Annotated in this window: 51 protein-coding genes, 2 tRNA genes, 1 pseudogene and 2 riboswitches (2 of these 56 running past the window's edge); of the genes and pseudogenes, 36 read left to right on the top strand and 18 right to left on the bottom strand. The window is 65.9% G+C overall.

What is annotated here, in order from left to right:
• From QFZ70_RS11895 to QFZ70_RS11880, 4 genes are all read right to left on the bottom strand, one after another.
• On the bottom strand, window positions 1–18 hold the start of the coding sequence (locus QFZ70_RS11895; protein WP_307095814.1) for an MMPL family transporter. Its footprint begins 2,505 nt before the window's first position; the window shows 18 of its 2,523 coding nt (coding positions 1–18); its start codon is at window positions 16–18; its stop codon lies beyond the left edge, outside the window.
• A gap of 19 nt (window positions 19–37) precedes the next feature.
• A complete protein-coding gene (locus QFZ70_RS11890; RefSeq protein WP_307095812.1) occupies window positions 38–724 on the bottom strand; it encodes a TetR/AcrR family transcriptional regulator in 687 nt (228 codons plus the stop codon).
• Between the two features lie 226 nt (window positions 725–950).
• Window positions 951–2,402 (bottom strand): dicarboxylate/amino acid:cation symporter, encoded by a 1,452-nt coding sequence (locus QFZ70_RS11885; RefSeq protein ID WP_307095810.1) that lies wholly within the window; start codon window positions 2,400–2,402, stop codon window positions 951–953.
• Window positions 2,403–2,577: 175 nt separating this feature from the next.
• Window positions 2,578–3,162, bottom strand: a complete 585-nt coding sequence (locus tag QFZ70_RS11880; RefSeq protein ID WP_307095808.1) for a helix-turn-helix domain-containing protein — start codon at window positions 3,160–3,162, stop codon at window positions 2,578–2,580.
• 122 nt (window positions 3,163–3,284) lie between these two features.
• Between QFZ70_RS11880 and QFZ70_RS11875 the strand changes: the two genes are divergently transcribed.
• On the top strand, window positions 3,285–4,259 hold the full coding sequence (locus QFZ70_RS11875) for an NAD(P)/FAD-dependent oxidoreductase (protein ID WP_307095807.1): 975 nt from the start codon (window positions 3,285–3,287) through the stop codon (window positions 4,257–4,259).
• A gap of 40 nt (window positions 4,260–4,299) precedes the next feature.
• On the opposite strand, the gene QFZ70_RS11870 is transcribed toward QFZ70_RS11875, so the two are convergent.
• The 3 genes from QFZ70_RS11870 to QFZ70_RS11860 form a co-directional block, all read right to left on the bottom strand.
• Complete coding sequence (locus QFZ70_RS11870) at window positions 4,300–5,985, bottom strand: DUF885 domain-containing protein (protein ID WP_307095805.1); 1,686 nt, start codon at window positions 5,983–5,985, stop codon at window positions 4,300–4,302.
• A 130-nt stretch (window positions 5,986–6,115) separates the two neighbouring features.
• Complete coding sequence (locus tag QFZ70_RS11865) at window positions 6,116–6,352, bottom strand: acyl-CoA carboxylase subunit epsilon (protein WP_307095804.1); 237 nt, start codon at window positions 6,350–6,352, stop codon at window positions 6,116–6,118.
• On the bottom strand, window positions 6,349–7,932 hold the full coding sequence (locus QFZ70_RS11860; protein WP_307095803.1) for an acyl-CoA carboxylase subunit beta: 1,584 nt from the start codon (window positions 7,930–7,932) through the stop codon (window positions 6,349–6,351). Before QFZ70_RS11860 ends, QFZ70_RS11865 begins: the two co-directional genes overlap by 4 nt.
• A gap of 222 nt (window positions 7,933–8,154) precedes the next feature.
• Between QFZ70_RS11860 and QFZ70_RS11855 the strand changes: the two genes are divergently transcribed.
• The 9 genes and pseudogenes from QFZ70_RS11855 (at window position 8,155) to QFZ70_RS11815 (ending at window position 16,801) form a co-directional block, all read left to right on the top strand.
• On the top strand, window positions 8,155–9,042 hold the full coding sequence (locus QFZ70_RS11855) for an NAD(P)-dependent oxidoreductase (RefSeq protein WP_307095801.1): 888 nt from the start codon (window positions 8,155–8,157) through the stop codon (window positions 9,040–9,042).
• 34 nt (window positions 9,043–9,076) lie between these two features.
• Complete coding sequence (locus QFZ70_RS11850) at window positions 9,077–9,985, top strand: biotin--[acetyl-CoA-carboxylase] ligase (RefSeq protein WP_307095800.1); 909 nt, start codon at window positions 9,077–9,079, stop codon at window positions 9,983–9,985.
• Complete coding sequence (locus QFZ70_RS11845) at window positions 9,978–10,577, top strand: PH domain-containing protein (RefSeq protein WP_307095798.1); 600 nt, start codon at window positions 9,978–9,980, stop codon at window positions 10,575–10,577. The genes QFZ70_RS11850 and QFZ70_RS11845 overlap by 8 nt, the downstream gene beginning before the upstream one ends.
• Window positions 10,567–11,694: an adenylate/guanylate cyclase domain-containing protein gene (locus tag QFZ70_RS11840; RefSeq protein WP_307095797.1), complete on the top strand. Its 1,128-nt coding sequence runs from the start codon at window positions 10,567–10,569 to the stop codon at window positions 11,692–11,694. Before QFZ70_RS11845 ends, QFZ70_RS11840 begins: the two co-directional genes overlap by 11 nt.
• An 81-nt stretch (window positions 11,695–11,775) precedes the next feature.
• Window positions 11,776–12,534 (top strand): annotated as a pseudogene (locus tag QFZ70_RS11835) (PP2C family serine/threonine-protein phosphatase); the annotation flags it as partial.
• A gap of 118 nt (window positions 12,535–12,652) precedes the next feature.
• Window positions 12,653–14,926 (top strand): NAD-dependent DNA ligase LigA, encoded by a 2,274-nt coding sequence (ligA, locus tag QFZ70_RS11830; RefSeq protein ID WP_307095793.1) that lies wholly within the window; start codon window positions 12,653–12,655, stop codon window positions 14,924–14,926.
• Window positions 14,923–15,756 (top strand): inositol monophosphatase, encoded by an 834-nt coding sequence (locus QFZ70_RS11825; protein WP_373461583.1) that lies wholly within the window; start codon window positions 14,923–14,925, stop codon window positions 15,754–15,756. Before ligA ends, QFZ70_RS11825 begins: the two co-directional genes overlap by 4 nt.
• A 111-nt stretch (window positions 15,757–15,867) precedes the next feature.
• Window positions 15,868–16,371 (top strand): GNAT family N-acetyltransferase, encoded by a 504-nt coding sequence (locus QFZ70_RS11820; RefSeq protein ID WP_307095791.1) that lies wholly within the window; start codon window positions 15,868–15,870, stop codon window positions 16,369–16,371.
• A 46-nt stretch (window positions 16,372–16,417) separates the two neighbouring features.
• The gene (locus tag QFZ70_RS11815) at window positions 16,418–16,801 is read left to right on the top strand and encodes a RidA family protein (RefSeq protein WP_307095790.1); all 384 of its coding nucleotides are present in this window, start codon (window positions 16,418–16,420) and stop codon (window positions 16,799–16,801) included.
• A 9-nt stretch (window positions 16,802–16,810) separates the two neighbouring features.
• Here QFZ70_RS11815 and QFZ70_RS11810 read toward each other — a convergent pair whose 3' ends face one another.
• Both QFZ70_RS11810 and QFZ70_RS11805 read right to left on the bottom strand, forming a co-directional pair.
• The gene (locus QFZ70_RS11810; RefSeq protein ID WP_307095789.1) at window positions 16,811–17,473 is read right to left on the bottom strand and encodes a response regulator; all 663 of its coding nucleotides are present in this window, start codon (window positions 17,471–17,473) and stop codon (window positions 16,811–16,813) included.
• Window positions 17,466–19,202, bottom strand: coding sequence for a sensor histidine kinase (locus QFZ70_RS11805; protein WP_307095787.1), 1,737 nt, complete (start codon window positions 19,200–19,202; stop codon window positions 17,466–17,468). The genes QFZ70_RS11810 and QFZ70_RS11805 overlap by 8 nt, the downstream gene beginning before the upstream one ends.
• A 183-nt stretch (window positions 19,203–19,385) precedes the next feature.
• On the opposite strand from QFZ70_RS11805, the gene QFZ70_RS11800 reads away from it, so the two are divergent.
• From QFZ70_RS11800 to gatB, 4 genes are all read left to right on the top strand, one after another.
• Window positions 19,386–20,858: a CitMHS family transporter gene (locus QFZ70_RS11800; RefSeq protein WP_307095786.1), complete on the top strand. Its 1,473-nt coding sequence runs from the start codon at window positions 19,386–19,388 to the stop codon at window positions 20,856–20,858.
• A gap of 146 nt (window positions 20,859–21,004) precedes the next feature.
• Window positions 21,005–21,301, top strand: a complete 297-nt coding sequence (gatC, locus tag QFZ70_RS11795; protein WP_307095783.1) for an Asp-tRNA(Asn)/Glu-tRNA(Gln) amidotransferase subunit GatC — start codon at window positions 21,005–21,007, stop codon at window positions 21,299–21,301.
• 2 nt (window positions 21,302–21,303) lie between these two features.
• The gene (gatA, locus tag QFZ70_RS11790) at window positions 21,304–22,860 is read left to right on the top strand and encodes an Asp-tRNA(Asn)/Glu-tRNA(Gln) amidotransferase subunit GatA (RefSeq protein ID WP_307095781.1); all 1,557 of its coding nucleotides are present in this window, start codon (window positions 21,304–21,306) and stop codon (window positions 22,858–22,860) included.
• Window positions 22,860–24,368, top strand: a complete 1,509-nt coding sequence (gene gatB / locus QFZ70_RS11785) for an Asp-tRNA(Asn)/Glu-tRNA(Gln) amidotransferase subunit GatB (protein WP_307095779.1) — start codon at window positions 22,860–22,862, stop codon at window positions 24,366–24,368. Before gatA ends, gatB begins: the two co-directional genes overlap by 1 nt.
• 302 nt (window positions 24,369–24,670) lie before the next feature.
• On the opposite strand, the gene QFZ70_RS11780 is transcribed toward gatB, so the two are convergent.
• Window positions 24,671–25,582, bottom strand: coding sequence for a LysR family transcriptional regulator (locus QFZ70_RS11780; RefSeq protein WP_307095777.1), 912 nt, complete (start codon window positions 25,580–25,582; stop codon window positions 24,671–24,673).
• A gap of 131 nt (window positions 25,583–25,713) precedes the next feature.
• Between QFZ70_RS11780 and tdh the strand changes: the two genes are divergently transcribed.
• The 6 genes from tdh to QFZ70_RS11750 all read left to right on the top strand — a co-directional run bounded on the left by tdh (window position 25,714) and on the right by QFZ70_RS11750 (window position 32,095).
• The gene (tdh, locus tag QFZ70_RS11775; RefSeq protein ID WP_307095774.1) at window positions 25,714–26,760 is read left to right on the top strand and encodes an L-threonine 3-dehydrogenase; all 1,047 of its coding nucleotides are present in this window, start codon (window positions 25,714–25,716) and stop codon (window positions 26,758–26,760) included.
• An 8-nt stretch (window positions 26,761–26,768) separates the two neighbouring features.
• On the top strand, window positions 26,769–27,965 hold the full coding sequence (locus QFZ70_RS11770; RefSeq protein ID WP_307095773.1) for a glycine C-acetyltransferase: 1,197 nt from the start codon (window positions 26,769–26,771) through the stop codon (window positions 27,963–27,965).
• Window positions 27,966–28,006: 41 nt separating this feature from the next.
• A complete protein-coding gene (locus QFZ70_RS11765; protein WP_307095771.1) occupies window positions 28,007–29,131 on the top strand; it encodes an FAD-binding oxidoreductase in 1,125 nt (374 codons plus the stop codon).
• 11 nt (window positions 29,132–29,142) lie between these two features.
• Window positions 29,143–30,354 (top strand): imidazolonepropionase, encoded by a 1,212-nt coding sequence (gene hutI / locus QFZ70_RS11760; RefSeq protein ID WP_307095770.1) that lies wholly within the window; start codon window positions 29,143–29,145, stop codon window positions 30,352–30,354.
• 98 nt (window positions 30,355–30,452) lie between these two features.
• Window positions 30,453–31,241: a DeoR/GlpR family DNA-binding transcription regulator gene (locus QFZ70_RS11755; protein ID WP_307095769.1), complete on the top strand. Its 789-nt coding sequence runs from the start codon at window positions 30,453–30,455 to the stop codon at window positions 31,239–31,241.
• A gap of 74 nt (window positions 31,242–31,315) precedes the next feature.
• Window positions 31,316–32,095 carry a CPBP family intramembrane glutamic endopeptidase gene (locus tag QFZ70_RS11750; protein WP_307095767.1) on the top strand — a complete coding sequence of 260 codons (780 nt, stop codon included), beginning with the start codon at window positions 31,316–31,318 and terminating at the stop codon, window positions 32,093–32,095.
• 248 nt (window positions 32,096–32,343) lie between these two features.
• Here QFZ70_RS11750 and QFZ70_RS11745 read toward each other — a convergent pair whose 3' ends face one another.
• On the bottom strand, window positions 32,344–32,982 hold the full coding sequence (locus QFZ70_RS11745) for a VOC family protein (protein WP_307095765.1): 639 nt from the start codon (window positions 32,980–32,982) through the stop codon (window positions 32,344–32,346).
• A 165-nt stretch (window positions 32,983–33,147) separates the two neighbouring features.
• Window positions 33,148–33,263, top strand: a riboswitch (SAM riboswitch).
• Between the two features lie 43 nt (window positions 33,264–33,306).
• Between QFZ70_RS11745 and QFZ70_RS11740 the strand changes: the two genes are divergently transcribed.
• The 4 genes from QFZ70_RS11740 to QFZ70_RS11725 all read left to right on the top strand — a co-directional run bounded on the left by QFZ70_RS11740 (window position 33,307) and on the right by QFZ70_RS11725 (window position 38,753).
• Window positions 33,307–34,632, top strand: a complete 1,326-nt coding sequence (locus tag QFZ70_RS11740) for a bifunctional o-acetylhomoserine/o-acetylserine sulfhydrylase (protein ID WP_307095763.1) — start codon at window positions 33,307–33,309, stop codon at window positions 34,630–34,632.
• A 95-nt stretch (window positions 34,633–34,727) separates the two neighbouring features.
• Window positions 34,728–34,843: riboswitch (SAM riboswitch) on the top strand.
• A gap of 12 nt (window positions 34,844–34,855) precedes the next feature.
• Complete coding sequence (locus QFZ70_RS11735) at window positions 34,856–35,971, top strand: homoserine O-acetyltransferase (RefSeq protein ID WP_307095761.1); 1,116 nt, start codon at window positions 34,856–34,858, stop codon at window positions 35,969–35,971.
• Between the two features lie 180 nt (window positions 35,972–36,151).
• Window positions 36,152–37,534, top strand: a complete 1,383-nt coding sequence (locus QFZ70_RS11730) for an MFS transporter (protein WP_307095759.1) — start codon at window positions 36,152–36,154, stop codon at window positions 37,532–37,534.
• 100 nt (window positions 37,535–37,634) lie between these two features.
• Window positions 37,635–38,753 carry an alcohol dehydrogenase catalytic domain-containing protein gene (locus QFZ70_RS11725; RefSeq protein ID WP_307095757.1) on the top strand — a complete coding sequence of 373 codons (1,119 nt, stop codon included), beginning with the start codon at window positions 37,635–37,637 and terminating at the stop codon, window positions 38,751–38,753.
• Between the two features lie 75 nt (window positions 38,754–38,828).
• Here the strand turns inward: QFZ70_RS11725 and QFZ70_RS11720 are convergent, their stop codons facing one another.
• Complete coding sequence (locus QFZ70_RS11720; protein ID WP_307095755.1) at window positions 38,829–39,752, bottom strand: LysR family transcriptional regulator; 924 nt, start codon at window positions 39,750–39,752, stop codon at window positions 38,829–38,831.
• A 114-nt stretch (window positions 39,753–39,866) separates the two neighbouring features.
• On the opposite strand from QFZ70_RS11720, the gene mmsB reads away from it, so the two are divergent.
• The gene (mmsB, locus tag QFZ70_RS11715; RefSeq protein ID WP_307095754.1) at window positions 39,867–40,769 is read left to right on the top strand and encodes a 3-hydroxyisobutyrate dehydrogenase; all 903 of its coding nucleotides are present in this window, start codon (window positions 39,867–39,869) and stop codon (window positions 40,767–40,769) included.
• A 13-nt stretch (window positions 40,770–40,782) separates the two neighbouring features.
• A complete protein-coding gene (locus QFZ70_RS11710) occupies window positions 40,783–42,267 on the top strand; it encodes a CoA-acylating methylmalonate-semialdehyde dehydrogenase (RefSeq protein WP_307095753.1) in 1,485 nt (494 codons plus the stop codon).
• 33 nt (window positions 42,268–42,300) lie between these two features.
• Here the strand turns inward: QFZ70_RS11710 and QFZ70_RS11705 are convergent, their stop codons facing one another.
• Together QFZ70_RS11705 and QFZ70_RS11700 are read right to left on the bottom strand one after the other, a co-directional pair.
• Entirely contained in the window at window positions 42,301–42,837 is a 537-nt protein-coding gene (locus QFZ70_RS11705) for a hypothetical protein (RefSeq protein WP_307095751.1), read from the bottom strand.
• A 313-nt stretch (window positions 42,838–43,150) separates the two neighbouring features.
• The gene (locus tag QFZ70_RS11700; RefSeq protein ID WP_307095750.1) at window positions 43,151–44,020 is read right to left on the bottom strand and encodes an SGNH/GDSL hydrolase family protein; all 870 of its coding nucleotides are present in this window, start codon (window positions 44,018–44,020) and stop codon (window positions 43,151–43,153) included.
• 77 nt (window positions 44,021–44,097) lie between these two features.
• Here QFZ70_RS11700 and QFZ70_RS11695 point away from each other — a divergent pair, with 77 nt between their 5' ends.
• A complete protein-coding gene (locus tag QFZ70_RS11695; protein WP_307095748.1) occupies window positions 44,098–44,748 on the top strand; it encodes an alpha/beta hydrolase in 651 nt (216 codons plus the stop codon).
• Window positions 44,749–44,778: 30 nt separating this feature from the next.
• Here the strand turns inward: QFZ70_RS11695 and QFZ70_RS11690 are convergent, their stop codons facing one another.
• Window positions 44,779–45,012, bottom strand: a complete 234-nt coding sequence (locus tag QFZ70_RS11690; RefSeq protein WP_307095745.1) for an RNA-binding S4 domain-containing protein — start codon at window positions 45,010–45,012, stop codon at window positions 44,779–44,781.
• Between the two features lie 32 nt (window positions 45,013–45,044).
• On the opposite strand from QFZ70_RS11690, the gene QFZ70_RS11685 reads away from it, so the two are divergent.
• The 3 genes from QFZ70_RS11685 (at window position 45,045) to QFZ70_RS11675 (ending at window position 48,600) form a co-directional block, all read left to right on the top strand.
• A complete protein-coding gene (locus QFZ70_RS11685) occupies window positions 45,045–46,052 on the top strand; it encodes a DMT family transporter (RefSeq protein ID WP_307095743.1) in 1,008 nt (335 codons plus the stop codon).
• Between the two features lie 134 nt (window positions 46,053–46,186).
• Window positions 46,187–47,572: a glycine--tRNA ligase gene (locus QFZ70_RS11680; RefSeq protein ID WP_307095741.1), complete on the top strand. Its 1,386-nt coding sequence runs from the start codon at window positions 46,187–46,189 to the stop codon at window positions 47,570–47,572.
• Window positions 47,573–47,574: 2 nt separating this feature from the next.
• Window positions 47,575–48,600 carry a GNAT family N-acetyltransferase gene (locus QFZ70_RS11675; protein ID WP_307095739.1) on the top strand — a complete coding sequence of 342 codons (1,026 nt, stop codon included), beginning with the start codon at window positions 47,575–47,577 and terminating at the stop codon, window positions 48,598–48,600.
• A gap of 77 nt (window positions 48,601–48,677) precedes the next feature.
• Here the strand turns inward: QFZ70_RS11675 and QFZ70_RS11670 are convergent, their stop codons facing one another.
• Together QFZ70_RS11670 and QFZ70_RS11665 are read right to left on the bottom strand one after the other, a co-directional pair.
• Window positions 48,678–49,478, bottom strand: coding sequence for a DUF1295 domain-containing protein (locus QFZ70_RS11670; RefSeq protein WP_307095737.1), 801 nt, complete (start codon window positions 49,476–49,478; stop codon window positions 48,678–48,680).
• A complete protein-coding gene (locus QFZ70_RS11665; RefSeq protein WP_373461679.1) occupies window positions 49,475–50,233 on the bottom strand; it encodes an alpha/beta hydrolase in 759 nt (252 codons plus the stop codon). The genes QFZ70_RS11670 and QFZ70_RS11665 overlap by 4 nt, the downstream gene beginning before the upstream one ends.
• An 84-nt stretch (window positions 50,234–50,317) precedes the next feature.
• Between QFZ70_RS11665 and QFZ70_RS11660 the strand changes: the two genes are divergently transcribed.
• From QFZ70_RS11660 to QFZ70_RS11635, 6 genes are all read left to right on the top strand, one after another.
• Window positions 50,318–51,787 (top strand): YibE/F family protein, encoded by a 1,470-nt coding sequence (locus tag QFZ70_RS11660; RefSeq protein ID WP_307095733.1) that lies wholly within the window; start codon window positions 50,318–50,320, stop codon window positions 51,785–51,787.
• A 69-nt stretch (window positions 51,788–51,856) separates the two neighbouring features.
• Complete coding sequence (gene dusB, locus QFZ70_RS11655) at window positions 51,857–53,032, top strand: tRNA dihydrouridine synthase DusB (protein WP_307095732.1); 1,176 nt, start codon at window positions 51,857–51,859, stop codon at window positions 53,030–53,032.
• Window positions 53,016–54,314, top strand: coding sequence for a deoxyguanosinetriphosphate triphosphohydrolase (locus QFZ70_RS11650; protein ID WP_307095731.1), 1,299 nt, complete (start codon window positions 53,016–53,018; stop codon window positions 54,312–54,314). Before dusB ends, QFZ70_RS11650 begins: the two co-directional genes overlap by 17 nt.
• Window positions 54,315–54,366: 52 nt before the next feature.
• Entirely contained in the window at window positions 54,367–56,283 is a 1,917-nt protein-coding gene (gene dnaG, locus QFZ70_RS11645; protein WP_307095729.1) for a DNA primase, read from the top strand.
• Between the two features lie 78 nt (window positions 56,284–56,361).
• Window positions 56,362–56,434: transfer RNA gene (locus tag QFZ70_RS11640), tRNA-Asn, on the top strand.
• A 123-nt stretch (window positions 56,435–56,557) separates the two neighbouring features.
• Window positions 56,558–56,633: transfer RNA gene (locus QFZ70_RS11635), tRNA-Asn, on the top strand.
• 49 nt (window positions 56,634–56,682) lie between these two features.
• Here QFZ70_RS11635 and QFZ70_RS11630 read toward each other — a convergent pair.
• A protein-coding gene (locus QFZ70_RS11630) for a hypothetical protein (RefSeq protein ID WP_307095727.1) crosses the window boundary here: on the bottom strand, window positions 56,683–56,863 show its end. The gene runs 227 nt beyond the window's last position; only the last 181 of its 408 coding nucleotides appear in the window; its start codon lies beyond the right edge, outside the window — the gene reads right to left on this strand; it ends in the stop codon at window positions 56,683–56,685.

Below are 56,863 nucleotides of genomic sequence, written 5' to 3'. Positions count from 1 at the left end.
GTACAGGAGCAGTGCCATGAAGGGAAAACCGATCTGATCAGGAGGAACGGGAGTCGGAAGATGAAGAAGACGGTTGGGCTGTGGTGAAGCCGGAACCCAGGAGCGCCATGGCGTCGATGAGCAGCTGACGGAGTTCGGCGAGGGAAGCCGGCGAAAGGTCAGCGCCACGGCGGGCAAACCAGACTTCCATGGCGGCCTTGCCGCAGGAGATCACGGAGCCGGCGAAGGCGCGAAGGTAGAGTTCGTCCGCAGCGTTGGGCGTTCCGGCCGCACGTTCCCGGGCCACGGCCGTGATTTGTTCCCGGCAGTGGTCCCAGGCTTCCAGTTCGGAGTGGGACATCAGGCTGCTCTGCTGGGTGAGGGTAAAGAGCTCGGCCAGCGGCGCTACCGTCATGGGGTCCGCGAGGGCCATCAGGGCCGCCTGGGCCGATTCCATGACTGGTTCGTCGGCCGGGCGGAGCCGGAACTGCTGGATGGCGTTGTCCAGGAATCCGTGCGTAACTGACGCGAGGGCGGCGTCGGTGCTGCCGAAGTAGTTGAAGAAGGTGCGCCGCGAAATTCCGGCCGCATCCGCGATGTCCTCCACGGTGAAGTTTCCCGGACCGCGGCTACGCAGCAGCGACAAGGCGGCCTCGGTGATTGCCTGACGGGTCGCTGCCTTGTTCAGCTCACGCCGGGACGGGCTGGCAGCCGCCGATGCTGCCGGCTCAGTGGAAGTTGACACCCTCTTACACTACGTGCAAGTTTGCACCCTGGGCAAGTTTCAGCGGGCTCACTTTCACAGGAAGATGAAAGGTTCCGGACAGCTTCCCAGAACCTGAGCCGCGATGCTGGTGATGCCACGGATCCAGTAGACAGGAGATGTCAGCACAAGTTCCTCCCCCCACGCAAAAGAAGCCCCCGGGAGAATTCCCGGGGGCTTCTTTGTGCAGCAGGGTGAGCAGCGGGCCTTAGGCCTTCACGTCCGCCAGTTCACGCGTTGTGGTGTCCGTGGAGGTCCCGTCGGACGGCGCGTCAGCAGCGTTTTCCGCGGCATCGACAGTGTCGTCAACAAACGGGGTGCCGTTGCGGGGTGCGTTGTACAGGGCCTCGTCCAGGATGCCCTGGCGCTTGGCGACGATGGTGGGGACGAGTGCCTGGCCGGCCACGTTCACCGCGGTGCGGCCCATGTCCAGGATGGGGTCGATAGCCAGGAGCAGGCCCACGCCGGCAAGCGGCAGTCCCAGCGTGGACAGCGTCAGCGTGAGCATCACGACGGCGCCCGTGGTGCCGGCAGTTGCCGCGGAGCCCAGGACGGATACCAGTGCGATCAGCAGGTACTGGCTGAAGTCGAGCTGGATGCCGAAGAACTGTGCCACGAAGATGGCCGAGATGGCGGGGTAGACGGCAGCGCAGCCGTCCATCTTGGTGGTGGCGCCCAGCGGCACGGCGAAGGAAGCGTAGCCGCGTGGCACGCCCAGGCTGCGTTCGGTCACGCGCTGGGTCAGGGGCAGGGTGCCCACCGAGGAGCGGGAAACGAAGGCCAGCTGGACGGCGGGCCAGACGCCGGAGAAGTACTGCTTGACCGACAGTCCGTGGGTGCGGACCAGGATGGGGTAGACCGCGAAGAGTACGAGGGCCAGGCCAACGTAGATGGCGAAGGTGAACTTGCCCAGCGAGCCGATGGTGTCCCAGCCGTAGACAGCGACGGCGTTGCCGATGAGGCCCACGGTACCCAGCGGCGCGATGCGGATGATCCACCAGAGGACCTTCTGGATGACGGCCAGGGCAGAGGCATTCAGGTTCAGGAAGGGCTCGGCGGCCTTGCCTACCTTGAGCGCGGCAACACCTACGGCGATGGCGATCACCAGGATCTGGAGCACATTGAAGCTGACGGAGGTGGTGACGGCGCCGGATTCGGCAACGGTGGAGCTGGCACCCAGGCCCAGGAAGTTCTTGGGGAACAGTCCGATCAGGAACGCCCACCAGTCACCCACCTTGCTGGGGGCTTCGCCCTGACCGGTGATGCCTGTGTTGGCGCCGGGCTGCAGGAGGACGCCCAGGCCGATGCCGATCAGCACGGAGATCAGGGAGGTAATGGCGAACCACAGCAGCGTGTTCCAGGCCAGCTTGGCGGCGTTGGACACCTGGCGCAGGTTGGAGATGGAACTGACGACGGCGGTGAAGATCAGGGGGACGACGGCGGTCTGCAGCAGCGATACGTAGCTGGAGCCGATGGTCTGGAGTGTGGCGCCGAGGCCGTTGGGGCTGGCTTTGGTGCTGCCGGTGTACTTGGCCAGCAGGCCGAGGCCGAGCCCTACGATGAGGGCGGCGATGATCTGGAAGCCGAACGAGCCAGCCCATTTGGGCAGCTGGAAGCCGGTCCTTCCTGCGGATTCTGGGGTGCGGGTTGATGTGCTCACCCGAATACGCTAAAGCCAACCCCATTATCACGGCGAACGCATGTTGAGAAATGTTACGGCCCCGCATGAACGAAGGGACGGTGTAGGTCCCGTAAAAACAGCGGTATTCTGCTCTTTTATGAAGTTATTCCCCCGGTGAAGGTGCTTAACATCTCGCTTCTGCGGACCGCCTTGGCTAGGTTGGCCGGGGCCGCGCGCGTACGTGCATCCGCTCGCCCTGCTGCCCAAACAGGCTGATGAACTCGACGGTCCTGCCGTCGGCGCTCGCGAACCAGTGCGGCGTGTGGGTGTCGAACTCCGCGGCTTCCCCGGCACGAAGTTCAAAATCCTTATCGCCCAGCACCAGGCGCAGCCGTCCGTTGAGGATGTAAAGCCACTCGTAGCCTTCATGAACGCGCGGATCCGGCTCAGCCCCGCGGGCATCGCCGGTCAGCACCATTTTGAAGGCCTGCAGTCCGCCGGGGCGCCGGGTCAGGGGAACAGCCGTCATGCCGGCATGGGTTATGGGGCGCAGGTGGATTCTCGGATCACCGGTGGGCGGGGCACCCACCAGGTCATCGAGGGGAACCCCGTACAGCCGCGCGAGAGGCAGCAGGATTTCGAGGTTCGGCCGGCGCTGGCCGGATTCCAGGCGGGAAAGGGTGCTCACCGATACCCCGGAGGCTGAGGAAACGTCGCCAAGGGTGAGGTTCCGCTCCGTGCGGATCGCCCGTAGCCGGGGGCCGACCGCCCCGAGAAGGTCGTCCAAGTCAGTTGCCATTCCACTATTTTGCCATATTGGCAAATAAGATTGCCAGCAATCCTTGGGGTGGTAGAGGCTGGTGTCACCGCCCCGGGGACGCTTGCGGCGAAGGTACAGAACGCGAGGAAGGACAAAAGAGCATGGACACCAAAGGGTATGACGTCGTAATTATTGGCGGAGGTGCCGCAGGGCTCAGCGCGGCGACGACCTTGGCACGGGCGCTCCGCTCGGTGCTGGTCATAGATTCCGGAACACCAAGGAATGCACCCGCTGCGGGAGTGCACGGCTTCCTTTCAAGGGACGGAATGACGCCCTCGGACCTTCTGTCCGTCGGGCGGAACGAGGTGCTCTCCTATGGCGGTACGGTTATCGACGCCGAAGCTGTTTCAGCGCGGCGCACGCCTGATGGCTTCGAGGTGGTAACCGAAGATGCCCGCCGGTTCGCCGGCCGGCGACTCCTCGTCACCACCGGCTTGACGGACGAACTGCCTCCCATCCCTGGGCTGCGGGAGCAATGGGGAAAGGGTGTTGTGCACTGCCCCTACTGCCATGGCTGGGAAATCCGCGGGCAACACATCGGCGTGCTGGGAACGGGCCCTTTGTCCGTCCATCAGGCGCTGCTGTTCAGGCAATGGTCCAGCGATATCACCCTCTTCCTGAACGACACCGTGGAACCCACTGATGAGGAATGGGACAAGCTTGCTGCCCGGTCCGTCACGGTGGTTGCCGGACCCATGGCTTCCGTTGACGCTGTGGACGGTGTCCTCAAGGCGGTCACGCTCCGCCAAGGCACCTCGTTCCACATAGGCGCGCTGGCGGTCGGCACGCGAATGGAGGCCAGGTCCGCGCTCCTGGAATCGCTGGGGCTGACGTCCCAGGTGCACCCGTCGGGCGCGGGACGCTTTATTGGGACCGACCCCATGGGTGCCACGGACGTCCCCGGCGTGTACGCGGCGGGCAATGTTTCCAACCTGATGGCCCAGGTGATCACTGCGGCTGCCGAAGGTGTCATGGCTGGGGCAAGGATCAACGCGGACCTCATCGAAGAGGAAACCCAGTGGGCTGTTGAAGGCAGGCTCGGCCCCACCCCAGCGACCGCAGCAGTTAAAGGATGAGCGGCACCAGTTCCGCCGGGGATACCGGCTGCCAGCACAATCAGCCAATCAGCGCGCGCCTCAGGGTGTCCAGTCCTACTGAGCCGACGTTCAAGGCGCGGGTGTGGAACTCCTTCAGGTCGAAATCGGGGCGGGCTTCGAGTTCTGCGCGGATCTGTTCCCAGAGGCGCTGGCCCACTTTGTAGGAGGGGGCCTGTCCCGGCCAGCCGAGGTAGCGCGCAAACTCGAAGTTAAGCTGTCCTTCGCTGATGGGCAGGTTCTGTTTCAGGAATTCGTAGCCCTTGTCCGGGGTCCAGGTGCCGGAGCCCCAGCGTTCGGGGACCCTGAGTTCGAGGTGGACGCCAATGTCGAAGACCACGCGGGCGGCGCGCATCCGTTGCATGTCCAGCATGCCCATGTGGTCGCCCGGATCGTCCAGGTAGCCCAGTTCCTGCATCAGGTTCTCGGCGTAGAGGGCCCAGCCTTCGCCGTGGCCGGACGTCCAGCACACGTTCCTGCGCCACGTGTTCAGCAGTTCGCGGCGGTAGGTGGCAGTGGCCACCTGGAGGTGGTGGCCCGGGACGCCTTCGTGGAAGACGGTGGTGGTTTCGGCCCAGGTGGTGAAGGTGTCCTCACCGGCCGGGACGGACCACCACATCCGGCCGGGGCGGCTGAAGTCATCGGAGGGGCCGGTGTAGTAAATACCACCCTCATCCGTGGGCGCGATGAGGCACTCGAGCGTCCGCATGACGTCCGGGATTTCGAAATGGACACCGGCAAGTTCAGCAACCGCTTTGTCCGAGAGTTCCTGCATCCACTCCCGCAATGCCTCTTTGCCCTTCAGTTGGCGTGAGGGGTCGTTGTTCAGGATGTCCTTGGCCTCGGCGATGGTGGCACCGGCCTTGATGGTGTGCGCCACCTGCTCCTGCTCGGCAATCAGACGGTCGAGTTCCTGCACGCCCCAGGCGTAGGTTTCCTCCAGGTCCACGGTTGCGCCGAGGAAGGAACGTGAGGCCAGCGCATAGCGGGCGCGGCCCACGGCGTCCTTCTCGGGCGCGGCGGGCAGCAGCTCGGTCCGGAGGAATTCTGCCAGCCTGGCGTAGGCACTTCGGGCGGCGGCAGCCCCGGCGTCGAGCTTTTCCTGGACGGCGGCGGGCAGGGGACCGGCGGCCGTGGCGGCTCCTGCCGAAAGCCTCGCGAAGAAGCCGTCCTCGGCGGCATACTTCGTGGCCTGCTCAATAACGATGTTCACCTGCCGTGCAGCCGCAACCCGGCCGGCGTCCCGGGCAAGCCGCAGGGATTCCATATAACCGCCGATGGCCCCTGGAACGTTCGATGCGCGGCCGGCGATGTGCTGCCAGTCCTGCTCCGTCTCCGTGGGCATCAGGTCGAAGATGGAGCGGATGTCCTGGGCGGGGGAGGCGATGTTGTTCAGGTTCGCGTAATCCCAGCCGGACGCGTGGATCAGCAGCTGCAGGCCAAGCCGCTCCTGCATGGCGTCGAGGGTGACGGTGTCGACGTCGTCCTCGGGCTCGAGTCCCTCAAGTTCCGTGAGGGCCTTTCGTGCGGCTTCAGCGATTTCCGCGAGGCCGGCGGGGGAAAAGTCCTGGAATTTGGTCTCGTGTCCGGGGACGCCAAGGGTAGTGGCCAGGGACGGATTAAGCCTGATAAGCGTGTCCGTGTAGCTGTCCGCGACGGCGTCGATGCGGGTTATCGGGCGGGCGGCAGGAGCAGTGTCTGTAGTCACTCTCCGAGACTAAACCCCCCGGATTGTGAAGTTGTGGGCCCACGCCGCCGAGGGTTCCCTGGCCGCGGGCCCACGCCGGCGAGGGCCCCAAGTCGAGCAAAGCGAAATTTGGGAGCCGGTGGGGAGGCTTTCAGCCGCGGCTTCGCTTCCACGCTCCCGGCCCGGGGGTGGGGGCCAGCCGCAGCTGCTGCCGGCGCACCCAGTGGCGCACCGATGGCTTGTCGGCGAGTGCAGGTTCGGCACCTCCCAGGGAGAGGACGACGGCGGTGAGTGCGGCCAGTTCCTCGGCCGTGGGCTGGCCTTTGACAACAGAGAGCAGCGGCTTAGCGGGTGCGTTGGCTTCTTTGGTGGGCTGGTTGGGGATCACAGCGGAATGTTCCCATGCTTCTTGGTGGGAAGGCTGGCGCGTTTGTCACGGAGCGCGCGCAGGCCCTTGATGATCTGGGTCCTGGTTTCGGAGGGGGCGATGACTGCGTCAACGTAGCCCAGTTCGGCGGCCTGGTACGGGTTCAGCAGCTCTTCCTCGTACTGCTGGATGACCTCAGCCCGCCGGGCTTCAACGTCCCCGCCGGCTTCGGCCACTGCGGCAAGGTCGCGGCGGTACAGGATGTTGACTGCGCCCTGTGCCCCCATGACGCCGATCTGCGCCGTGGGCCATGCCAGGTTCAGGTCTGCGCCCAGCTTTTTTGAACCCATCACAATGTAGGCCCCGCCGTACGCCTTGCGGGTGATGACGGTGAGTTTGGGCACGGTGGCCTCGGCGTAGGCGTACAGGAGCTTGGCTCCGCGGCGGATGATGCCCTGGAATTCCTGGTCCTTGCCGGGCAGGAAACCGGGAACGTCAACCAGGGTGATGATGGGGATGTTGAAGGCGTCGCAGTGGCGGACAAAGCGGGCGGCTTTCTCCGATGCGGCGATGTCCAGGGTGCCGGCGAACTGAAGGGGCTGGTTGGCCACAATGCCCACCGTGTGCCCCTCCACCCGGCCGTAGCCGATCATGACGTTGGGGGCGTAAAGGGCCTGCATTTCGAGGAAGTGGCCGTCGTCCACGATCTGCTCAACAACGCTGCGCATGTCGTAGGGCTGGTTGGCCGAATCCGGGATCAGCGTGTCCAGGGCGAGGTCGTCGTCGTCGACCTCCAGCTCCTGCTGGTGGTCCAGCACGGGGGCCTCGGAGAGGTTGTTGGAGGGCAGGAAGTCCAGCAGTTCGCGGACAAACTCGAGGGCGTCGGCTTCATCGGAAGCCAAGTACGTGGACGTGCCGGTGGTGGAGTTGTGCTGGCGGGCGCCGCCCAGGGTTTCCATGTCCACATCCTCGCCGGTGACAGTCTTGATGACGTCTGGGCCGGTGATGAACATGTGGGAGGTCTTGTCCACCATCACCACGTAGTCGGTAAGCGCGGGGGAGTACGCGGCGCCGCCGGCCGAGGGGCCCATGATCAGGGAAATCTGCGGCACCACACCTGAGGCATGGACGTTGTTGCGGAAGATGTCCGCGAACATGGCCAACGATGCAACGCCTTCCTGGATACGGGCTCCGCCGCCGTCGAGGATGCCGACCACAGGGCAGCCGTTGCGGAGCGCGAATTCCTGGACCTTGACGATTTTTTCGCCGTTGACTTGGCTGAGGGAGCCGCCGTACACGGAGAAGTCCTGGCTGTAGACGGCTACGGGGCGCCCGTCCACGGTGCCGTAACCGGAGACCAGGCCGTCGCCCAGGGGCTTCTTCTTCTCCATGCCAAAGGCGGTTGAGCGGTGCACGGCCAGGGCGTCGAATTCCACGAAGGAGTCAACATCAAGCAGGAGGGCGATGCGCTCCCGGGCGGTGTTCTTGCCGCGGGCGTGCTGCTTTTCGATTGCTTCGGGGCCGGAGGGCTGTTCGGCACGGGCCTGGCGGTCGCGGAAATCGGCGATCTTTCCCGCTGTCGTTGTCAGATCGTGGCTCATCAAATATCTCCGGCTCTGTAGCAGATTGGTCCTGTGGCGCTGTCCTTGCTGGCAGGTCCGATGCGGGAGTTAAGTAGCATCCACACAAAGAACGAACCCTGCTGGCTAGTCTAATGACGCCTGCGGAGCCCGCCGCTGTAGAAAACCTACAATTTTCTGCCGTGCCGCGACTGGCAACAGCATGTTACTCGTCAGTAACATATCTGGGTTACAGTGGGTTTTATGACTTTGAGCAATGATGCTTTGGGACCCGCTTTGAGCCCCTACCGGCCAACCGGTTCCCTCCGCGGCCGCACTGTACTGCTCTCCGGCGGAAGCCGCGGGATCGGGCTGGCAATTGCTGCCCGGGCAGCTGAAGACGGCGCCAACATTGTGCTGATGGCCAAGACCGGGAAGCCGCATCCGAAGCTGGAAGGCACGGTGTACACCGCAGCCGAACAGTTGGTGGCGGCCGGTGGCCAGGCGCTTCCGCTGGTCGGCGATGTCCGGCGTGATGAAGATGTGGAGCGGGCTGTCGCAGCGGCAGTTGAGTGCTTCGGGGGCATCGACGTCCTCATTAACAATGCCTCTGCCATTGACCTGTCCCGCACGGACGCCGTGGACATGAAAAAGTACGACCTGATGCAGGACATCAATGTCCGCGGGACATTCCTGCTGTCCAAGCTGGCGCTGCCCGCGCTCCGCGCATCCACCGGTGGGCACATCCTCACCCTCTCACCCCCGCTGAACCTTGATCCACACTGGGCGGGGAAGCACCTGGCCTACACCATGGCGAAATACGGGATGAGCCTGACCACCCTGGGGCTGGCGGAAGAACTGAAAGCGGACGGGATCAGGGTCAACTCGCTGTGGCCCTGCACCCTGATCGACACAGCGGCCATCCGCAATATGCCCCACGGCGAACAAATGGTCCAGGCAGCGCGAGGCCCGCAGATCATGGCTGATGCCGCGCACGCCATACTCACGGGGGCCAACCTTCGCGCCGGCGTCGGGGGCAGCGGGAACTTCTACACGGACGAGGAAGTCCTCGCCGCGGCCGGTGTTGCCGACTTCAGTCCCTACAGCCTGGGGGCTCCCGAGGACCGGTTGGTGCCGGACATCTTCCTGTAGGGGCACCTCCTGCCCATGTCGGTAGGATTTAGCTATGGATGACGCACACGCCCCCGGTACGCCCCTGGACCGGAGGGATCTGGCGGACCAGAACTTCCTGGCCGCCACCGGCATCCCGCGGCTGGAGGTGGTGGATTCCACCGGGTCCACCAACGCCGACCTTCTCCGGTCTGTCACGGTGGAGCCCGCTGCCTGGCCTGACCTGTCCGTGCTCACCGCCGAGTACCAGACAGCTGCCAGGGGACGGCTGGACAGGCACTGGGAAGCTCCGCCGCTGAGCTCCATCTCGGTCTCGGTTGTCCTGCGTCCGGCCAACGCCGAAAGGCGCCCGCTGCCCACGCAAAGCTATTCGTGGTTGTCCTTGATTGCCGCGCTGGCGCTGCGCGAAACCCTGCTGGAGACCGCAGGAATCCCGGCCGAGCTGAAGTGGCCCAACGACGTCCTGGTACGCGGGAAGAAAATTGCGGGCATCTTGGCCCAGCTGGGCCCCATGGTGGACGGCTCCGTGCCGCCCGTCATCCTGGGAACCGGCTTGAACGTGACTCTCAGTGCAGCGGAGCTGCCTGTCCCCACCGCCACGTCGGTGATGCTGGAAGGGGCCCGGACGGCGGATCGGACCGTCCTTCTGAAGAGCTACCTTTCGAAGTTTGCCGTGTTGTACCGCAGCTTCTGCAACGCCGACGGCGATCCGGCGGCAGGGATGGCGGGCGGCGCGTCGCTGCACAAGCGGGTTGAGGCTGTCATGGTCACCCTGGGCAAGCAGGTGCGGGCGCAGTTGCCGGGAGACCACGAGATCATCGGCCATGCGTCCCGGCTTGACGAGTACGGGTCGTTGCTGGTGGTGGACCGTGACTCCCGCGAACACGTGGTCACCGCCGGGGACGTGGTGCACCTGCGGCGGTGGACCTCCCCGGACGCCTCCGGCCAAGGCGGTTATGCGTAAAGACCTTGTCCCGGGCGAGCAGGTGATTGTCACCACCCGCCCGCAGCCGAGGAAGCTCGCCGGCGCCATGGTTGCCTTTATTCTTTCGCCGGCGATTGCGGCCTACTGCTCCGCCTGGGTGATCCGCGGTGAAGCCGGGCGGGCTGTTCCCGCTCTTGCGGGCCGATGGACTCCGTGGCTGGTGACGGGGTGTGTCCTCGCGGCCGCTTCGGTGTGGCTGGGCTTTTGCCTGCCCAGGTTGCTGCGCTGGCACAGCACCCGCTACACCCTGACCAGCCGGCGGCTGGTGGCCAGGTCCGGAATGTGGAAGCGGCAGGACCAGCAGGTGTACCTGGCTTCGGTCCGCAACCTGACTGTCCATGAGTCGGTCCTGCAACGTTTCTTCCGCTCCGGGAATATATCCTTGGAAATCGGATACCAGGGAGTGGTCACGTTCCCTGATGTGCCGGAAGTAGCCAGGTTCCGGGACTTCATCCTCGACGCCATCGGGGACCTGCCGGACGAGCACGACGCCCAGCCGGGCGGAACAACGGATCACCCCGCCGGAGCTTTGCCGTGGGACAAGAGAGAAGGTGGACCAGATGAACGATGAGCACCAGCGGGAAAGCGTCGAGTCCATCGCGCCGCCGACTCCGGCCGCCGACGCCCATCCCGCCACCGGCACCATGTCTGCCGAGCGGCTGGCAATGAAAGCGCTGGAGGCCCGGCTGCTGGGCGGGGAACGCAAGCTCCGCCGTCGTGAAGTCGCCGCCGGCGCAGGGTTGTCCCTGCTGTCCGCGCGCAAACTTTGGCGTGCCCTCGGGTTCCCCAACTTCGGCGACGAGGACGTTGCTTTCACCGAGCGTGACCAGGCAGCCCTCTCCACTGTTGTGGACCTGGTCCGGTCCGGGAAGCTGACGGAGGAAGCCGCCATCTCCGTCACCCGCTCCATCGGCCAGATGACTGACCGCATGGTGGTCTGGCAGATCGAAGCCCTGGTGGAAGACATGGTGCACGAACAGGGCGTTACAGATGCCGTCGCCCGCAAGCGCCTGGTGAATGAGCTCCCGGCGCTGGTGGACGCGCTGGAGGAAATGCTGGTCTACTCCTGGCGCCGTCAGCTCAACGCCGGTATCCAGCGGCTCGCGGTCCGCGCCGAGGCCGGACTGCAGGCCAGCGAGGAAGGCCGCGAAGGCGATGAAGACGACGCCCCGCTGCCCCTGGCGCGCGCCGTCGGCTTCGCGGACCTGGTCTCCTACACCAGCCTGTCCCGGCGCATGAACGAAAAAACGCTGGCCCGGCTGGTCCAGCGGTTCGAAAACAAGTGCGCGGAAATCATCTCCGTCGGCGGTGGCCGCCTGGTCAAGACCGTTGGTGACGAAGTCCTCTTCATTGCGGAGACGCCGGCTGCAGGCGCGGAAATTTCCTTGGCGCTGGCTCAGGCCTTCACCGAAGACGAGATCCTGCCGGAAGCCAGGGTGGCCATGGTCTGGGGCAGGATCCTGTCCCGGCTCGGCGATATTTACGGCCCCACTGTTAACCTTGCGGCCCGCCTGACGACGCTGGCGGACCCTGGAACAGTACTGGTGGACTCCATGACTGCCTCCGCGCTGGAGCACGACGAACGGTTTGTTATGCTGCCGCAGCCTCCGGAGAATGTCCGCGGCTTTGGTGAGATCCGCCCGGTGCGCCTCACCCGCGGGCTCGGCAAGGGGCTGGTCCTGGACTAGCATCTTGACCGTTGGTATGGGGCAGGGGATCGCTGCCCGGAATCCATGGTTCCTGTGACCGAACCACTAATTTAGGACAGCATGAAACAGCAGCCCGCAAGCGTTCCCTCCAGCGTCGAACGGAGGCCAAAGCTTGGCCTTGTCGTCGGCCACGGGACAGACCGGGGACTCCGCCGGGAGCTGAACGAGGATTCCTACCTCGCGGCCGATCCGGTTTTCGCTGTGGCTGACGGCATGGGTGGCCACGAAGCCGGCGAGGTGGCCAGCGGCATGTGTGTCCGTGCGCTGGCTTCGATGCCCCAGCTCGCAACGGGTGAGCGAAGCGTGACAGCTGCCGTCCTCCAGCAGTACCTGGTCAAGGCGGACGACTCCATCCGTGAGGCCACCGGTGCACGTGCCGGCACCACGCTGGCGGGGGCGGTCGTGGTTGAGCAGATGGGCATGCCCTACTGGCTGGTGATGAACATCGGGGATTCCCGGACCTACCGCCTCAGCCAGGGAAAGTGCGAACAGATCAGCGTGGACCACTCGGAGGTCCAGGAGCTTGTGGACGCCGGAGAAATTACGCCTGAGCAGGCCTTGGTCCATCCGCGGCGGCACGTGGTCACACGCGCACTGGGAACCGGTGACGAAACCGAGGCGGACTATTGGTTGCTGCCGGCCAGGGATGGTGACCGCATCTTGGTCTGCTCCGATGGGCTTACCGGAGAGCTCGCCGACGAAGACATCTTCCAGATCCTCAGCAAGGTGGAGGATCCCCAGCTTGCAGCGGATGAGCTGATCAGGGCCGCGCTAGGCAACGGCGGACGGGACAACATCACGGTGATCGTGGTGGACGCCGTCGAAAGCCAACAGTGACGGCGGAACAGGCTGAACCTTCGGCCGATCGTTGACGGCGTCCTTACCCAGTCGGCACGCGCGCCCGCGTCCGGCTTCTGCGGTAAGGCAAGATAGGTCTGTGAGCACAGGACCAGGCCCCGCAGAACAGACAGCCACCCGGACTACCGCACCCGCCGAGCCGGAAGCGATCCCTTCCGGCTCGGTCCGGGAGGAATACGAAAAGCTCGTCGACCTCGTCCGGAAGTACAGGTTCGCGTATTACCAGGAAGACACACCCCTGGTCTCGGACGCCGAGTTCGACGAGCTTTTCCGGCGGCTGGAAGAAATCGAGGCACTTCATCCGGAGCTTGTGTCCAACGACTCGCCCACCCAGGAAGTGGGCGGGGAAGTCTCGGCCGCGTTCGCCGCGGTGGAGCACCTGCAGCGGATGTACAGTCTCGAGGACGTCTTCTCCCTCGAGGAACTCGAAGCCTGGCTCACAAAAGCATCAGCGGGCATCGCGAAACTGGGTGACGGCTCGCACCAGCCGGCGTGGCTGACCGAACTGAAAATCGACGGCCTGGCGGTCAACCTGCTGTACCGCGACGGGAAACTCGTGCGTGCAGCCACGCGCGGCGACGGCACCACCGGCGAGGACATCACCCACAATGTGCTCACCATCAAGGAAATCCCGCAGGAGCTAAGCGGCGAAGGGTTTCCGGCAGAAGTGGAAATCCGGGGTGAGGTGTTCATCCCCTCTAAAGCATTCGCCGAATTCAACGAGGCCCTGATCGAAGCCGGCAAGGCGCCTTTGGCCAACCCGCGCAATGCAGCCGCCGGTTCCCTCCGGCAGAAGGACCCGGCGGAAACAGCCAAGCGTCCGCTGAAGATGTTCGTGCACGGCATCGGTGCGCGGGAGGGGCTCCAGGCGCGCAGCCAGTCCGAAACCTATGACCTGCTGAAGGGCTGGGGCCTGCCCGTCAGCCCCTACTCCGAAGTGCTGGGGAGCCTGGAGGAGGTCCTTGACTTCATCAAGCGGTACGGGGACCAGCGCCACAAGCTGCTCCACGAGATCGACGGCATTGTGGTCAAAGTTGATGACTTTGCCACCCAGCGTGCCCTGGGCTACACCACCCGCGTGCCGCGGTGGGCAGTGGCCTACAAATACCCGCCCGAGGAAGTCCACACCAAGCTTCTTGACATCCTCGTCAACGTGGGCCGCACGGGGCGGGTGACGCCCTTCGGCATGATGGAGCCGGTCAAGGTGGCCGGATCCACCGTTGAAATGGCCACCCTGCACAACCAGGACGTGGTCAAGGCCAAGGGCGTGAAAATCGGCGACATTGTGGTGCTGCGCAAGGCCGGCGACGTTATCCCCGAAATCGTGGGTCCGGTCCTGGCACTGCGCGGCCAGCAGGATCCGCCGGTCCGGGATTTTGAAATGCCCACCGAATGCCCCTCCTGCGGCACACCCCTTGCCCCGGCCAAGGAGGGCGACGTGGACATCCGCTGCCCCAATGCCAAATCCTGCCCGTCGCAGCTGCGCGAACGGGTTTTCCACCTCGCCGGCCGAGGCGCGTTCGACATCGAGGCGCTGGGCTGGGAAGCAGCGATTGCCCTCACCCAGCCGACGGAACCTGAAGTTCCGCCGCTCACCACCGAGGCGGCTTTGTTCGACCTCACCCCGGAGCTGCTGGCGGAGGTACGCATCCGGCGGGAAAAGCGCTCCAAGGGTGTGGCCACCGGGGAATTCGAACTGGTGCCGTACTTCTACAGCAAGGGCACCGCGAAGTCGCCGTCAAAGCCGACTGCCACCACCGAAAAACTCTTCCGCGAACTCGAGAAGGCCAAAACCCAGCCGTTGTGGCGTGTCCTGGTGGCGCTGTCCATCCGCCACGTAGGTCCGCGGGCCTCCCGCGCCCTGGCCACGGCATTTGGCAGCATGGACGCCATCCGGAAGGCCTCGGAGGATGAACTCGCCCACGTGGACGGGGTGGGTCCCACCATCGCCGCTGCCCTCAAGGAATGGTTTGCCGAGGACTGGCACGTGGAGATCGTCGATCGATGGGCTGCTGCGGGGGTCCGGATGGAAGACGAGCGGGATGAATCCATGCCCCGCACCCTGGAAGGGCTGACGGTGGTGGTTACCGGCTCGCTGCCGAACTTCAGCCGGGACGAGGCGAAGGAGGCCATCCTCCTGCGGGGTGGCAAGGCGGCAGGTTCCGTCTCCAAAAACACCAGCTACGTGGTGGCCGGTGAGAACGCCGGAACCAAGCTGGACAAGGCCGAACAGCTTGGAGTTCCCGTGCTGGATGAGGACGGCTTCCGGCAGCTTCTGGCCGAGGGGCCGGCAGCGCAGGCGGAGGCAACGGCAGGGGCCCTGGAAGAGGCAAAGGCGGAGGCAACGCCGTGAGCGGCGCCGAGGGAGCCAGCCAGGTATCTCCCGCCGAACTGCTGGAAATGGCAAAACAGGCTGCCGCAGCGGGAGCCAGGGTCTTGGCCGGCCGGAACGCCGAGGCGCTCCAGGCCAGCAACAAGGGCGACGCCGGCGATTGGGTCACCGCGTTCGACGTCGCCGCAGAGCACGCGGTCCGCGGCGTCATTTCAGCGGCGCGGCCCAATGACAGCATTACCGGCGAGGAACACGGGACCACCAGGCCGGCGGAGCCCACCGGCTACCGCTGGTCCATCGACCCGCTGGACGGCACCACCAACTTCATCCGCAACATTGTCTACTACGGCACTTCCGTGGCAGTGGCCGATGCCGACGGCGTATGGCTGGCCGGCGTCGTCAACGCTCCTGCGCTGGGCCGCGTCTACTACGCTGCCCGCGGCCAGGGCGCATGGTTGGAGGAAAACGGGACCCTGACCCGGCTCGAGGGCCCGGTTCCGGGGCGCAAGGGGCAGATCCTTGCCACCGGCTTCAACTACGACCCCCAGGTCCGCTCCGAGCAGGCCGCCCAGTTTGCCGAACTCCTGAAGGATTTCGCGGATGTCCGACGGCTCGGCTCCGCTGCGCTGGACCTGTGCCTGGTGGCGGACGGCACGCACGATGCCTTCGGTGAACGGGGGCTCAACGAGCACGACTTCTCTGCCGGGGCACTGATCGCCGAGGAAGCCGGCTGCTGGGTCCGCCGGCCGCGGCTGGCCAGCCCGCTCGACGGGGGCCCAACGGACGAGGAAAGGCTGGACGCCTGGACCTGCGCAGCGAGCCTGGAGCTGTCCGGCAAATTTCCCCTCTGACCCCGGCCAGGAACTCCAGGCCGCCCGGGTTCGGGGGCAACGACTGATAGTTCAGTCACGGAAACCCCGGATTTGCCCGGTGCTACTGGCTGGTAGCACTACCATTGTTTAGTGCAATCGCCAATAACAGTCCGTCCCGCCGTCGAATCCGACTTCGACGCCGTTGCCCGTATCACCAGGGATTCCTACCTGGCGGCCGGCTACTTTGACGACGCCGACCACCCCTACATGCGCAAGGTCCAGGACGTTGCGCAGCGGGCCGGCCAAGCCACCGTATGGGTAGCCGAGCGGGCCGGTGATGTGGTGGGTTCGGTCACGCTGGCCCTCGCCGGTGAGCCCTACGCGGACATTGCCCTGCACGACGAGCTCGAGTTCCGCATGCTGGTGGTGGACCCGGCCGTGCAGCGCAGCGGGGCCGGCAAAGCCATGATGACGGCGATCCTTGAGCATGCCAAGGGCCTCGACGGCGTCAGGGCCGTGGCGCTGACCACCGGGAGCACCTGGGAAAGCGCCCGGGGACTGTACAACAAAACCGGCTTCGCCAGGGTGCCGGAAAGGGACTGGCTCGTTCCCGGAACTGACATAAAACTGCTGGTTTACCGGCTGGACCTGTAGCCGCCCTACAGTGGTGCGGACTCACTCCAGTTTCGAAAGGCCCACCATGCGCAAAACCTTCGGCTCCGGCTCCGCCTGGGAACGGACCCTCGGCTACTCCCGGGCTGTCCAGGTGGACAACACCCTGTACATTTCCGCCACCGCCGCGAGCGGCGAGGACGGCATCGTAGGGAACGACTTCTACACGCAGACGCAGTTCATCCTCCAAAAGCTCGGCAAAGTCCTCGCGGACGCCGGCTTCAGCTTTGAGGACGTAGTCCAGTCCAAGCTGTACCTGACGGACATCAGCCAATGGGAAGAAGCCGGCCGTGCCCACGGCGAAGTGTTCGGCGAAATCCGGCCCACCCTGTCACTGGTGCACGTCCTGCCCTTCCTGGATCCGGAAATGCTGGTCGAGATCGAGCTCGTGGCCCACAAGAGCGCCAGCTAGGCTCGCACGTTACCTAGCCGGCAGGCCGTAGCGGTGCTCCGGCCTGCCGGTGGTTCCGTAGCGCAGCTGGATGTCCACGGCGCCGTCGTCCGCCAGCGAGGACAGGTACCGCTGCGCGGTCGCCCGGGACACGCCTACCCGGCCCGCCACCTCGGCGGCAGAATACTGCTCGCCGGGAACCAGCGACTCAAGCACCGCCGCTTCCGTGGCCGAGCGGGGCTTTGACGACGGCGTAACGTCGCCGGGGATGAGGGCACGCTTGGCGCGCTCCACTGCATCCTGGTCCAGCGCGCCCGGCTGGGACAACAAGCGCCGGTACCGCGCATAGGACCGGAGCTGCTGCGACAGCGACTCCGACGTAAACGGCTTCAGCAGGTAGCCCAGCGCGCCCCGGCGGAAGGCAACACGGATCGAGGCGGCGTCGGATGCGGCACTGAGGATCACGGCGTCCACATCCAGTTGCTGCAGCAGGTCAATCCCGGAGGCGTCCGGCAGGTACACATCCAGCAAGACCAGGTCCGGGCGGAGGCTGTGAATGGCCTGCAGCGCGAGCGACGCCGATCCCACCGGGGCAAGCGCCAGGAACCCCGGCACCGAATCCACATAGGCGGCGTGCAGCTTCGCCACGTGGAAGTCGTCGTCCACGATCAGCACCCGATAGTCCTCAGGCATTCTCTTCCTCTCCGGCTGCGTCCTTCAGCCCTGCGTCCGTGTGCCCGGCATTTTTGGTTCCCGCGGTGGTGCGGGGGAGCGTTGCCATAAAGACGGCACCCGGCCCGCCGGGGGCGCCGGGGTCCAGCAGTTTGACGTCCCCGCCACGGCGCCGGGCCAGCTGCCGCGCCAAGGCCAGCCCGAAGCCCTGGCCGCCGCCTGCACGGACGGGGCCGGAAGCGGTGGTGAAGCCTTCGGCGAAGACCGCTTCGCCCTCCGTCCCTTCTGCCAACCCGTCGCCCGAATCGGCGACGACCACATGGAGGGTGCCGCCGTCGTCGTCCGGCTCATCCATTACTTCCACTTCCACCCAGCGGTCGGACGCTGAGCCGGCCACTGCCGCGTTGACCGCATTGTCGATCAGGTTTCCCACCACTGTGGTGACGTCCTGGGCGTCGGTCACCTGCCCACGCACCAGCGTTTCAGGCCCGATGCGCAAGGCGACGCCGCGTTCGTCGGCCTCCACGCCCTTGGCCCCCACAAACGCCTGCAGATAAGGGTCCTGGAGCAGCTCGGCCTGGTCCACCGGGAACTTCAACGGTCCCGTGGCGGCCAGCCGGGCAAGGTACTCGCGGGCCTGCTGGTGCTGCCCGATGCTCATAAATCCGGCGATGGTGTGCAGCTGGTTGGCGAACTCGTGGCGCTGTGCCCGCAGCGCCGTGGACATGGTGCCCACGGCGTCCAGCTGGCGGGTGAGCTGCTGCAGTTCCGTGCGGTCGCGGAGCATCACCACCCAGCCCAGGTCCTCCCGCCGATGGAGGGCCTTGCGCGCATTGGCTACCAGCACCCGGCCGCCGGCCACCAGCTCAACCGCTGCAGTGGCACCGGACCCCGGCCGGGTCAGGGACTTCAGCTGGTCCGGGACGGGCGCATCCTGCCAGTGGCCCCCGGCCAGGTCGGCCAGCCCCAACAGCCGCTGCGCCGCTGCGTTGAAGACGGTAATCCGGCCGTCGGCTGAAACGCCGATCACGCCGTCGTCCACACCCTGCAGGACCGCCACCTGGTCGTGGACCAGGGTGCTGATCTCCTCCGGCTCCAATCCCAGGGTGAGGCGCTGGAGGCGGCGGCGCAGCAGGAAGGAACCGAGGACGCCGGCGAGGAGAGCGCCGGTGGCCGTCAGGGCAACAGGGCCGATGTCGCGGGCCACGCTTTGGCCCACGGTCTCCATCGAATACCCAACGCTGACCTCACCCACCACGGTGCTGCTGCCCGGGGCGTAAACGGGAACCTTCGCTCCGGCGGACGGGCCGAGAGTTCCGGTGTTCCTGGTAGTGACCTCCCGGCCGGACAGGGCTTCGGACGGGTCCGTGCTCACCCTTTCCCCAAGCCGCTGCGGATCCGGATGCGCCAGCCGCAGACCAGTTTCATCCGTGATGACCACAAACAGGGCACCCGTCCGGGTCCGCACTGCTTCTGCGGACATCATCAGCGGCCCGGCAGCGAGTTCGGCGGCCGGGGGAGTGCCGGCCTGTTGGCTAATGGCCAGCACGTCCGCACGCACCGAGGGGTCGGACGCCACCGTCCGGGCGAGGGTCAGCGCCTGGTTTTCAGCCTCGCGGCCCACCCTGTCATAGGTGAGCCAGGCGTGGACGGCGGCACTGAGCAGAACCACCAGAAGTACCACTGCCAGTTGCAGCAAAAGCGTTTGGGTGGAGAACCGCAGCGGCGCGCGCGGACTGGAACGCGGCATGATCCTCCTTGATCCGGGTGGCTGGCGGGAGCTCGCGGGGGTGATGAGCAGAATGAGCAGAATGCTCGCAATAAGCAGTATGCCAATCAATTGAGCCAAAGGCACGGCCGTGACGGCCACCACCCTACAGTCTGTAGCACGCGTCACACCGCTGTGCCGCTGTTCACAAAGAAGGAGCCGGCCGTGCTGGTAATACTTGGATTCGCAATGATCGCGGTATTCATGGTGCTGATCATGACGAAGAAGTTGACGCCAGTGCTGGCGTTGATCATCGTCCCCACCGTTTTTGGTCTTTTTGCCGGTGCAGGCCTTGGCATTGGCGACATGGTCATGGATTCCATGAAGGCCATGACGTCCACGGCAGCCCTGCTGATGTTCGCCATCATCTACTTCGGACTGATGATCGACGTGGGGCTTTTTGACCCGCTGGTCCGGTTCATCCTCCGCAAGCTGGGCAACGACCCCGCCAAGGTGGTCCTGGGCACCGCCATCCTCGCGGCCGCAGTGTCACTGGACGGCGACGGCTCCACCACCTTCATCCTCACTACCGCGGCCATGCTGCCCATCTACCTCCGGCTGAAAATGAGCCCCGTGGTCCTCACTTGCGTGGCCGGCTTGGCCAACGGCACCATGAACATCGTGCCGTGGGGCGGCCCCACCGCCCGCGCCGCCAGCGCCCTCAAAATCGACGTCAACGAAGTCTTTGTCCCGATGCTTCCGTCCCTCCTCGCGGGCATCGCCGTCGTCCTGGCCTTCGCCTGGCTGCTCGGCCTGCAGGAGCGCAACCGCCTGCGGGCCACGCAGCCCGAAATCTGGGGTGTCCCTGACACGGCAGAAGCGTTCGACGGCGGCACTCCCGCCGGTGGTTCGGCCGGCGGCGCACGCGGTACCTCATTTGTTCCCGCAACGGGAGGCCCCGCCGTCGACGGTTCAGCGCCCTCCACTGGCGTGGCTGTGCTGGAACGCACAGAGACCCTTGTTGATGACAACCACACCGCCATGGCTGATACCGCATTGGACCCCAACCGCAAGACGCTCCGCCCCAAGCTGCAGTGGTTCAACCTGGGCCTCACCGTGGCCGTGATGGGCATGCTCATCGCCGACCTCGTGCCCCTGCCGTACGTCTTTATGGTGGGTTCCGCCATCGCCCTGCTGGTGAACTTCCCGCACGTCAAGGACCAGGCCGCACAGATCGTGGCCCACGCGCCGTCGATCGTTGCCGTGGTCAGCATGGTTATGGCCGCCGCCGTCCTGACCGGCGTCCTCACCGGCACCGGCATGGTGGAAGCAATGTCCGCGTGGCTGGTACAGATCATCCCGTCCAGCATGGGCCCGTTCATGGCCGTCATCACCGGCGTCCTCAGCATCCCGATGACGTTCTTTATGAGCAATGACGCCTTCTACTTCGGCGTCCTCCCCGTCCTGAGCGAGACTGCCGGCCACTACGGCATCAGCGCCGCCGAAATGGCCCGCGCCTCCATCACCGGCCAGCCGTTCCACATGCAGAGCCCGCTGGTACCGGCCATCCTGCTCCTGGTGTCCCTGGCCAAGGTGGACCTCGGCGACCACCACAAGAAAGTCCTGTGGCGCAGCGCCGTAGTGTCCCTGGTCATGCTGGGAATTGGCGTGCTGACCGGAGCCATCGGTATCGGCTAGTCTGTAGCTGCCGTGGTCCTGCCCTATGGTCCGGAGCCCGGTATGAAGGTGCCCGTCTGACGCCCGCTGGGGGATGTCAGACGGGCATCGTCGTTTCCCCACTAGAATGGACCGGAAAATCAATTCAAACTTTGCAGGGGAGATCCATGGCTGCGATCAACCGTGACGACGTCGCGCACCTCGCGCGGCTCGCTCACATTGAGATGAGTGCCCAAGAGCTGGACAGGATGGCCGGAGAACTCGCGGTCATCGTTGATTCGGTCAAGTCCGTGAGCGAAGCTGCCGGTGATGACGTCCCGGCGACGTCCCACCCCATCCCGCTGAACAACGTGTTCCGCGAGGACGTTGTGGGACACACCTTCACTGCGGAGCAGGCGCTCTCCGGCGCACCGGACTCCGACGACAACCGTTTCAAGGTCCCGGCAATCCTGGATGAGGCATAAGCATGACTGACACCAACGAACTCATCCGCCTCTCCGCCGCCAGGCTGGCCGAAAAGCTGGCCGCCGGCGAGGTCACCTCCGTCGAGGTCACCCAGGCGTACCTTGACCGGATCGCGGCAGTAGACGGCGGCGAACGCGGCGTCAACGCCTTCCTGCACGTCAACGCCGGGGAAGCGCTCGCCGTCGCCGCCGAGGTGGACGCCATCCGCGCCGCCGGTGGCGCCGAGGCTGACGCCCTGCACGTCCTGGCCGGCGTCCCCATCGCCGTCAAGGACCTCATCGTCACGGTGGGCCAGCCCACCACGGCAGGCTCCAAAATCCTCGAGGGCTGGCACAGCCCCTACGACGCCACCGTCGTCGAACGCCTGCGCGCGGCGAAGATGCCCATCCTGGGCAAAACCAACCTCGACGAGTTCGCCATGGGCTCCTCCACTGAGCACTCCGCCTACGGGCCGACCCGCAACCCGTGGGACCTGGACCGGATCCCGGGCGGCTCCGGCGGCGGGTCCGCTGCGGCCGTCGCCGCCTTCGAGGCGCCCCTTGCCCTCGGAACCGACACCGGCGGGTCCATCCGCCAGCCCGGCGCCGTCACCGGCACCGTGGGCGTGAAGCCCACCTACGGCAGTGTGTCCCGCTACGGCGCCATTGCCATGGCGTCCTCGTTGGACCAGATCGGTCCTGTTTCCCGCACGGTCCTGGACTCAGCCCTCCTGCACGAGGTCATCGGCGGGCACGATCCCCGGGACTCCACCTCCCTCGCCGACCCGCTGGCAGACCTCGTGGCTGCCGCGAAGACGGGCCACGTTGAGGGCATGCGGATCGGCATCATCAAGGAGCTGCACGGCGAGGGCTACCAGGCCGGCGTCGAAAACCGCTTCAACGACTCCCTGGAGCTCCTCAAGGATGCCGGCGCCGAAATCGTTGAGGTGTCCTGCCCCAACTTCCAGTACGCGCTGGGGGCCTACTACCTGATCATGCCCTCCGAGGCGTCCTCCAACCTCGCCAAGTTCGACGGCGTCCGCTACGGCCTGCGGGTCCTCCCCGAAGACGGTCCCATGACCATCGAACGCGTGATGGGTGCCACCCGTGCCGCCGGCTTCGGCGACGAAGTCAAGCGCCGCATCATCCTGGGCACCTACGCGCTGTCCGCCGGCTACTACGACGCCTACTACGGCTCGGCACAGAAGGTCCGCACCCTCGTGCAGCGTGACTTCGAGGCCGCCTTCACCGTGGCTGACGTCCTGATTTCGCCCACTGCCCCCACCACCGCTTTCCGTCTCGGCGAGAAGCTGGACGATCCGCTGGCCATGTACCTCAACGACGTCGCCACCATCCCCGCCAACCTCGCCGGCGTCCCGGGCCTGTCCCTGCCGGGCGGTCTCGCGGACGAGGACGGGCTCCCCGTAGGCATCCAGCTGTTGGCCCCTGCCCGGGAAGACGCCCGCCTGTACCGTGTGGGCGCCGTGCTGGAGTCGCTGCTTGAGGCCAGGTGGGGCGGCCCGCTGCTGGCGCAGGCCCCGGAACTGGGTGAGCTCGTCGAAGCCAAGGAGGCAAAATAATGAACACTGACGCAATCCTGAGCTTCGAAGAGGCGATGGAGAAATACGATCCCGTCCTGGGGTTCGAGGTCCACGTGGAGCTCAACACCAAGACCAAGATGTTCTCCTCCGCCCCCAACGTTTTCGGTGACGAGCCCAACACCAACGTCAACGAGGTGGACCTGGGCATGCCCGGTGTCCTGCCCGTGGTGAACAAGGCTGCCATCGAGTCCTCGATCAAGATCGGCCTTGCGCTCAACTGCAAGATCGCCGAGTCCTGCCGCTTCGCCCGGAAAAACTACTTTTACCCGGACACCCCCAAGAACTTCCAGACCTCCCAGTACGACGAACCCATCGCGTACGACGGCTACCTGGACATCGAACTCTCTGACGGCACCGTGTTCCGGGTCGAGATCGAGCGCGCCCACATGGAAGAGGACGCCGGGAAGCTGACCCACATGGGCGGTGCTACGGGCCGTATCCAGGGTGCGGACTTCTCGCTGGTGGACTACAACCGAGCCGGGGTTCCGCTGGTGGAGATCGTCACCAAGCCGATCGAGGGTGCCGGTTCCCGCGCGCCCGAACTGGCCAAGGCCTACGTGGCAGCGGTCCGGGAGATCGTCAAGAACCTGGGTGTGTCCGATGCCAAAATGGAGCGCGGCAACGTGCGCTGCGATGCGAACGTCTCGCTCCGCCCGCACGGCCGGGAACGGTTCGGCATCCGCTCCGAGACCAAGAACGTTAACTCGCTGCGCGCCGTCGAACACGCCGTCCGCTACGAGATCCAGCGCCACGCTGCCGTCCTGGACGCCGGCGAGCCGGTCATCCAGGAAACCCGCCACTGGCACGAGGACACCCGCACCACCACGTCGGGCAGGGCAAAGTCCGACGCCGACGATTACCGCTACTTCCCCGAACCGGACCTTGTCCCTGTTGTTCCGTCGCGCGAGTGGGTCGAGGAGCTCCGGGCCACCCTGCCTGAGCCGCCGGCCGCCCGCCGCAAGCGCCTGCAGGCCGACTGGGGCTACTCGGACCTCGAATTCCGCGACGTGGTGAACGCCGGCGTGATGGACGAGATCGAGGAAACCATCGCCGCCGGTGCATCGGCTTCCGTGGCCCGCAAGTGGTGGATGGGCGAGATCGTGGGCCGCGCCAAGAACGCCGACGTTGACCCCGGCCAGCTGGGCGTCCAGCCCGCCACCATCGTGGAGCTGTCACGCATGGTGGAAGGCGGCAAGATCAACAACAAAATGGCCTCCGAGGTACTGGACGGCGTGCTCGCCGGCGAAGGCACCCCGGCTGAAATCGTGGAGAAGCGCGGCCTGGCCGTGGTCTCCGACGACGGGCCCCTGCTCGAAGCGATTGACGCTGCACTCGCTGCGCAGCCCGACGTCGCCGAAAAGATCCGGGGCGGCAAGGTCCAGGCCATCGGCGCGATCGTGGGCGGGGTCATGAAGGCCACCCGCGGCCAGGCCGACGCCGGCCGCGTCAAGGAACTGATCCTGGAAAAGCTGGGCGTCACCGCCTAAGTTCGCCCCAACTGGGTCGCAGTTAATGCCGTTTTGAGTGCTCATAACGGCATCTACTGCGACCCAGTTTCGGGTTAAGCAGTACTCGCGTCCCACAAGCCGCCGACTACTCGTGTGCCATGGCGACTGCCCGCCCTACTACTCGCGCACCTACGCCGCCAATGCCGAAACGAAGGTTAGGTAGGTGCCGGCGGCAGCTGCGGGCGGCTCTTCCGCAGTGCCCGACGCCGGCAAGGGCCTTAAGCCCGGAGCGGCAGTCGTGTTGGACGTCCGCAACGACCCTTGGCGCTACGCAGGTGGGGTCAGCCGCGTTCCACCAGGCCGGCCATGATGCCCTGGAGAGCCTCGGAGACGATCGTGACGGAACGGCGCTTCAGGTTCTCGGGCCGTGCCAGCAGGTCGATCCGGCGCCGCGTGCTGATCCCTTCCAGGGGCCGCAGCACAATGTCCGGGTTGAGTACCGGCCCGGCGGTGTACCGCGGCAGCAGCCCCACCACTCCGCCCGCGGCAACCAGCGCCGCAACCGTGGAATAGTCGTTGATCCGGTGCACGATGTTGAGCTCGCGGCTGGACACGGCGGCGACGGCGGACAACACATCCGCGGGGGAGTAGCCGGTGTGGCTGGTCACCCAGGCCTCCCCGCCGACGTCGTCCGCTGTCACGGCCGGCTTCCCTGCCAGGGGGTGGCCGGCGGGCAGCGCCACGTCGAGGGGTTCGTGGGCGAGGGGAATCACCGTAACGCGCTCCGCAGGCCACCGGGGGCTGTGGTCCATGCGGTGGGCCAGCACCAGGTCATAGCGGGCGGTAAGGGCGGGGAAGTCCTGCTGGGCCACGTCCTCATCGGAAAGCTCGATACGCGGCTGTCCCGGCGCATCCAGGATCCTCGCGAGCGGAGCAAACACCGCCTGCCCCACGCTGTGGAAGCCGGACAGGGTGACCCTGCCGGCCGGGGTGCCGTGGTAGCTCCCGATGGCACCCCTGGCGTCCGCCATGGCACTGACGACGGCGGCCCCGGCGTCGGCCAGCACCTGGCCTGCCTCGGTGAGCACCAGGTTCCGGCCCTCCTTGCGCGTCAGCGGCACCTCCACCGTCCGCTGCAGGAGTGCCAACTGCTGGGACACGGCCGAAGGGGTGACCATCAGCGTGTCGGCCACCGCCTTGACGCTGCCAAGCGCCCCGAGTTCACGCAGAATTTCAAGCTGGTGTATCTCCACTTCTCCAGCTTAACCATTAGCTATCACTACATCGTTGATTGAGAAAATAACGGTTGTGCTAAATCTTCTTCCTCGCTGTAATGAGGAGGGCAGCAGCTGCCGACGACGCAATACGAGGAGTGAGGAAGCCGATGAAGGCTTTGTATAAGCCGGGCCCACAGGCCGGCTTCGAACTGGTGGACCGCCCCGAACCGGTGGCGGGCCCTGCCGACGTGAAGATCCGGGTTATGACCACCGGGATCTGCGGTACGGACCTGCACATCCAGTCCTGGGACTCGTGGGCGCAGGGGATTATCGAAGCCCCCCTCATTCCCGGGCATGAGTTCTACGGTGAAGTGGTGGAAATTGGTGAGGACGTTCGCGACGTCAAAGTCGGTGACCGGGTCTCCGGTGAGGGCCACGTGGTCTGCGGGATCTGCCGGAATTGCCGCGCCGGCCGCCGGCAGATGTGCATCCACACGGTCAGCGTGGGCGTGCAGCGGGACGGTGCGTTCGCGGAGTACGTGGTCATCCCGGAAACCAACGTGTGGGTCCATCATGACCCTTCCGTCACTCCTGAGCTCGGCGCCATCTTCGACCCCTTCGGCAATGCAGTCCACACCGCCCTGAGCTTCCCGCTGGTAGGCGAGGATGTCCTGATTACCGGTGCCGGCCCCATCGGGCTGATGGCCATCGCCGTGGCACGCCATGCCGGCGCACGCAAGATCGCCATCACTGACGTCTCGAAGCCCCGCCTGGACCTTGCCCGGCAGCTCGGTGCAGACCTTGCCATCGACGTCTCAACCACCCGCGTCCGCGACGCCCAGCGCGAACTGGGCATGCGCGAAGGTTTTGACATCGGGATGGAAATGTCCGGCCACCCCACCGCCCTGCCGGAGATGATTGACAACATGAATCACGGCGGCCGGATCGCCATGCTGGGCCTGCCCAGCCAGGACATCACCATCGACTGGGGCAAGGTGGTGACCCACATGCTCACGCTCAAAGGCATCTACGGCCGCGAAATGTACGAGACCTGGTACGCCATGAGCGCCATGCTCTCGTCCAACCCCGCGCTGCATGCGGGCGTCTCCGCCGTCGTTACTGATACGCTCCCTGCCACCCAGTGGGAGAAGGGCTTCGACCTTGCCCGCAGCGGCGCAGGCGGAAAAGTTGTCCTCGACTGGACCCAACTCTAAGGAACACCATGTACACCTCGATCAAGGACCAGCTGGGCACCGAGCTGGAGGACATCCGCACTGCGGGACTCTTCAAGACCGAACGCAGCATCAACTCGCCCCAGTCAAGCCACATCACTGCAGGCATCATCGGACAGCAGGGCGCCAACGTGCTGAACTTCTGCGCCAACAACTACCTGGGCCTGGCGGACCACCCGGACATCATCAATGCCGCCAAGGCAGCCATGGACGAACGCGGCTTCGGCATGGCCAGCGTGCGGTTCATCTGCGGCACCCAGGACCTGCACCTGGAACTCGAAGCCCGCGTCTCCCGGTTCCTGGGGACCGAGGACACCATCCTGTTCTCCAGCTGCTTTGACGCCAACGGCGGTGTCTTCGAATCCCTCTTCGGACCGGATGACGCCATCATCTCGGACGCCCTGAACCATGCCTCCATCATCGACGGCATCCGCCTGTGCAAAGCGCAGCGTTACCGGTACGCCAACCAGGACATGGCGGACCTGGAAGCGAAGCTGGTAGAGGCGAAGGGTGCCCGCCGCAAGGTTATCGTCACGGACGGCGTCTTCTCCATGGACGGGTACCTGGCGCCGCTGGAGGCCATCTGCGATCTCGCCGAAAAGCACGACGCCCTGGTCATGGTGGACGACTCGCACGCTGTCGGTTTCATGGGAGCAACCGGGGCCGGCACGCCGGAGCACGCCGGGGTGTCGCACCGGGTGGACATCTACACCGGCACCTTCGGCAAGGCACTGGGCGGGGCATCCGGAGGGTACGTCTCCGGCCGCGCGGAAGTGGTGGCCATGCTCCGGCAGAAGGCCCGGCCCTACCTTTTCTCGAACTCGCTGGCACCGGCCATCGTGGCCGCCACCATCAAGGCCCTGGACCTGGTGGAAACCTCGGCGGACCTGCGCCGCGCACTCTTCGACAACGCCGCACTGTTCCGCCGCCGGATGACCGAGGAAGGCTTTGACCTCCTGCCAGGTGAGCATGCCATTGTTCCGGTGATGTTCGGCGACGCCGTGCTCGCCGCCAAGGTTGCGGACCGGATGCTGCAGCACGGCGTCTTCGTTACCGCCTTCAGCTTCCCCGTGGTTCCGCGGGGCGCAGCCAGGATCCGGGTGCAGCTTTCGGCTGCACACTCAGCGGACGACGTCGAAACGTGCGTTCGTGCCTTCGTCGCCAGCCGCGCCGAGGTGGCAGCGTGAGGGCAGCCACAGTCCGCGCCTGACTCTGCAAGGATGGTGCCATGGCAGCACATTACGATGTCCTGATTGTTGGCGGCGGCATCGCCGGGCTTTCCCTGGCCTCGGCCCTGGCCGGCAACTGCAGCGTGGCACTGGTGGAGGCGGAGCAGGAGCTGGCGTACCACACGTCCTCCCGCTCCGCCCGCCAGCTCATCCCCAGCTTCGGCCCGCCCGTGGTCCAGGAACTCACCGTCCGGACCCTCGAGCTGATCGCAGCCCGCGATGCTGAGCTGCCCGGACCGGTGCTCACACCGCGGAGCTTTATGCTGATCGGCAGTCAGGAGGCGGTGGCCGCGGAAGCCAGCGGCTCCATGCAGCCCATCACCCACGCCGAGGCGCTGGAACTCTGCCCGGCACTGGTCCCGGACTCGTTCATGGCCGCCGGCCTGGATACCGGCTCCTTTGGCTGCAACGCGCCCCTGCTGCTGGCGGACCACCGGCAACGCGCGCTGGCCGCCGGGGTGGACATCATGACGGGCGCGCGGGTCCATTCCGCGCAGCGTGTCGGCTCCGGCTGGCAGGTGGGCGCCGGCATGGAGGCATTCGGGGCGGGCGTCCTGGTCAACGCCGCCGGTGCCTGGGCGGACGAACTCGCCGTCATCAGCGGCGTGGAGAAGCTCGGGCTGCAGCCGTACCGGCGCACCGCGGCGATTGCCGCCGTCGAACGCCCTTTGCCGGAGCACAGCCCCATGGTGGCCGCGGCGGACAACACGTTCTACTTCCGCCGCGACGGCGACGAGGTACTCATCTCGCCGTCCGAGACAGTGCCCAGCGGGCCCGAGGACGCCAAGCCCCGGCCCGGGGACGTGGAACGACTGGTGGCCCGGCTGAACCAGGTGACCACGCTGGGCATCACCGACGTCCGTCGGGCCTGGACGGGGTTACGGACAGAAGCGGCCGACGGCGTTCCGGTGGCCGGATTCGACGCCGAAGCCCCCGGCTTCTATTGGCTCGCCGGCCAGGGCGGCTATGGCTTCCAGACGTCCTCCGCGATGGCGGATCTGGCGGCCGGGCAAATCCTCGCCGGTCACCAATCCGTCAACAGGACGGCCCACGCCGCCGATGACAGTCCGGCATCCCGGACAGCACAGGCGCTGGCGGCAACCCGCTGGTCAGTACGGCGCTGAAGAATGGGTGTATGAGTACGCTGATCACCAATATCGCCGAGCTGATGACGCAGGACCTGGAGCACCGTGTACTGAGGGACGCCGCGGTGGTGATCGAGGGGGAGCGGATCTCGTGGATCGGCGCAGCGGCCGATGCTCCTGCAGCGGATGACGCCGTCGACGCGGGTGGCCGCGCCATGCTCCCCGGCTGGGTGGACTCCCATACGCACCTGCTCTTCGCCGGCGACAGAACGGCGGAGTTCGAGGCACGGATGGCCGGGGAGTCCTACTCTGCAGGGGGCATCGCGGTCACAATGAACGCCACCCGCGCAACATCCGACTACGACCTCACCCGCCTGGCCCTGTCCCGCGTTGACGAAGCGGTTTCGCAGGGAACCACCTACATCGAGACGAAAACGGGCTACGGCCTGGACGTTGAACACGAGACCCGGAGCGCACGCATCGCCTCGACTGTCGCCGACCAGGTCACCTACCTCGGAGCGCATCTGGTGCCCGCGGGGCAGGACCCGGATGACTACACGGACCTCGTCCGCGGCCCGATGCTGGCTGCCGTCCGGCCCTACGTGCAATGGGCCGATGTGTTTTGTGAGGAAGGCGCCTTCACCGCCGAGCAGTCCCGCCGGGTGCTGTTGGCATGCCGCGACGCGGGCCTGGGGCTTCGTGTCCACGGAAACCAGCTCGGCGAAGGCCCGGGAGTACAGCTCGCAGTGGAACTTGAAGCCGCGAGCGTGGACCACGTGAACTACCTCGCGGACAAGGACGTGGACGCACTCGCCGGAACCTGGACAGGCTGGGATGCTGCCACCGGAACCGGGCGGCGTGGCACCGTGGCGACGTGCCTTCCTGCCTGTGACCTCTCGACCCGCCAGCCGCTCGCGCCCGCACGGGCGCTGCTTGACGCCGCGGTTCAGGTTTCACTCGCTTCCAACTGCAATCCGGGCACGTCCTACACCAGCTCCATGGCATTTTGCGTGACCACGGCGGTGCTGCAGATGGGCCTGAGCGTCCATGAAGCCGTCCGGGCAGCGACCTACGGCGGCGCCCTTGCGTTGCGCAAGGACTCCGGAAAAGACGCCGACGGCGTTCGTGCGGTGGGTTCCATCGCCGTCGGACACCGTGCGGACCTCCACCTGCTCAACGCACCGTCCGCTAGTCACCTTGCGTACCGGCCGGGAATGCCCCTGACGTACGCTGTATGGCGAGCGGGGAAGCGGGCCAGATAAGGGGCGCCAGCATAACTGACGTTAGATGATCATTAGCTCTCTGTTATGATCAAAAAGCGTCATCGAAGCTGGTGGCGGAAGTAGCTGGAGGCCCTCGCATGACCCGCACCGACAGACTGACGGCCATCCTCGACATCCTCGCCAAAACCGGCCAGGTCGAGGTCGAAGAGATCGTCAGCACCCTCCACGTCTCCCCGGCCACCGCCCGGCGCGACCTGGACAGCCTGGCCAAGCGCCGGCTGCTGACCAGGACCCGGGGCGGCGCCACCACCGGTGCGCTCGCGTACGACCTGCCGGGCCGGTACAACCGGGACGACCACGCCGAGGCCAAGGAGCAGATTGCCCTGGCGGCTTCTGCGCTGATTGCCCCCGGGGCGGTGATCGGCCTCTGCGGCGGCACCACCAGTACCGCGCTGGCACAGATCCTGGCCACCCGCGAGGACCTCAACGCGCCTTCCAACCAGTCCACTCTCACGGTGGTAACCAATGCAATCAACATCGCCGGGCAATTGGCAGTGCGGCCGAACATCAAAGTCATGGTTACCGGCGGCATCCTGAATCCGCGGTCCTACGAACTCGTAGGGCCCTACACGGACATCATCATGCAGAAGGTGGTGCTGGACATCGCCTTCATCGGCGTCAACGGCATCGACCCGGAGGTCGGGCCAACCAACACGGGGGAGGGGGAAGCCTCGGTGAACGCACTGCTCGCCAGCAGGGCGCGCGTCTCCTATGTGCTGGCTGACTCCTCCAAGGTAGGGGTGCGCGCCTTCGCCACCATGGACGGCTACAACTTCACCCGCCTGATTACGGATTCGGGCATTTCGGCCCGGGACAAGGCTGCCTTTGAGGCTAACGGCACGGAAGTGATTGTGGCTGCCGGCTGAACACCATTAGCGGCGCCCCGGTACTTCGGCAGGCCAATCAGGCCGGTTCCAGAAACTGCAGGCAAGATGGGTACATGCTGGTTCCCTCCCGCCGTCGTCTGCGGATCGAAGTCTGGATCGTCTTAGGTCTCTCCCTGGGCCAGTCTGCCGTCTACTCGGTGGTGCAGCTCCTCGACAAGATGACCCGGGCACCGCTGGCGGAAGGCACCTCAACACTTAACCGCTCCCAAAGCACCCGCGAGTACTTCGACCTGACCTACCAATTGCTGGACATCATCTTCGCGCTGGTGCCCGTGCTGCTGGTGATCTACTTCCTTACCGACAACAGGCAGTCTGTATCCGGCGACGGCAGCAACGCGGGTTCGGCGTTCCGGAAGCTCGGATTCAACTTTGAGCGCCCGGGCCGGGACCTGTTCCAGGGGCTGGGGCTGGCTGCGCTGATCGGCATCCCGTCCCTCGGCCTGTATGCCGCAGGGAGGGCGCTGGGAATCACCACGGCGATTATTCCCAGTGCGCTGGACGCCTATTGGTGGACCGTGCCGGTGCTGGTCCTGTCCGCCATGCGCCATGCCGTGGTCGAAGAAGTCATCGTGGTGGGATACCTGCTGGACCGGTTCGCAAAGTTCGGCTGGAGCGTGCCGCTGTCCATCATGGTGAGTTCCCTGCTGCGCGGCAGCTACCACCTCTACCAGGGCTTCGGGCCCTTCATCGGCAATGTGGTGATGGGTGTCGTCTTCGCCTGGCTGTATACCCGGACGCGCCGGGTAATGCCCCTGGTGATCGCTCACGCCCTGCTGGATATCGTGGCATTCGTTGGGTTCAGCCTCTTTGGCAAGGCCGTAGGACTGGGCTAGGAGACGGCAAGACAACGCCAGGCAGTGTCCGCGTACGTCACGGCGGCCCATAAACCCATCATGACAAGGGGGTCTGGCATTCCAGCGGGGGCTGGTGTGCAACTGGTGCTTCACAAGAAATGGATTCGGCCGCCATCAGCGGGTGACGCCGTTGTCACCTGCTGATGGCGGCCGAAGCTTAGGAGGGCAGTCTGCAGCACCTACCCATGCCGAGGCCCGGGCAAAGCTGCCCGGGCCCAGGGAGAGGATTAGATCGTCACAGCTCCGTTGGAGGTCTCGAACGTCACCGAAAGGATTCCGGGGGTCCCGTGCGGTGCCACCCACTCCACGGCTACGTCTTCGAGCGGCTTCTCCACCGGCTCACCCAGCCATTCAGTAACGCGGGCAGCGGAACCGGCGATAGTCAGGCAGCTCATCTTGACGTTGCTGTCGTACGCGTTGGACGGGTGCAGGGACGGGTCGCCCTCCCACTTGAGCATGTAGGGAACCTGCGGGTCGGCGATCAAACCGAGGATGCCGATTTGCTTCCAGACCAGTTCGCGGCCGTCAGGAAACTTGCGGTTGCCGTTGACCGAGGACCGCCCGAGCCGTTCTTCGAAGGGGGCCAGGTCGTCAACCTCGACGCACCAGCCCATCCAGCCGCCGCCGGCTGCAGACCGTGCACGCACTGCCTGCCCGAAGGGAGCCTTGTCCGAAGCGGGGTGGTCCAGGACCTCCACCACTTCGAGGTACTTGTGTCCCGCTAGCGGGATGATCATATTCCGGGTTCCGAACCGCGGGTGTACCCCGCCCTTCACTGCCTCAACGCCGAGGGCAGAGGAAATACGTTCGGTGGTGGCAGCCAGGCCATCGTGTTCACAGGCGTAAGAGACGTGATCCATGCGCATGGCAACATCTTGGCACTTTGTGATCGGGCTCTCAGCTAAGGGTAGCCTTACTGGGATTTCGTCTTGTGTACCGTCATTAAGCCCCCGCCGGGCCGAGGAAATCTTCCTGACTATGTTCGTCACAATCCTGTCCGGCAATCAACGCATGTTCCTACACTGAGCTCAGGTCATGAGCGCCAGTGACAAGCCCCGGCTCGCTGGCCGGCAACCCTCCATCCGCGGTGGGGTGCCCCGGGTGAGGACCTGGCTGTCCGGCACCGGCCGGATGGCAAGCGCGGCCCGCGGTGCTTCCAGCATGCCGGGCCCATGTCAAAGGAGCCTTAGTTGTCCAACGGATGGTCTTTCGAAACCCGCCAGATCCACGCCGGCCAGGAGCCGGATGGCGCCACGGGCGCCCGTGCACTTCCCATTTACCAGACCACGTCCTTCGTGTTCCCCACTGCTGAAAGCGCCGCCAACCGCTTTGCCCTGGCCGAACTGGCCCCCATTTACACCAGGATCGGGAACCCCACCCAGGAGGCCGTGGAGCAGCGGATTGCCAGCCTTGAAGGCGGACTGGGGGCGCTGCTGCTCAGCTCCGGACAGGCTGCTGAGACTTTCGCCGTCCTGAACATCGCCGAGGCGGGGGACCACATCGTGGCCAGCCCCAGCCTCTACGGCGGCACCTACAACCTCTTCGCCCACACCCTGAAGAAGTTCGGCATATCAGTCACCTTCGTGGCGGACCCGGACAACCTGGAACAGTGGCGCGCAGCAGTGCAGCCCAATACCAAGCTCTTCTTCGGCGAGGTGGTATCCAACCCGCGGCAGGACGTCCTGGATATCGAAGGGGTGTCCCACGTCGCGCACGAGGCCGGCGTGCCCCTGATCGTGGACAACACCCTGTCCACCCCGTACCTGATCCGGCCGCTGGAATGGGGCGCGGACATCGTGGTGCACTCGGCCACCAAGTACTTGGGCGGCCATGGTTCAGCCATCGCCGGCGTGATCGTGGATTCCGGAAAGTTTGACTTCGGCAAGGACCCCGCAAAGTTTCCCGGCTTCAACACCCCGGACCCCACCTACAACGGACTCGTCTACGCCCGGGACCTCGGTGCCGAAGGCGCCCTGGGCGCCAATCTCTCGTACATCCTGAAGGCCCGGGTGCAGCTGCTGCGAGACCTTGGCTCGGCAGTGTCGCCCTTCAACGCCTTCCTGATCGCCCAGGGTCTGGAGACGCTGAGCCTTCGGGTGGAGCGGCATGTGGCCAACGCCCTGGACGTGGCTCAGTGGCTGGAGTCGCGTGACGACGTCGAATCGGTCGCCTATGCCGGGCTGCCCTCCAGCCCCTGGTACGAGCGGGGCCGGAAGTACGGCCCCAAGGGGACCGGCGCCATCGTCTCGTTCAACCTCGCCGGGGGCGCGGAGGCAGGCAAGCGCTTCGTGGACGCCCTGGAACTGCACTCCCACGTGGCAAACATCGGTGACGTCCGTTCGCTGGTGATCCATCCGGCGTCGACCACTCACAGCCAGCTCTCGCCGGAGCAGCAGGTGGTGGCCGGCGTGACCCCGGGCCTGGTGCGGCTTTCGGTGGGGATCGAGCATATCGATGACATCCTGGCAGATCTCGAAGCCGGTTTCCGGGCGGCCAAGGACGCAACCGGCGCCTAGAGATACCCAGGGCACCCAACGCGGCACAAGCCGGGGAAGTCACAACCAGTCACACTCTTGGCGGCAGGCAGGGGCTGTTTCGTACACTCGAACCAGGTCATGAGTGCCAGTGACAGCCCCGGCTTGCTGGCCGGCAACCCTCCTTCCGCGGCGGGGTGCCCCGGGTGAAGACCTGGCCTGCCGGTCATTCGACGGCGGGCAAGCGCGTAGAAGAGGTCTTGCCATGACGGTTACCGTCACCCGTACAACTGTCCCTGAACATGGGATTGTCCGTTATGCCTCCATCGGGGGACTGGAGTTGGAAGCCGGCGGATACCTTCCGGACGTCACTCTGGCCTATGAAACCTGGGGCACCCTGAACGCGGACGGCAGCAACGCCGTTCTGATCGAACACGCGTTGACAGGCAGCACCCACGTGACCCGGGGCGACACCGAGGAGCCCGGCTGGTGGGAACAGCTCGCGGGGCCTGGTGCGCCGGTAGATACAAACCGTTTTTTCGTGGTGTCGATCAATATCGTGGGCGGCTGCTACGGGTCCACCGGGCCGTCGTCGTCCGCGCCGGACGGAAAGCCTTGGGGTTCACGTTTTCCATTGGTCACCCTGCGGGACAGCACCCTGGCCGAGGCCCGGCTGGCCGACCAGCTCGGGATCGGGAGCTGGTTTGCCGTGCTGGGCGGTTCCATGGGCGGCGCCCGTGCGCTCGAATGGGCGGTCACGTTTCCGGAACGTGTGCAGCGCTGCGCAGTGATCTCCGTGGGCGCCGCGAGTACCGCCGAGCAGATCGCTTTCGCCCAGGCGCAGACACTCGCCATCCGGCAGGACGCCAACTTCAACGGCGGTGACTATTACAACGGACCCGCCCCCGAGCAGGGCCTCGCCCTGGCCCGGCGCATCGCCCACATCACGTACCGCTCCCCGCGGGAACTGGACGGACGCTTCGGCCGTGAGCCGCAGGCCCCCGAATCGCCGCTCCAGGGGCAACAGCTGGCTGCCCGCGGGCGGTACCAGGTGGAGAGCTACCTGGACCACCAGGGCACCAAGCTGGTCCAGCGGTTCGATGCGAACAGCTACATCGCGATCACCGAGGCGCTGATGAGCCACGACATTTGCCGGGGACGGGGGTCGCTCGCCCAGACCCTGTCCTGTGCCAGTGCGCGCTTCTTTGTGGCCGCCGTGGACTCGGACCGGCTCTACTTTCCGTCCCAGTCACGGGAGCTGGCGCGGGCGCTTCCCGGCGAGGTGGACGTCCACCTGATCGAGGCGCCCATCGGGCACGATGGCTTCCTGACCGAGATCGGCCAGCTGGGGAACCAGCTGCGGGAGCACCTTTCGGTATAAGTCCAGGCCTAAACGCCAGAGAATGTGCATTAATGCAGATGCGCTCTGCATCATTCGGCGTTGAGCTACGCCTTCCGGCAGACCATACTCGTTGGGACCCGGCAGTTCGTGACCAAAACCACACGCACCCGCCATAGCCTGTCCCAGTGGTGTCGATGACGACGCCGAAGGAGTTCACACATGAGTACGGAAAGCTCGGCCGCCCGGCGGCCAGAGGAAACCGACGTCAAGGCCTCAGGCCTGAGGAAAGTCGTCACGGCCTCCATGGCCGGCACCGTCGTTGAGTGGTATGAGTTTTTCCTCTATGCCTCCGCCGCCACCCTGGTGTTCGGCAAAATGTTCTTCCCCAATTCAGGGACCGAACTGGATGGCATCATCGCCGCCTTCGTCACCTATGCCGTAGGCTTCGTGGCCCGGCCGATCGGCGGCATCGTCTTCGGCCACTTCGGTGACAAGTTCGGCCGCAAGCAGTTGCTGCAGCTGAGCATCGTCCTGGTGGGCGTCTCCACCTTCCTCATGGGGTGCCTGCCCACCTTCGCGCAGATCGGCTACTGGGCTCCGGCCCTCCTGGTGTTCCTGCGCTTCGTCCAGGGCTTCGCCGTCGGCGGTGAATGGGGCGGCGCCGTGCTGCTTGTTGCCGAGCACAGCCCGAACAAGTCCCGCGGGTTCTGGTCCAGCTGGCCGCAGTCCGCCGTTCCCATGGGTAACCTCCTGGCCACCGGCGTGCTGTTTACCCTGTCCTCCACGCTCTCCCAGGAAGCATTCCTCGGCTGGGGCTGGCGCGTTGCCTTCTGGCTGTCCGCCGTGATCGTGATCGTCGGCTACTACATCCGCACCAAGGTCCAGGACGCCCCGATCTTCATCGAGGCCCGCAAGGAAGTCACCGTTGAGAAGAAGGGCTACGGCGTCGCCGAAGTCTTCCGCCGCTACCCCCGCGGCGTGTTCACCGCCATGGGCCTGCGCTTTGCCGAGAACATCCTGTACTACCTCGTGGTGACGTTCTCCATCACCTACCTGAAGGTCGTCGTCCAGACAGATACCTCCCGCATCCTCCTCCTGCTGCTGGTGGCGCACTTCATCCACTTCTGCGCTGTCCCGCTGGTCGGCAAGATGTCCGACGCCTTCGGCCGCCGGCCGGTCTACATGGTGGGCGCCATCCTCGGCGGAACCTGGGGCTTCTTCGCCTTCCCGATGATGGACACCGCCAACGACCTCATCATCCTGGCCGCCATCACCATCGGCCTGCTGTTCCACGCCCTGATGTACGCCGGGCAGCCGTCCATCATGGCCGAGATGTTCCCCACCCGGATGCGCTACTCGGGCGTTTCCCTGGGCTACCAGGTGACCTCCATCGTCGCCGGTTCGCTGGCCCCGATCATCGCCACCGCACTCCTGAGCAACTTCAAGTCCTCCACCCCCGTGGCGCTGTACCTCCTCGGAGCCTGCATCGTGACCGCAATCTCCGTGTTCTTCCTTAAGGAAACCCGGGGCATCTCCCTCCACGAGGTGGACGCGGCCGATGCCAAGGGCACCGCGGACCTGCTCGCGGCCGGCAAGAAATAATCACCGTTCAGCACACACACAGCACACCGACTGCCCGGACCCGCGACCACGCAGGCCCGGGCAGTTGGGCGCCAGCACCTTCGACGAAGTCAGGATTTCCATGAAAGCAGCGGTCCTCTACTCCACGGTCCCGTCCGGAAGCAGCTACACCGAAACGCATCCGCTTCAGGTCGAAAATCTTGACCGGCCGGAACCCCGCGCCGGTGAGTTGGGAATCACCATCACCTACTCGAGCCTGTGCCACTCTGACCTGTCGGTGGTGGACGGCTCCCGCGTCAGGCCCCTTCCCATGGCGCTGGGGCATGAGGCGGTAGGACGGGTTGCCGCGGTGGGTGACGGCGTCACGGATGTCTCAGTCGGGGACCATGTGGTCCTCGTCTTCGTCCCCAGCTGCGGTGCCTGCCGGGCGTGCCGGGCCGGCCGTCCCGCTCTCTGCCACCGTGCGGCGGAAGTCAACGGGTCCGGGGACCTGCTGCACGGCGAGGCCTTGCTGCGGACGCCTGCTGGGGAGCGGATCAACCACCATCTGGGTGTTTCGGCGTTCGCCGATTACGCCGTGGTGGCCCGGGAGTCGGTGGTGGTCATCGACGACGACGTCCCGGACACTGTTGCGGCAATGTTCGGTTGCGCTGTGCTCACCGGGATGGGAGCTGTCCTCAACACTGCTGCCGTCCAGCCCGGCCAGTCCGTAGCCGTTTTCGGACTGGGTGCCGTGGGGCTTTCGGCCGTGATGGCTGCGGCGCTCGCCGGTGCCTCCTCCGTGATCGCCATCGATCCCAATGCGGGCAAGCACGGGCTCGCCCAAGAATGCGGGGCAACCGCCGTGGGCACCCCGGAGGAGGCCTCCCGCCTGATCCAGGAGGCTGCCGGCGACGGCGTGGATACGGCCATCGAAGCTGTGGGATCAGCAAGGGTCATCGCCTCATGCCTTGAGCACGTGACCCGAGGCGGCGCCGTGGTCTCGGTAGGGCTGCCGCACCCCACCGCAGAACTGACAGTGCCCGCGCTTCAGTTCGCCGGCGCGGGAAAGCGGCTGCTCGGCTCGTATATGGGCGACGCCGTTCCGGGCCGGGACATCCCTTTGTACCTGGGGTACTGGCGCGAGGGCCGGCTTCCCGTTGAGCTGCTGCATACCGACACCCGGCCGCTGGAGGAGATCAACGAAGGCCTTGATGCGCTCGCCGCCGGGCAAGTGGTGAGGCGGCTCTTCCAGGCCTAAAACACCTTTTCGAATTCCTGGAACGGCACTCCGAGCCTGAAACGCCGCGGCCAGGCATCATCCGGATGCCTGGCCCTAGGCTGCCAGCAGGTCCTGGCGTTCGGCCACCTCTTCCTGCAGGGCAGCGATCACGGCCTGCACCCGGGCGGACCGCAGCGATTCCGGCCGGGCCACCGCCCAGATGGGCAACTGACGCTGGAAGGCGTCGGGGAGCACCGGAATGAACTCCGGGTTCCGGGCCACCATAAAGTTCGGAAGCAGCCCGATGCCGGCGCCGCGGCGCACCGCCTCCACCTGGGCAAAGATGCTCGTCGCCTGGAAGCTGGACTTCGGCATGGGCAGCTGCGAGGACCGGTGGCCCAGTTCGGCAACCTGGAGGGCCGACTCGACGTAAGAGACGAAGCCGTGCTGCCCCACGCCGTCGGGCGTTTCCGGCAAGCCCCGCCGGGCGGCGTAGGCGGGGCTTGCGTAGAGCCGGAGGAAGTAGTTGGTCAGGAAGATGGTCTGGGCGTTGCTCACGTCCGTGCGGCCCACCACCACCTCCAGGTCCACGCCGGACCGGTTCTGGCTGACCTTGCGTGTGGCGCTCAGCATCTCCACATTCAGCTTGGGGTGCCGCTGCTGGAGGCGGACCAGCGCCGGCGTCACGAATTCGGCGCCGAAACCGTCGGAGGTGCTGATCCGCACCATGCCGGCCAGGGCGTCCCGGTCCTGGCTCGTGACGGCAGCCAGGGACCCGAGCGTTTCCTCGATCCTTTCCGCCGCGGCGACGGCCGAGGCCCCGAGCTCCGTCAGTTCCCAGCCGTGCGGGCTGCGCTCGAGGGTGCGGCCACCCAACTGCTTGTCGAGGGCGAGGATCCGGCGGGAAATGGTGGTGTGCGTGGTGCCAAGCGTTTCGGCCACGGCATTGAAACGCCCCAGCCGCGCCACCGTCAGCAAAATCAGCAAGTCGTCCGGACTCGGAAGCCGTGCCACCCGGTGCCTTTCATCTGTGTGCATCAGTGCACATACTGTCTGTGATTTTTCCCCTTGATTGCACTGTAGCAGGGTGTGATGGTGGACACAGACCTTCCGGCCGCCCTCGGCCGGAGACACAGCAAAGGAGCTTGGGCCATGGCAGTAGTCGGTTGGATCGGTTTGGGGAACATGGGCGGTTCCATGTCCGGGAACCTGGCAAAGGCGGGCCACGACGTACGGGGATTCGATCTCAACCCGGCGGCCCTCGCCGCAGCGGAGGCCGGAGGGGTGAAACCGGTGGCGAGCATCGCTGAGGCGGTGGCGGGCGCCGACGTTGTGTTCACCATGCTTCCGAAAGGCGAGCACGCAAAGGCCGTGTACCTCGGCGGGGACGGAGTGCTGGCCCATGCAGAGACGCGAACCCTCCTGGTCGATTCCTCCACGATCGACATCGCCGCGGCCAAGGAACTGCACGACGCCGCTGCTGCCGCCGGCTTCCGCTTTGTGGACGCCCCTGTCTCGGGCGGCATGAGCGGCGCCTCAGCAGGAACGCTCACCTTTATGGTCGGCGGTGAAGCGGGCGCCGTGGCCGACGCCACCGGCTACATCGAACCGATGGCTGCGAATATCATTCCCACCGGCGGAGCCACCACGGGCCAAGCAGCCAAAATCTGCAACAACCTGATGCTCCTGATCAACCTGGCCTCCACCGCCGAGGGCGCAGTGCTGGCAGACCGGCTGGGCCTCGACAAGAAGGTCTTCTGGGATATTGCTTCCGTCTCCTCCGGGGACAGCTGGGCACTGCGCACCTGGTACCCGGTTCCAGGCGTTGTCCCCACCGCAGCATCCAACAACGACTTCGCGCCCACCTTCACTGCCGAGCTGGCGAACAAGGACATCGGCCTGGCCATCAGCGCCGCAGAGGACACCGGCACGCCGCTCGAAATCGGCAAGCACGTCCAGCAGCTGTACCAGCGCCTCATCGATGCGGGCGAGTCCGGCAAGGACTGCTCCATGATCATCAAGCTCGTTGACGGCTCACTGGATTCAGCAAAGTAGAAGAGAGACCTCCATGCACACCATCCCGCACTACATCAACGGCAACCGCGTCACCGACGCTGAACGCTTCGGCCCCGTCTTCAACCCGGCTACCGGCGAGCAGGAAAAGCAGGTGGCGCTGGCTTCGGCGGCCCGGGTGGAGGAAGCCATTGCCGCCGCCAAGGCGGCCCTGCCGGCATGGCGGGCAACAAGCCTGGCCAAGCGCACCAACATCTTCTTCCGCGTCCGCGAAATCCTGACCCAGCGCAAGTCCGAATTGGCCGCCATCCTCACCAGCGAGCACGGCAAGGTACTTTCCGACGCCGAAGGGGAGATTTCCCGCGGGCTCGAGAACATCGAGTTCGCCACAGGTCTTTCCCACATGCTCAAGGGGGAACGCTCCGAACAGGTTTCCAGCGGCGTGGATGTCCATTCCGTCCGGCAGCCTGTGGGCGTGGTGGCCTGCATCACCCCGTTCAACTTTCCGGCCATGGTGCCGCTGTGGATGATCGGCAGTGCGCTGGCCTGTGGCAACACTGTGCTCCTGAAACCCAGTGAGAAGGATCCGTCCTCCGCTGTGTTCATCGCGGAAGTCTTTGCCGAAGCGGGACTGCCGGCCGGTGTGCTGAACGTGGTCCAGGGCGACAAGGAAGCGGTGGACGTCCTGCTCGAACACCAGGACGTCAAAGCCGTCAGTTTCGTTGGCTCAACGCCCATCGCGCAGTCGATCTACAAGCGCGCAGCGGACCACGGTAAGCGCGTCCAGGCCCTGGGCGGGGCCAAAAACCACATGGTGGTCCTCCCGGATGCGGACCTTGACATGGCAGCAGACGCCGCCGTTTCGGCTGCCTACGGTTCGGCAGGCGAGCGGTGCATGGCGGTCAGTGTGCTCGTCGCCGTTGGCAACATCGCGGACGATCTTGTGGCGGCCATCCAGAGCCGGATGGCTACCCTGACCATCGGCCCGGGCACGGACCCGGCGTCGCAAATGGGCCCGCTGATCACCGCCGAACACCGCGACAGGGTGGCCTCTTATGTGGCCGGCGCCGGGAACGAAGGTGCCACGGTGGTGGTTGACGGCCGTTCGCAGCAGTTCGATTCAAAGGGGTTCTTCATCGGAGTCAGCCTGGTGGACCACGTCAAGCCGGGCATGAAGGTGTACGACGACGAGATCTTCGGCCCCGTCCTCTCCGTGGTGCGCGTGGATACCTACAGCGATGCAGTGCGCCTGGTCAACGACAACGAGTTCGGCAACGGGGTTGCCATCTTCACCCGCGACGGCGGCGCTGCCCGCCAGTTCGAGTTCGACGTCGAGGCGGGCATGGTGGGGGTCAACGTGCCCATCCCGGTGCCGGTGGGCACCTTCTCCTTCGGTGGGTGGAAGAACTCCCTGTTCGGTGACACGCACATGTACGGGCCGGACAGCATCCGGTTCTACACCAGGGGCAAAGTGGTCACCACGCGGTGGCCGGACCCGGCCACGTCTGTCATCGACCTGGGCTTTCCGCAGGTGGACTGACGCCGGAGGATGGACGAGATGGACTGACGCAGGCTAGCCGTTCATGATCTCGCCGCGCCGGGTCATGTACTCCTCGACGGACAGTTCGCCGTTGCTGTACTTCTCGTCCAGTTCGGCAAGTTTGCGGGCGCGGTAGCCCTGCGGGGCCGACGGCGGCGGGGGAGTCGCAGGTGCCGCAGGCTGCTGCGGGGCTTCTTCACGGTAGCCCTGCTGATGCTGCCCATGCTGCGGCTGCCCGTACGGCGGGAACTGCTGGTCCATGGGCGGGACCGGCTGGATGGGCGGCAGCGGCTGCTGGGGCGGCAGGGGCTGCGGCCGGTCAAGCTCGCGGAATCCGCCGCTGAAGTAGTCCTGCTGGGTGAAGCCGTCCCGCGGCTGCTTGTTCTGCGGGCCGGCTGATCCCGGGAACTGCCCTGCTCCGGGGAATTGGCCGCTGCCGGGGAACTGCTCGGGGTAGCGCCCGGAAAAGGTTTGCTCGTGGTTCCTTCGGGCGACAGACTTCCGGTACATCCGCATGGCCATCGGGATCAGGAATGACAAAATGATGATCCAGAAAAACAAGTTGCTCACGGTGCCGTGCCTCTCATGTGTGTCCTTCCAGCTTAACCCCGGACTGCACCCGAACGGCCGGGAGTCCCGTGAAGGCGCCGGACCGCTCCGCGGCGTCCTGCACTGCGGCCAGCGGGAACCCGGAGACTCACCTGATGGGGACCCCTACCAGTCGGCGCAGTCCTTGACCGGTGCGGGGCCGCGGGCCTGTTAAGTAGCGGAAGGTCAGGTGAGCGAGTGCTTCCAGCCGGGTGGGCGCGGTCTCCGGGCCAGCCGGAACGCGCTCGTCAAAAAGCGCATACTTCTGCTTCAGCGCACGCAAAAGCCTGCAGCGCTAGCGCCGGACCGCCTCGGTGGTCCCCAGCGGACCCTCGCCGGATCCCAACGGGACGCCCGGACCAAAGACGGGACCCGGCGTCGGACGCTTCGCGGTAATCCCGTCGCCGGAGGACTGGTGGCGCAGCCGGCGCAGCACCCAGGGCACGAAGTACTCGCGTGCCCACACGAGGTCGCCAGAGCGCGCCTCCCGCCAGGTGCGCGAAGGCACAGGTTTAGGCTGCAGCGGCTCCAGCGTATGGTCCACATTCAGCGAGTCCAGCACCATGGCTGCGATGGTGTGGTGGCCCAGCGGGGAGAAATGCAGCCGGTCCTGGTCCCACATCTGCGGATCGCTGAGCTGGCGCAGGGACCACATGTCGGCTATCACGGCGTCGTGCCGGGCAGCCACGGTACGCAGGTTCTCGTTATAGATGGCCACCTTGCTGCGGATCCTGCCCAGCACCGACGAGCCGGTGTCCGGGCCGTTGAAGAGGACCACGGTGGCGCCGCCCATGGCCAGGATCTGCACCACCGATTCGAGTTTCTCCGCCAGGACGTCGGGGTCGCCGCCCGGGCGCAGCAGGTCATTGCCGCCGGCCGAGAGGGTGACAAGGTCCGGCTTCAGCGCCAGGCAGGGCGCGAGCTGCCGGTCCACAATCTGCTGCAGCAGCCGGCCACGGACGGCAAGGTTGGCATAGGCGAAGTCGGGCTGCGTCCGGCCCAGTTCCTCCGCCACCCGGTCTGCCCAGCCGCGGTAGCCGCCGGGGCTTGAGGGCTCGGGATCGCCGATGCCCTCGGTAAAGGAATCGCCCATTGCCACGTAGCGGGTCCAGGGGTGGGATCCGGCGTGGGCAGTGGGGGTCCGAATGGCACTCGTGTCAGTCACGGTCCTATCCTGCCTTCCGCTTCGCTGGCTACGCCAACGTAGGTTGTTACCTATAGGTAACTGTAAGAATGGAAACCATGACCGAAGCCGAAGTATTTCCTGCCCCTGTTGTTTTGTGGTCCCATCCGGAGGACCAGCGCGACGGCAAGCCGCTGCTGGTGCTCCTGCACGGCTACGGCGCCAACGAACAGGACCTGCTCAGTCTGGCCGACCTGCTGCCGGGGGACTTCGCCGTCGCCTCCGTCCGGGCGCCTATCGCTATGGGCCCGGGCTTCACCTGGTTCCCGCTCACGGCATCCATCGACTACTCACTGGACCGGGTCAAGGCGGCTTCGTCCTTTGTGCTGGACTGGATCGATGCCATCAAGGTGGGGCACCCCTCGGTGTCCCTGCTCGGCTTCTCCATGGGAATGGCCATGGCCACCACGCTCCTGCGGCAGCGGCCCACTGACTTTGCGGCCGTCGTCGGACTCTCAGGTTTTGTGGTGGACGCGGGCGACGATCCCAGCTTCAAGGACTCCGAACTGGACGGCACTGTTCCCATGTTCTGGGGCCGGGACCAGCAGGATCCGGTGATCACCCCGGACAAGATCGACTACACCATGGGCTGGGTCCGCCGGCACGTCAAGCTCACCAAGGTGCTCTACACAGGCATGTGGCACGGGATTAACCAGCAGGAGATCGGCCACGTGGGCGAATTCCTCACGCACGAGGTGCTCAAGAAGTAGGCGGACGACGGCGGGGGCCCGCGTGGGGGATCAGTCCGCCTTCGGTGCCACCACCCGGACGGTCTGCCCGTTGACCGTGACAGTGTCCCCGTTGTGCAGCTGGCGGCCGCGCCGGTCATCGATCTCGCCGTTAACCTTGACGAGCCCGTTCTTAATGAGTTCCGCCGCCTCCACGCCGTCCTCCACCAGGTTGGCGAGCTTCAGCAGCTGGCCGAGGCGGATCATGCTGTCACGGATGGGGACGTCTTCAACGGGGTTGCTCATGAAGCAATAATGCCTGACGTAAGGTGGATTCAGTGACCTCCACCTCCCGCCTGCCGCTGCTTGCAGGCCTTCCATTGGCGGTGGGCGCAGGCCTGGCCATTCCCCTGCAGGGCCGCATCAACGGTGCCTTGGGTGCCCGGTTAAACGACGGCATCGCTGCATCCGTGGTGAGTTTCAGCACAGGCCTTGTGGTGATGATCCTGATCTCGCTGCTCCTGCCGCGCGGCCGGGCCGGGCTGGCCGGGATCCTGCCCGCCGTCCGCAACAGGGCGTTTCCCCGCGTCTACGTCCTCGCCGGCGGCATCGGCGCGCTGTTCGTTTTTGCCCAGTCCTTCACGGTGGGCATCCTGGGCGTGGCCCTCTTCACCGTAGCCACGGTCACCGGCCAGACCGTCAGCGGTCTACTGGTGGACCGGTTGGGCATCGGGCCGGCAGGCCGTAAGCCCGTCACCGCGATCCGGGTCATCGGCTGCCTGCTGACCATTGCCGCCGTGGCTTGGGCAGTTTCGCCCCGGTTTACCGGAACCGCCGGAGGAACGTCCGACGGCGGCGCTGGACTTGGCAGCGCAGGGGCCCTGCTGCTTCCCCTCCTTCTCCCCGTCCTCGCCGGGTTCCTGATGAGCTTCCAGCAGGCCATGAACGGAACAGCGACAGTCCATTACGGGACGCCGATCGCCGCCACCCTGGTCAATTTCGTGGCCGGTTCGGTGGTCCTCTGGACGGCTTACGCCATCAAGGTGGCCCTGGCCGGGCCAGGCAATCCGCTGCCGGGGGAGTGGTGGTACTACGTCGGCGGGCCAATGGGGTGTGTCTTCATCGGCCTGGGCGCCCTGCTGGTCCGCAGCCTGGGCGTACTGGTGACGGGCCTGGGCATGATCGCCGGCCAGCTGCTGGGCTCGCTTGCGCTCGACGTGATCCTGCCCGCGCCCGGAACCGTGGTTGCACCGGCCACAGTGCTCGGCACCATCCTCACGCTGGCCGCAATCATCCTGGCAACCCTGCCCTGGCCGCGGGGCGCGCTCCGCAGCGGGCACCGGTAGGCTAGGACACGCAGCTTTTTGCATCTTTCCTTCATCCGCCCCAGCGGCAGCCTGCGGTCATGCACCGCCGGTTATCCCGGGGCCTGAAAACCGCGGACCGCACCCAGCGGCCCTGTAGAAATTGGAGTTTCCCCATGGCAGCAAAATCCGTTCTCGACCAGGTCATTTCCCTCTCCAAGCGGAGGGGTTTTGTGTTCCAGGCCGGTGAGATCTACGGAGGTTCGCGTTCTGCCTGGGACTACGGGCCCCTCGGTGCGGAACTGAAGGAAAACATCAAGCGCCAGTGGTGGCAGTCCATGGTCCGCGGCCGCGAGGACGTGGTGGGCCTGGACTCCTCCGTCATCCTGCCCCGCCAGGTATGGGAAGCCTCCGGCCACGTGGAGGTCTTCTCCGATCCGCTGGTGGAATGCCTCTCCTGCCACAAGCGCTACCGCGCGGACCACCTCGAGGAAGAGTACGAGGAAAAGAAGGGCCGCCCCGCCGAGAACGGCCTGAAGGACATCGCCTGCGCCAACTGCGGCACCCGCGGCGAATGGACCGAACCCCAGGAATTCTCCGGCCTGCTCAAGACCTTCCTCGGCCCGGTGGCCAGCGAGGAAGGCATGCACTACCTGCGCCCGGAAACGGCCCAGGGCATCTTCGTCAACTTCAACAACGTGCTCACCACCTCCCGCAAGAAGCCGCCGTTCGGCATCGGCCAGATCGGCAAGTCCTTCCGCAACGAGATCACCCCCGGCAACTTCATCTTCCGTACCCGTGAATTTGAACAGATGGAGATGGAGTTCTTCGTTGAGCCCGGAACCGATGAGGAATGGCACCAGTACTGGATGAAGGAGCGCATGTCCTGGTACACAGACTTGGGCATCCGCGAGGAAAACCTGCGCTTCTTCGAGCACCCGCTGGAGAAGCTGAGCCACTACTCCAAGGGCACCACGGACATCGAGTACCGCTTCGGCTTCCAAGGCTCGGAATGGGGCGAGCTCGAAGGCATCGCCAACCGGACCGACTTCGACCTCTCCACGCACGCCAAGGCCTCCGGCACGGATTTGAGCTACTTCAACCAGGCCACCAACGAGCGCTACACCCCCTACGTGATCGAACCCGCCGCGGGCCTCACCCGTTCCTTTATGGCGTTCCTGGTCGACGCCTACACCGAGGACGAGGCCCCCAACGCCAAGGGCGGCGTTGATGTCCGCACCGTCCTGAAGCTGGACCCGCGCCTGGCCCCGGTCAAGGCCGCCGTGCTGCCGCTGAGCCGCAACGAGGAGCTGTCCCCGAAGGCAAAGGACCTCGGCGCCCAGCTGCGGAAGAACTGGAACATCGACTTCGACGACGCTGGCGCCATCGGCCGCCGCTACCGCCGCCAGGACGAAATCGGTACCCCTTTCTGCATCACCGTGGACTTCGACACCCTCGAGGACCAGGCCGTGACCATCCGTGAGCGGGACACCATGAGCCAGGAGCGCGTCTCCTTGGACAAGGTTGAGGGCTACCTGGCCGCACGCCTGATCGGCGCCTAGCAGTGGCCATCGAATACCGCGAATGGCGCGAAGGCGATGACCTGGCCCTCCTTGAGATCTGGGGCGGCCCCGAAACCCACCAGGCCCGGCAGTTCCGCAGTGCCCTTGCGCCTTCTTCCGACGGCGACGGCTCGCCGTGGCGGCGGTGCATCGTGGCCGAGGACGTGGTGGACGGCGTCGGAATTCCCGTTGCGGCGGGCGTTGTGTACGAGGCCTCCCTGCACCCTGAGCGGCTGTGGACGTACATCGAGGTGGCCCGCGACCACCGGCGCTCGGGCGTGGGTGCGACGCTCCTGACCATGCTGCGCCGCGAAGCCGAACAGTCGCCGTCGGGCGTGTCCAGGCTCCGCGCCAAGGTGGAGCCGGGCACCCCCGGCGCCGCTTTTGCCGAAGCCTTTGGCCTTTCGCCCATCCAGCGTTCACGGCTGGTGGTGGTGGAACCGGGTGCCCTGAGGCTTCCCGTATTCCCGGCGAAGGACGACGGCGGCGGGCCGGCCAACGACGAAAACGCGGGCTCAGACGTGGTGATGGACCTGGCCACCGGCTCCGTGGAACTCACCGACGTGGTGGGGCGCTATTACACTGCCATCCACGGGTGGGATTCACCGGGCGTGCTGTCCGTGAGCCAGGTCCAGAAGCTGTTCCTGGACGACCTCACCGGTGCGCACGGCGCGATTGTCCTGCGTGCCCAGCCTGAGTCTGCCTTCGGTTCCGGGGTGGCGCCGAGCAAGAAGGGCCGGATCCGTGCCTTCGCCGTTAGTTACGCAGCGCCGGCCCAGGGTCCGGAGGAGGACGCGGGCCAGAGCGGTGAGGAACCTACGGACGTGTTTGTTGGCCACGAACCGGCGCTTGCCGCGGATGACGCCGCCGAGGCCGTCCGGGACATGCTCGCGCTGATTGCGTACCAGCACCCTGTCATGCTGGAACTGGACGATTCCATGACAGCCCTGCGCGCCGCCGTCGAGCCCCTGCTCGACAACGGCAAGGCACGTCTCTCCGGTCCGGAAACCCTGGTCGTCTCGGACTAGGCAGTCTCCAGCCCTCTGAGTGGCGCCGAGTGCCGTTTTGACGGTTCAGAACGGCACTTGGCGCTACCTGCTTGTGGTCAGTGGCGCTTCGGCGGCCGGGGGATAAAGCCGCTGGTGGCTTCGACGTACTCGCGGTAGCCTGGGCGCCCGGACATTGCCTTCTCCGTCAGCGGCTTGCCCGTCTTCGCCGCTAAGGTCCACACCATCAGCGCTGGCGAGAGCACAGTCAGGATTCCGGGCCACGAATCGGCGGCGATCAGGAACAAACCAGTCCACACGGCGGCGTCGCCGAAGTAATTGGGGTGCCGGGTATAGCGCCACAGGCCGGTGTCCAGGACAGTTCCACGACGGCTGGTGTCCCGCTTGAACTGCTGCAGCTGCCAATCGCCCACGGTTTCGAAAGCGAACCCGGTGAGACAGAGCAGGACGCCCACGAGCGCAAGCCAGCCAATGCCGCCGGTGGCGGACATACCAACCTGGACGGGCAGCGAAACAAAGAACATCACCAGGCCCTGCGGCAGGTAGACCCGCCGGAGCGCATAGGCATTCCTGTTGCCGGGCGCACTGCTGAGCATGGCCTGGTACCGGGGGTCCTCATGGCCGTCGCGGGCGCGCCAGCCGATATGGGCACCCAGCCGCAGGCCCCATACCGCGGTCAGCAGGAGGAGCAGCAGGCGCCTGGCGTCGTCGCCAATTCCGGCGGAAAGGCACCAGGACACCACAGCGACGGCCACGAATCCCGGACCCCACGCCACATCCATCACCGAGTGCCGGCCCTGGCGGACGGCTACGGCGAACGTGATGGCCAGGACCACGACGACGGCGAGCGCGGTCCAGGGCAGGGTGGCGGCAAAGTGCGCCCAGGGGAAGGGGGTCACAGGGTCACCTGGACCGCCGATGCCGGCAGCAGTTCGTCAAAGCCCCGGGGCAGGGCCACGTCCGCCCCGGTTGATTCCTGGAAGGCCTTCAGGACATACCCGGTGGAGAGCGTATGCCACAGCCGGATCTTGCGGAACATAAAATGCCCAACGCCTTTGAGGGCAACGTACTGCATGGACTCAGCGTTCGCGGCGGCGCGGCGTGCAAACGCGAGCGACGCCGAGGGGCTGGTCCACCTGTCGAGGGTGCCGTGGACAATAAGCACCTTCCGGCCGGCCACTGCTGAAACCGGAGTCCCGGGGCTGAGCCAGGGCGCCAGGGCCACAACAGCTTCCACCTGCACGTGGTCCGCAGCGCAGACCGCGGTCAGCCCGCCCATCGAGTGGCCCACCAGGAATACCGGCACGCCCGGGTGCCGGCTGCTGATCTGTTCCAGGGCCCAGCGCGCATCCTGCAGGGGCGACATGTCAGCCCCGTTCCAGCCGCGCACGCTGTTGCGCAGGGACCACACAGCGAGTCCGTGTTTTCTGCCGGCCCGGTGCAGGTGCCGCGCGAAGGGGACCATCCTTGCCGGGCTAAGGTGGGTCGATTCCACCGGTTCGCGGCTGTGGGATTTTCCTCCGTGCAACACCAGGGCAACCCCCAGGGTGGGCCCGGACGAGGGAAGCACGCTGAGCACGGCCTGGCGGTCAGATTCGGCTGCGGTTCCCGCGACATTAAAACTGCCGCTTTCCCCTGTGCTGCGGTTGGCCATGCCCGGTTCCTCCCAGTTCTGACGATCCATTTATCAACCCTATGGTGCCGGACGTAGAGTTCAACGTATGAGGTTCTACTGCTGATGGGGTCCGGTCACTCCCACGCTTCTACAGGTCATTCGGAGCCGACGCCGCAGGCGATGGCCGCCCGCCGGAAGGCAAACCGCATCCTCGCCGCGGTGCTGATTCCCCTGACGGTCCTGACCCTGGCAGGTATGGCCATGCTGTGGCCCTCCGGGAGCAAGGAAGGCATCTCCCTGGCCAACCCCTATTCCGCCGCCCCGGGGGTCACGTTCGATACGGGCAGCATCCAAAGCGTGGTCACTGAAAACTGCATGCAGGGCGTGGCCCAGCAGGGTCAAGGCCAGCCGGGTACGGGCGAACAAGGCCAGAACCAGCAGGGCCAATCCCAGCAGGGATCCGACTGTACGTTTGCCTTCACCGAACCGGACAAGGGCGGAAGCCCGGTGAAGGTGGTCATCAACCCGGACGTCGCGAAGTCCCATGGGGTCAAGCCCGGTGACCAGATCCGCTACCTGAACCTGTCCAACGCCCAGGGCGCGTCAGCGTCACAGGGTTCGCCGGCCTTTATCTTTGTGGACTTCGTCCGGACCCTGCCGATAGTCCTGCTCGCACTGCTTTATGCCGCGGTGGTCATTGCGGTGGCCCGCTGGCGCGGCCTCCGGGCACTGATCGGACTGGTCGGCGCGTACTTCGTGCTGGCCAGCTTTATGCTTCCCGGCCTGGTGGAAGGCAAACCCCCGCTGCTGCTGGCTCTGGTGGGATCAACGGTGATCATGATCGGGGTCCTGTACTTCGCCCACGGCTTCTCGGCGCGGACCTCAACCGCCCTTCTGGGCACCATGTTCGGGCTGGGGATCACGGCGCTCCTCGCAGCCTGGGCCACGGGCGCCGCAAACCTTGCCGGAGTGGGCAACCACGAGGCAACCACCCTGGTGAACACGTCGGCCAACGTCTCCATCTCGGGCGTGATCCTGTGCGGGCTCATCATCTCGGGGCTTGGTGTCCTGAACGATGTAACCATCACACAGTCCTCCGCGGTGTGGGAACTGTATGAACTGGCACCCGGCAGCAGCGCGCGGAAACTGTTCACCTCTGCGATGCGCATCGGGCGTGACCACATCGCCTCCACCGTGTACACCATCGCGTTCGCCTACGCCGGCGCCGCCCTGCCGATCCTCATCATCGTGATGCTCTACGACCGCCCGCTCGCGGATACCCTCACCAGCGCTGAGCTGTCCGAAGAGGTCATCCGGACCCTGGTCGGCTCCATCGGCCTGGTCCTGGCGATCCCGGTGACCACCCTGATTGCCGTACTCGTGGTGAAGGCGACCGGTGCACGGGCAGCGGAGCTTCCGGACTCCGGCGGCCGTGGAGTGGACATGGACCATGGCCAGGCCACAGCCGCTCGAGGGTCAGCCCACCCGGGAACGCAACCGGCCGTCAATCCTGATGATGTCTCCGATACGGGCACGCTCGCGGCCGCGGCCCTCCAGACCCGGCGGGGGCGCAGGGCTGCAGAGCGGGACTGACAGCGGTGGCTGACGGGGAGCGGGACCTGCCGGCACTCACGATTTGCCCGGCTTTGCAACAATGGACAGGTGACTGTTGCAACTCCTCCCGCTCCCAAGCTGGAACTCCCGCCCCTGAAGCTTGGCCCCATCACCGTGGACACCCCCGTGATCCTGGCACCCATGGCCGGCATCACCAACTCGGCCTTCCGTCGTTTGTGCCGCGAATACGGCGGCGGTATGTATGTGGCGGAAATGGTCACCTCCCGCGCCCTGGTGGAACGGACGCCTGAGTCCCTGCGCATCATTTCCCACGACGACGACGAAAAGGTCCGGTCCGTCCAACTGTACGGCGTGGACCCGGGAACAGTGGGCCGCGCCGTACAGATGCTTGTTGAGGAAGACCGCGCGGACCACATCGACCTGAACTTCGGCTGCCCCGTTCCCAAAGTCACCCGGCGCGGTGGCGGCTCGGCCCTGCCCTGGAAGATCGACCTCTTCACCTCAATCGTGCAGACCGCCGTCAAGGAAGCCTCCAAGGGCAACGTCCCGCTCACCATCAAGATGCGCAAGGGCATCGACGACGACCACCTCACGTACCTCGACGCCGGCCGGATCGCCCGCGACTCCGGGGTCGCCGCCGTCGCCCTTCATGGCAGGACAGCCGCCCAGTTCTACTCAGGACAGGCTGACTGGTCTGCGATCGCCCGCCTTCGCGAGGCGCTGCCCGACATCCCGGTGCTGGGCAACGGGGACATCTGGTCCGCGGAAGACGCGGTACGGATGGTCCGCGAAACAGGTGTTGACGGCGTGGTGGTGGGCCGCGGCTGCCAGGGCCGGCCCTGGCTGTTCGGGGACCTGCAGGCAGCCTTCGAAGGCAGCGACACCCGCTTCCGGCCGAACCTGCGCCAGGTGGCCGAGGGTGTGTACCGGCACGCGGAACTCATGGTGGAAACCTTCGGCGACGAGGGCAAGGCGCTGCGCGAGATCCGAAAGCATATCGCCTGGTACTTCAAGGGCTACGTGGTGGGCGGGGAACTGCGCACCCGACTGGCCCTCGTGACCAGCCTGCAGGTGCTGCGGGATACGCTCGCCGAGTTGGACCTGGACTCGCCCTACCCGGGCGGCGATGCCGAAGGTCCCCGCGGGCGGGCAGGCTCCCCGAAGAGGCCTGCGCTGCCGAAGGACTGGCTGGAATCGCGGGCACTCAACGCGGACCAGTCGCGGGACATCTCCGCTGCGGAACTGGATGTATCCGGTGGCTGAGACACGAACCGCTGCACCGGTGCTGCCGGGCTACGACAGCCACGATTCCGCCCGCTGGGTGGAGGAGCCGAGCAAAAACGTTTACCGTTCGGACTTTGAGCGTGACCGCGCCAGGGTGCTGCATTCCTCCGCGCTCCGCAGGCTGGGCGCCAAGACGCAGGTGGTGGCCCCGGACACGGACGACTTTGTCCGGACCCGCCTCACCCACAGCCTGGAAGTTGCTCAGGTGGGCCGCGAACTGGGCCGCGCCCTGGGCTGCGACCCGGACGTGGTGGACACCGCCTGCCTCAGCCACGACCTGGGCCACCCGCCGTTTGGCCACAACGGGGAATCTGCGCTGAACGAGGTTGCCCACGCCATCGGCGGCTTCGAAGGCAACGCCCAGACCCTCCGGCTGCTGACGCGCCTGGAGCCCAAGGTGCTGACGGCAGATAACCACCCGGCCGGGCTGAACCTCACCAGGGCCAGCCTGGACGCCGCAGCGAAGTACCCCTGGTCCGCGCTGGAAGCCCCGGTGATCCACGGACAGCGGACCAGCAAGTTCGGCGCCTATGAGGACGATCTTCCGATCTTCAACTGGATCCGCGAGGGTGCCCCGGAGCGCCAATCATGCCTGGAGGCCCAGGTCATGGACCTCGCCGACGACATTTCCTACTCCGTGCACGACGTCGAAGACGCGATCGTGGCCGGACACTTCCAGCTCCGCTGGATGGACAATCCGGACCACCGCGCCCGGGTGGTTGGCTACGCCAAGCAGTGGTACCTCCCGCACAACGATCCCGCCGCGATCGACGCCGCGCTGGCGCGGCTGGAAGCCACGGACGTGTGGGTGCGCGAAGCCGACGGCAGCCGCAAATCCATGGCAGCCCTGAAGAACATGACCAGCCAGCTGATCGGCCGGTTCTGCCAGAGCGCCCTGGAAACCACCCGCGCCGTCTACGGTCCCGAGAACCTCACGCGCTACAACGCCCAGCTCATGGTGCCGGACGAGACCGTGATGGAAATCGCCGTCATGAAGGGCCTGGCCACCACCTTTGTGATGACCACGGATCACCGCCAGCCCATCTACGAGCGCCAGCGCGAAGTGCTGCACGCCCTGGTCACCGCCCTGAGCGCCACCGGCGACCGGCACCTCGAGCCGATGTTCGCTGCGGACTGGCGGGATGCGCAAGACGACGGCGCGCGCCTTCGCGTTGTGATCGACCAGGTGGCATCACTCACCGACGGCTCGGCGCTGGCCATGTACGAACGCCTGGTGGGGAGCCTTCCGTCGCTGTGGTGAGGATCGCCATAAGGCGCCGGCCGCCGTCGTACCCCGGGGCTAGGATTGCTCTGTGGCTGGGCTGATCAAACGTGAAGATATCGACGAAGTACGCCAGCGCACGGACATCAAGGAAGTGGTTGACGGCTACGTCACGCTCAAGGGCGCCGGGCTGGGGACCTTCAAGGGCCTGTGCCCCTTCCATGACGAGCGCTCGCCGTCCTTCACCGTCCGTCCCCAGGTAGGCCGCTACCACTGCTTCGGCTGCGGTGAGGACGGCGACGTCATTGCGTTCGTCCAAAAGCAGGACCACAGCTCCTTCCAGGAAGCCGTGGAGAAGCTGGCATCCCGGATCGGCTATGAACTCCGGTACGAGGACGGCGGTACCGGCCCAAGCCGCGAGGAAGTGGGGCGCAGGCAGCGGCTGCTGGACGCCCACAAAATCGCCGACGAGTTCTTCCAGGCGCAGCTGCTCACGCCGGGAGCCGCAGAGGGACGGACCTTCCTGCACGGCCGCGGGTTCGACCGTGCCGCCGCCGAACAGTTCGGCGTCGGGTACGCCCCGCAGGGCTGGGACGCGCTGCTCAAACACCTTCGCAACCGGGGCTTCACCGATGCTGAGTTGAAGCTGACGGGCATGTTTTCGGAAGGTAACCGGGGCATCTACGACCGTTTCCGCGGCCGCCTCATCTGGCCCATCCGGGACATCGCGGGGGACACCATCGGCTTCGGCGCCCGCAAGCTTTACGAGGACGACCAAGGCCCCAAGTACCTGAACACCCCCGAGACCACGCTCTACAAGAAATCCCAGGTCCTCTACGGGATCGATCTCGCCAAGCGCAACATCGCCAAGGACCGGCAGCTGGTGGTGGTGGAGGGCTACACAGATGTGATGGCATGCCACCTGGCGGGGGTCCCGACGGCGGTTGCCACCTGTGGCACCGCGTTCGGCACCGAGCACATCAAGGTAGCCCGGAGGCTGCTTTCGGACGACGGCACCGGGGGAGAGGTCATCTTCACCTTCGACGGCGACGCCGCGGGCCAGAAGGCGGCACTGCGGGCCTTCGAAGAGGACCAGCGTTTCACCGCCCAGACGTTTGTGGCCGTGGAGCCCACGGGAGCGGATCCCTGTGACCTGCGCCAAAGCAAGGGCGACGAGGCAGTGCACGCGTTGGTGCAGTCGCGGCGGCCGCTGTTCGAGTTTGCCATCCGCACCACGCTCAAGCAGTTCAACCTGGACACCGTGGAAGGGCGTGTGCAGGGCCTGAAGGCCTCCGTGCCGGTGGTTGCCGCCATCCGGGACGCGTCCACCCGCACGGGCTACTGCCAGGCCCTCACGGGCTGGCTGGGCATGCCGGACCCCAACGAAGTGCTGCGCATGGTGACCGCTGCCGTAAAGCGCGGAGACCAAGGCGGGCCACCCGCCGCCGATCCCCGGACTCCCGCAGGCGCCGCCCAACCTGGCGGACCCGGCGTAGCTGCCGGGCCGGCGTCGGGCGCTGTCCCGTCCTTCCACCGCCCGGACCCCCGTGATCCGGTGGCCTCCATGGAACGGCAGGCCCTGGAGGTGGCACTGCAGGAGCCTGCGCTGCTCAGCGGCGGGGTCTGGGAGCGCTTCTCCGCTGCCCGGTTCGCCACACCCGCCTTCCAGGCAGTCCATGACGCCATGCGCGCCACGGACCCGGCACTCACTGCTGACCCGGTCCGCTGGGTGGAGCACGTGATGAACGAAGTTCCCGAACCGCTGCGGCCCCTGGTGTCCGAACTGGCCGTGGTGCCGTTGCCCGCCAGTACGGAGGAAGCAGTGCAGAAGTACTGCCGTGACATCCTCTCGCGGCTTTTCGAGCTCCAGATCACCCGGGTCAAGGCGGACAAGATGGGCCAGCTCCAACGGCTGGACCCGGCGGCTGATCCCGAGACCTACCAGCGGCTCAACCGCGAGCTGATGATGCTGGAGATGGAACGCCGCGCCCTGCGCTCGGATGCCTGACCCGGTCCCCGGCACTGCACCCGCCGGCCCCGATTTCGTTTCCCGGCCAGACCTTTGCTAGGCTGGTACCCGCTTCATTCCTCCTTAGCTCAATTGGCAGAGCATTCGACTGTTAATCGAAGGGTTGCTGGTTCAAGTCCAGCAGGAGGAGCGCACAATCCCCGTTCCGGCCTCCGGAACGGGGATTTTTTATGCCCTCGAGGCGCAATTGGGCCCGCAAAACCGCCGATTTCACTTTGGTGCGAATCCTTTGCTAAGGTCGTACCTGCTTCATTCCTCCTTAGCTCAATTGGCAGAGCATTCGACTGTTAATCGAAGGGTTGCTGGTTCAAGTCCAGCAGGAGGAGCCAAACGGAAAATCCCTGTGCCTCCCTCGGAGGGACAGGGATTTTTCGTTTCCTAGACGAAGTCCATTTCCACTTGGAGGAACCGCTCTGCTTCAACGATGGCGGCCAGGAACGCCTCCCGTTCCGTGGGCGACTTCCGCGGCTGGCGCGGGTTCCACTCGTGGGGCGCGGAATGGACGCGCACAAAGCCGGTTTCCGGTGGGGCGTAGAAGATGCCGAAGCGCTGCACGGGC

Source organism: Arthrobacter sp. V1I9, assembly GCF_030817075.1.
GTDB lineage: Bacteria > Actinomycetota > Actinomycetes > Actinomycetales > Micrococcaceae > Arthrobacter.
Note: the sequence above shows the minus strand (reverse complement) of the source record. Positions and strands in the feature narration are given on the sequence as shown.

What these genes read in the sequence shown, in the direction of transcription:
- QFZ70_RS11880 (WP_307095808.1), bottom strand. Translation starts at nt 3,162, where the DNA reads ATGGCAACTGACTTGGACGACCTTCTCGGGGCGGTCGGCCCCCGGCTA.
- QFZ70_RS11875 (WP_307095807.1), top strand. Translation starts at nt 3,285, where the DNA reads ATGGACACCAAAGGGTATGACGTCGTAATTATTGGCGGAGGTGCCGCA.
- QFZ70_RS11860 (WP_307095803.1), bottom strand. Translation starts at nt 7,932, where the DNA reads ATGAGCCACGATCTGACAACGACAGCGGGAAAGATCGCCGATTTCCGC.
- QFZ70_RS11855 (WP_307095801.1), top strand. Translation starts at nt 8,155, where the DNA reads ATGACTTTGAGCAATGATGCTTTGGGACCCGCTTTGAGCCCCTACCGG.
- QFZ70_RS11850 (WP_307095800.1), top strand. Translation starts at nt 9,077, where the DNA reads ATGGATGACGCACACGCCCCCGGTACGCCCCTGGACCGGAGGGATCTG.
- QFZ70_RS11845 (WP_307095798.1), top strand. Translation starts at nt 9,978, where the DNA reads ATGCGTAAAGACCTTGTCCCGGGCGAGCAGGTGATTGTCACCACCCGC.
- QFZ70_RS11840 (WP_307095797.1), top strand. Translation starts at nt 10,567, where the DNA reads ATGAACGATGAGCACCAGCGGGAAAGCGTCGAGTCCATCGCGCCGCCG.
- QFZ70_RS11815 (WP_307095790.1), top strand. Translation starts at nt 16,418, where the DNA reads ATGCGCAAAACCTTCGGCTCCGGCTCCGCCTGGGAACGGACCCTCGGC.
- QFZ70_RS11810 (WP_307095789.1), bottom strand. Translation starts at nt 17,473, where the DNA reads ATGCCTGAGGACTATCGGGTGCTGATCGTGGACGACGACTTCCACGTG.
- QFZ70_RS11805 (WP_307095787.1), bottom strand. Translation starts at nt 19,202, where the DNA reads ATGCCGCGTTCCAGTCCGCGCGCGCCGCTGCGGTTCTCCACCCAAACG.
- gatC (WP_307095783.1), top strand. Translation starts at nt 21,005, where the DNA reads ATGGCTGCGATCAACCGTGACGACGTCGCGCACCTCGCGCGGCTCGCT.
- gatA (WP_307095781.1), top strand. Translation starts at nt 21,304, where the DNA reads ATGACTGACACCAACGAACTCATCCGCCTCTCCGCCGCCAGGCTGGCC.
- gatB (WP_307095779.1), top strand. Translation starts at nt 22,860, where the DNA reads ATGAACACTGACGCAATCCTGAGCTTCGAAGAGGCGATGGAGAAATAC.
- tdh (WP_307095774.1), top strand. Translation starts at nt 25,714, where the DNA reads ATGAAGGCTTTGTATAAGCCGGGCCCACAGGCCGGCTTCGAACTGGTG.
- QFZ70_RS11770 (WP_307095773.1), top strand. Translation starts at nt 26,769, where the DNA reads ATGTACACCTCGATCAAGGACCAGCTGGGCACCGAGCTGGAGGACATC.
- QFZ70_RS11765 (WP_307095771.1), top strand. Translation starts at nt 28,007, where the DNA reads ATGGCAGCACATTACGATGTCCTGATTGTTGGCGGCGGCATCGCCGGG.
- hutI (WP_307095770.1), top strand. Translation starts at nt 29,143, where the DNA reads ATGAGTACGCTGATCACCAATATCGCCGAGCTGATGACGCAGGACCTG.
- QFZ70_RS11755 (WP_307095769.1), top strand. Translation starts at nt 30,453, where the DNA reads ATGACCCGCACCGACAGACTGACGGCCATCCTCGACATCCTCGCCAAA.
- QFZ70_RS11750 (WP_307095767.1), top strand. Translation starts at nt 31,316, where the DNA reads ATGCTGGTTCCCTCCCGCCGTCGTCTGCGGATCGAAGTCTGGATCGTC.
- QFZ70_RS11745 (WP_307095765.1), bottom strand. Translation starts at nt 32,982, where the DNA reads ATGCGCATGGATCACGTCTCTTACGCCTGTGAACACGATGGCCTGGCT.
- QFZ70_RS11735 (WP_307095761.1), top strand. Translation starts at nt 34,856, where the DNA reads ATGACGGTTACCGTCACCCGTACAACTGTCCCTGAACATGGGATTGTC.
- QFZ70_RS11730 (WP_307095759.1), top strand. Translation starts at nt 36,152, where the DNA reads ATGAGTACGGAAAGCTCGGCCGCCCGGCGGCCAGAGGAAACCGACGTC.
- QFZ70_RS11725 (WP_307095757.1), top strand. Translation starts at nt 37,635, where the DNA reads ATGAAAGCAGCGGTCCTCTACTCCACGGTCCCGTCCGGAAGCAGCTAC.
- QFZ70_RS11720 (WP_307095755.1), bottom strand. Translation starts at nt 39,752, where the DNA reads ATGCACACAGATGAAAGGCACCGGGTGGCACGGCTTCCGAGTCCGGAC.
- mmsB (WP_307095754.1), top strand. Translation starts at nt 39,867, where the DNA reads ATGGCAGTAGTCGGTTGGATCGGTTTGGGGAACATGGGCGGTTCCATG.
- QFZ70_RS11710 (WP_307095753.1), top strand. Translation starts at nt 40,783, where the DNA reads ATGCACACCATCCCGCACTACATCAACGGCAACCGCGTCACCGACGCT.
- QFZ70_RS11695 (WP_307095748.1), top strand. Translation starts at nt 44,098, where the DNA reads ATGACCGAAGCCGAAGTATTTCCTGCCCCTGTTGTTTTGTGGTCCCAT.
- QFZ70_RS11690 (WP_307095745.1), bottom strand. Translation starts at nt 45,012, where the DNA reads ATGAGCAACCCCGTTGAAGACGTCCCCATCCGTGACAGCATGATCCGC.
- QFZ70_RS11680 (WP_307095741.1), top strand. Translation starts at nt 46,187, where the DNA reads ATGGCAGCAAAATCCGTTCTCGACCAGGTCATTTCCCTCTCCAAGCGG.
- QFZ70_RS11665 (WP_373461679.1), bottom strand. Translation starts at nt 50,233, where the DNA reads ATGGCCAACCGCAGCACAGGGGAAAGCGGCAGTTTTAATGTCGCGGGA.
- QFZ70_RS11660 (WP_307095733.1), top strand. Translation starts at nt 50,318, where the DNA reads ATGGGGTCCGGTCACTCCCACGCTTCTACAGGTCATTCGGAGCCGACG.
- QFZ70_RS11650 (WP_307095731.1), top strand. Translation starts at nt 53,016, where the DNA reads ATGTATCCGGTGGCTGAGACACGAACCGCTGCACCGGTGCTGCCGGGC.